Here is a 57,208-nt window from a genome sequence, read left to right as displayed (position 1 = left end):
CTCGAATAGATGTCCGAGAAACGCGAGTAGTAATCCGGGTCGCGCGGCGCGCTGCAGTAGGAATAACCGCCGTACAGGCCGCCACGCAGCTGGTAGCCGCCGGTGCCGGTCACGGTGAACAGACCCGAGCCCGATGAGCCGCCCTCGGTGACGCCGGTGTTCCAGACCACGCGGTACAGCGGCGACTTGCCGTCGATCGAGGTCGACAGCCCGGTCACCGAACCCAGCGAGTACTTCTTGACGTCGCCGGCCGGGTGATGGATGCCTTCGATCGCGGTGCCGGTGGCGCCGATCGCCGCACTCGACCAGCCGGCATAGACCGCGCCCGACGGCGGTGCGGTCTTGAGTTCGAGCAGGGCGGTGTCGCGGGTGGTGTTGGCGTGGCGCAGGTAAGCGCCGCCGCTGAGCGTGGTATAGGCCGGGTTGACGGTCGAGCCGTTGCAGGTGGTGACGTTATAGAACCAGTAGGTCTGCAGCGAGTTGGCGACGGTCTGGTTGCCGATGCAATGCGCCGCGGTCCAGAACAGGCGCTTCTTAGGCGAGTGGTTGTTGTTGAGCAGGGTGCCGGTGCACAGGTAAGTGCCGCCGCCGCTGGTGAAGGTCATGCGCGCGACCGACTTGGTGGCGGAGAGGTAGCCCGACGGCGGACTGGTGCGGCAGACGATGTCCTTTTCGCAGTAGTCGCTTTCGCCGATCTTGGCCTGGAACTCGCGCTCGCTCGCGACCGGGCTGATGTCCAAGTGCGAGAGCTGCGGGATCTTCAGGCTCAGGGCATTGGTGCGCACGCCCTTGGGCAGGATCAGTTCGACCACGACGGTATCGCCCGCGACCACCGGCGACCAACCCAGCGCGTTGCCGGCGAAGTCGGCGCCGCGTTGCTCGAAGATACGGCCGTCGTTGCCGGCGAAATGCAGGGTCGCCGAGGTCGCACCGGCGCCGCGCAGCGACAGGCCGGCACGCAGCGCGACCGCGCCGCTGGAGGAGACCTCGAAGCGCGCGGCGCGCGAGCCGTCGGCGAGCGGCTGCCAGGCGAGGGTGTTCAGATCGACCGTGCTGCGGGCGATGTCGCGGGCAAAACCTATTTCGAGCGGTTCGCCGTTCTTGTCCTGACGGACGCGACGGTCTTTGAGCGCCGAAACGTCCAGGCTGGTCGGCCGGCCCAGGCTGAACAAGCGCGGCGTCGAGGCCTTGGCGGCAACGGCGAAGTCGGCGCCGCCCATCGCGCCGGCCGAGGGCGCTTCGGTGACCGGCGCCGAATCCATTTCGGCGGCGTTGGTGCGGGTGGCGGCATGCATCGAGAAACTGGACAGCCCGGCGACGAGCGCCAGGCAAAGCGCGTTCTTGCGGATCATCGTGCGATTCCTTGAGTGCCATAGGGAGGGGGCGGCGGTGCCGCCGGTCCGCCGCCGCAGCGGGGACGCACGGACCCTACGACCGCGCAGGACGCGGTTTTGTGCGGTCTTTCCGGCTTCGCCGAAGCGCTCGAAGTACAAGGCGCGGGCTTTGCGAACGCGCGGATTATTTGTGCGCTGCGTTGCAACTCGACGATGCCCGGAACGTGACGCCGACCCGAATGGCTGTGCGAAGCAGCATGAAAACAGCGGTTTTCTCGTTCAGCTGCGGCGCACGCGGTGGGCGACGCCACCGAGCTTCGTCGCGCCGATGCTCGTGCATGCGGCGCGCAGCGCAGGCCTGCATGCCATCCGCGCGGCGGCCTGCGAGCGGGCAGGGCGCGAGCGACCGCACGTCGGGAGCAGGCTGCCGGAAAGCCGCGACAGACACCCTGTTCATGGCGATGTGAGACCATACCGGCATGACAAAAAAGACGAAAAGCAACAAGACCGGTCCGACCGGTGGCAAAACCCCCTCCCGCAAGACCCCTGGCGGCGCCGCTCAGAGCGCCGGCCCCCGCAGCCGCAAGACCGCCGCGCCTCGCCCGGCCTGGCTGCCCGAGAATCTCCAGCACGGCCCGCCCAAAGGCCCGCACGCCAAGAGCGCCTCCGGTCCGGCCCGTACTCCGGCCTACCACGATCCCTACGCCGACCGCGAAGCCTCGCGCTATGCGCAGCCGATCGCCAGTCGCGAACTGATCCTGCAGACCCTGGTCGCTGCCGACGGGCCGATGCGCGCCGAAGCGCTGGCCGAACGCCTGCAACTGACCGAGCCCGATCGCGTCGATGCGCTCGGCAAGCGCCTGGGCGCGATGCTGCGCGACGGCCAGTTGATCCAGAACCGCAAGGGCGAGTTCGCCCCGGCGGCGCAGATGGACCTGATTCCCGGCGTGGTGATCGCCAATCCCGACGGCTTCGGCTTCCTGCGTCCGGAGGCCGGCGGCGACGACCTGTTCCTGCCGCCGTTCGAGATGCGCAAGGCCATGCACGGCGACCGCGTGCTGGTCAGCGTCACCGGCGTCGACCGTCGCGGCCGCCGCGAAGGCGCGATCGTCGAAGTGCTCGAACGCCGCATCAATCGCCTGATCGGCCGCTTCACGGTCGAGTCGGGCATCAGCTACGTCGTGCCCGACGACCGCCGCATCCAGCGCAACGTGCAGATTCCGCCGGACGCGCGCATGGATGCGCAGAACGGCCAGCTCGTCGTGTGCGAACTGCTGCAGGCGCCGGACCCGAAGCGCCCGCCGATCGGCCGCGTGCTGGCGGTGCTCGGCGACAAGCTCACCGCCTCGCTGGCGGTGCAGGCGGCGATCCACGGCCACGAGATTCCCGACGTGTTCCCGCAGGAAACCCTCGACGAAGCCGCGGCGGTGCCGCTGACCGTCGAGGCCTCCGTCGCCGCGCAGCGCGTCGACCTGCGCGCAATGCCGCTGGTCACCATCGACGGCGAGGACGCCAAGGACTTCGACGACGCGGTGTATTGCGAGAGCAATCGCGACGGCTTCCGTCTCGTGGTGGCCATCGCCGACGTCTCGCATTACGTGCGTCCCGGCACCCCGCTCGACGACGAAGCGCAGAAGCGCGCGACCTCGGTGTATTTCCCCGGTTTCGTCGTGCCGATGCTGCCCGAGACCCTGTCGAACGGCATCTGCTCGCTCAATCCCAAGGTCGATCGTCTGTGCTTCGTCTGCGACATGCAGATCGGCCGCGACGGCGAAGTGACCCAGTCGAAGTTCTACGAAGCGGTGATGAACTCGCATGCGCGCCTGACCTATACCCAGGTCTGGAATGCGGTCGGCGACGTCCCCGAGGAAGCACAGAGCGAAGCGCGCGAGCAGATCGGCTCGCTGCTGCCGCATATCGAGCGTCTGCACCAGTTGTTCCAGGTGCTGCTGAAAGCGCGGCAGAAGCGCGGCGCTATCGAGTTCGAATCCAGCGAAGTGCGTTTCGTCCTCGGCAAGAGCGGCGAAGTGGTGCAGGCCGGCATGCTTCAGCGCAACGACGCGCACAAGCTGATCGAGGAATGCATGATCGCGGCCAATGTCGAGGCGGCGAAATTCCTGATCGCGCAGCAGGTGCCGGCGCCGTTCCGCATCCACGACCGTCCGCCGGAACAGAAATACGCCGACCTGCAGGAGTTCCTCAAGGAATTCGCCCTGCGCATGCCGGCCTGGAAGCAGGTCGAGCCGCGCGATTTCACCCAGTTGCTGAAGAAGATCCGCGAACGCCCCGATGCGGCCTTGATCGAATCGGTGTTGTTGCGCAGCCAGAGCCTGGCGGTGTATGCGCCGGAGAATGTCGGCCACTTCGGCCTGGCGTTGACGGCCTATGCCCACTTCACCTCGCCGATCCGCCGTTATCCGGACCTGCTGGTGCATCGCGCGATCAAGCACGCGCTCGGCGGTGCGCAGCCGGCGACCTTCGTGTATTCGCCGCGGCAGATGACCGCGCTGGCGCTGCAATGCTCCGAACGCGAGCGCCGTGCCGACGAGGCCGAGCGCGAGGTCGACGAGCGTTACCGCGCCGCATGGATGGAGCAGCACGTCGGCGGCGAGTTCGAAGGTACGATCAGCGGCGTGACCAGCTTCGGCTTGTTCATCGAACTCGACGAATCCAAGGTCAACGGCCTGGTTCACGTGACCCAGCTGCCGCACGACTACTACCACTTCGATCCGATCCGCAAAACCCTGAAAGGCGAACGTACCGCGCGCGAGTTCCGCCTCGGCGACCGGGTCAGCATCGTCGTGCTCAAGGCCAGCGTCGAAGACCGCAAGATCGACTTCCGCCTGGTCGAGGAGCGTGGCGCCAAACCGCTGCCGCCGCGCGGACAGCCGGCGAAGCGGACCAAGCAGAAGTACTGAGGCTCCGACCGCCGGCCCTGAACCATCGCCCCCTTTGGCAAAGGGGGCGAGCGCCTTGTTGGGAGCGGTTTTCGCCGTGCCCTGGCGGCGGGGGGGATTTGCTATTGCGACTGGGGCGGCGCAAAGCCAAGCGAAAACAAATCCCCCTAACCCCCCCCTTTTTCAAAGGGGGGAACTGCTAGGGCGGCGCGGGGCCCTTGCGGTTAAGGGCGGCGCGGTAGGCGTGTCCTGAAGCCGCCACCGGCCCGGTAGCTTAGAATTGCCGTCCGCCCCCGACCGCGCCGCCGCCAAGGCCGCCGCGCGGCGACCCAGCCCCACGGAATCCCCATGAGCCAGAAACAATGGATCGCCGGCATCAACGCCGTCTCCGCCTCGATCGAACACGACGCGCAGAACGTGCGTGAGGTCCTCATCGAGGCCGGCGCCAAGAACCCGCGCCTGACCGAGATCGAGACCGCCGCGCGCCGCGCCGACATCGACGTGCGCCGGGTCGCGACCCAGGCGCTCGACGGCGTGGTCGGCAATCTGCGCCATCAGGGCGTGGTCGCGCGTTACGCCGCGGCCAAGACCTGGAACGAGAACGAACTCGAAGGCCTGATCCAGGCCGCCGAAGGCCGCGCGCTGGTGCTCGTGCTCGACGGCGTGCAGGACCCGCACAACCTCGGCGCTTGCCTGCGCAGCGCCGCTGCGGCCGGCGTGACCGCGGTGATCATCCCGAAGGACAAGTCGGTGCAGGTCAACGCGACCGTGCGCAAGACCTCGGCCGGCGCCGCCGACAGCGTGGCGGTGATCCCGGTGACCAACCTGGCGCGTGCGTTGCGCGACCTGCAGCAACTCGGCGTGTGGATCTACGGTCTGGCTGGCGAAGCCGATGCTTCGTTGTACTCGATCGATCTGCGCGGCAACGTCGCCCTGGTGCTCGGCGGCGAAGCCGATGGCTTGCGCCGTCTGACCCGCGATACCTGCGACCAGTTGGTCAAGATCCCGATGCCGGGCGGCGATGCCGCGGGCGGTGTGGAAAGCCTCAATGTCTCGGTGGCCGCCGGCGTGACCTTGTTCGAGGCGGTGCGCCAGCGCGGTTGATGCGCGCCAGGACGCGCTCGCCCCTTCGGGGCAGGGCCGTCCACTGTCCTGCGACGCGGCGTCGCGTCGCAGTGGTCGGATGCGGCGACGAAGCATCGTCGTCGTCGGCTGTCCCTGCAGGCAGGGCGGGAAACCCGCAAGCGCAGCGCTGCGCTTGCTTTGTAACCCCCCGCTGACCCCGCGAACACCGCGGCCGGCCCCGCCGAATCGGGCTCGTTATAATCGTTCGCGAACGGGGACGACCCCGTTCGCATCACTTCATCCGGGGACGGCCCCATCATCATGGGAGCATCGTCATGCCTTGGATTCTGCTTTTCTTCGCCGGCCTGTTCGAAGTGGGTTGGGCGATCGGCCTGAAATACACCGAAGGCTTCACCCGTTTGTGGCCATCGGTCGGCACGATCGCCGCGATGGCGATCAGTCTCGGCCTGCTGGGCGTGGCGATGAAGTCGCTGCCGGTCGGCACCGCCTATGCGGTCTGGGTCGGCGTCGGCGCGGTCGGCACGGTCATTCTCGGCATCGTGCTGTTCAACGAACCGCTCAATACGCTGCGCGTAGCCAGCGTGCTGTTGATCGTCGCCGGCCTGGTCGGCTTGAAGCTGGCCTGAGCTTCCGCCTGCCCGCAATCGCCAGCTCGTAATCGATCGTCGGCGATTCGCACCGTCGCCTGCACACCGGCGCGACCTCCTGTAGCGCCGGTGTGCGCCACTGTCCGCGCCTGCGTCGCGAGGCGATCAGTGCAGCGAATTGACCAGCAACTCGTCGAAGCGGCGTGCGATGTCGGCGATCGTCTGCGCCTTGTCCTGGCCGTTGATGATCCGTCGCGCGTCCTCGTAGTTCGGAAGTTGTCCGGGCTTGAAATAGCTGTCGAGTTTCTTGCCGGTGAACCAGCCCTTCTTCATGCCTTCCATGGCGATCGCATAGGCGACCTCGGGCTTCTTGGCTTCGTCGGGATGGTTGATCAGATCGATGCCGAGGATCTTGCCGGCGCGCTCGTAGTTGGCGCGGCCGGTGAGTTGCACATAACCGCGGCCGTGAAAACGCGCGCCGTCGCCGGCGCGGGTATTGCCGAGCATCTTGCCGACACGCGTATTCGGCCCGTAAAGGCGTTCGAAACGCGCGTCGTCGCCGAACTCGTCGATGGGGCGCAAGGTATGCGCGGTCTCCCACTTGAACGTCGCCAGGCAATAGGCGATCTGGTGGCGATGCACCGGGTTTTGGTTGAAGCTGGCGTCCTGTTCGATGCGTCCGATCAGGAAACGCACGGCCTGCGCGAGTTCGTCGCGCAGCGGCCCGAAGCGCCGGCGATAACCGTCTAGAAACTGCTCGTCGTCGAAAGCGAACATCCTGTCCTCCCTGCATGCGCAACGGCATGTGCGCGCGAAAGCGGCCGCGCGTCCTGCCGGTCGTGGCGGCGCCGTGCCGCTCGCAGTCCATTCAACGCGGCGTTCGGCGCCGGGCGGCCAATTCCGAGGTGTTGCGTGCTTGCAACATCGTCGGCAAGAGCGAGTTCAGTCCAGTCGATACCGGTTGAGGACGCATTGGGCTGCGCTGCGGTATTTGAGGAAAATGTATTCGAAGTCGGGGCGTTGCGCGCCGGCTTCGGTCAAGCGGGCGCCCCATCGTTGCAGCTGTTCGTGGCTGAGTTGCTTGCGTAATGCCGCTGTCAGGGCATGACGGGATTCGGCGCTGAGGAATGAAGCAGGCGCAGAGCCGGCCACGACCAATGCAGACGGTGCTTGCACGAGATGGCTGTTTGACCAGGCAGTCGGATGTTCGCGGTCGAGCGGCAGCGCATCCGGATAGGCGCCGTCGAGCAGCATCGGCGCCGCGCCAGCAAGCCAGGCCACCCAGCCCGCGCGCCAATACGGATCGTCGATGGCCAGGGCAGACGCCAGCCAGCCCTCGATGAACTCGGGTTCCAGGTACTTCGCAATCAGCGTGCACGAGGCCGAGAACGCACCGGCGGGATAAAGCGAATCGCTGGGGTGGAGGCCGGGCAAGCGTTGCACCGGCGAGAAGAACGCGTTCGTCGCCAATCCGCAGGCGCTCCAGTGCGAAGGCGCGAACATCGCGCGGCCCAGCGTGTCGAGCAGGTCGCGGCGCACGCCGGCCGGCAGCTGCTCCGGGTCGGGACAGTGCACGAACGTCGCGGTAACGAGCGCCGCGTAGAGTTGCCGGTCGATAAAGGCATCGGCCCGGAATCGCCCGACCAATTCGAGTGCGCGCGGCAACAGGAACGCGAACCACAAGATCCATTCGCGCATCGGTCCGAATGAAACGGGGCCCGAGCTCAGTTCGTACAGCGCCGAATCCAGTTCCGTGCGCGGCCACTGTTGCGGATCTTCGTGCATCAGCGCGGTGTACATGTGCCGCTCGTCGCCCATGAACCAGGCTTCGCCCATCGCTTGCTCAGGCAAGGGCGCGCGTTCACGCAGACGCTGTAACGCGCCTGCACTGGGGCCTTGGCCAGGCAGCCAGACATAGGCCGATGAATTACTTGGCGATGCGCGCACGAGCCGACTCCTTGTCGATGCGCAGCGGTCCGGATCCGGACCGCTCAGGGAGCGCTGATGCCGCGCTGCGGCCAGGCGTTGACGATCTTGCAGAACAGCTGCGCGGTGCGCTCGGTGTCGTAGACGGCCGAATGCGCGTCCTGTGCGTTCCATTCCAGCTCGGCGGCTTGCAGCGCGCGCGCGAGCACGGTCTGGCCGTAGGCGACGCCGGCGAGGGTGACGGTGTCGAACACACTGAAGGGATGGAAGGGGTTGCGTTTGTGGCCGCTGCGGGCGACGGCGGCGTTGAGGAAGTTCAGGTCGAAGTGGGCGTTGTGGCCGACCAGGATTGCGCGCTGGCAGCCTTGGCGCTTGAGCGCTTCGCGCACCGGTGCAAACACGCTCTCCAGGGCTTGGCGCTCGGGCTTGGCGTCGCGAAACGGATGGTCGATGTCGATGCCGGTCACTTCGAGCGACTTCGGGTCGATCAAGGTACCGGGTGCGGGCACCACATGGGCGCTGCTCATCGGGCCCGGGACCAGGCGGCCGTCGGCGTCGAGTTCGAGCGGCTGCACCGCGATTTCGAGCAGGGCGTGCTTGTTCCAATCGAAGCCGCCGGTTTCGACGTCGACGACGACCGGCAGGTAGCCGCGGAAACGGTTGGCGAGAGTGGGGGCCGCGGGGGCGATGGACGGGGTGGGGCCGGTTTCGATCATCGCGAAAGCCTAGCAGGTTGTCGCGAATCGGTCGTTCCGGCGCGGTCAACGCGGGGCTTCGCGGGGCCGGCAGCGGCGGCCGAGCCGAGAGGAACTGCGCGGTCACGAGTCGCGACCGCGCAATCCCGGAGCGTCGTCATCGCGATTGCGCGGTCGAGGCCGGTGAGCGTAGGAAATCCCCTTGGGACGCCGCTCCTGCCCCTCGGGTTCGGCGCGAGCGGGCCGTCGCGGCCAGCAACAACGCGGCACCGAGCCCGGCCAGGGCCAGGCCCGGCGCCGGCAGCAGCATCGCCACGACCACACCGACCGGCAGCAGGACCAGGCCCCAGCCGGTCAGGTCGTCGCGCGGCGCCGGCGCACACAGGGCCGCCGCACGCGCGAGCAGGGCATCGAGGCTGAGGCGGCCGGCGCCGCCGAGGATCAGCGGCCACAGCATCGCCAGGAACAGCAGCGGCAATTTGTAGTTGCCGGCGCCCTGGTCGGTGATGGCGTAGCCCTGGACGAGCTGGGACAGGCCCATCCAGTCCTGCGGCCAGTGCACCGCGGCGATGGCGACCACGGTCAGCACGAACAGCGAAGCAGCGACCAAGCGTGTGCCCAGGCCGATCAGCAGTGCCACGCCGCCGAGCAGTTCGAACCAGGTCGCCATGCCCCAGCTCAGGTCGGCGGGCACGCGGTCGAACGGAAACGGAAAGTTCGCCATGACGTTGCCGAACCAGTTTTCGCCGTGCAGTTTTTCGCGCCCGGATTCGTAGAACTCCCAGGCCAGCAGCAGGCGCAGGCCGAGCGGCGAGAGCCAGGCGCCGACACCGGCGAGACGATCGCGCAGGGCGAGGCAGGTTGCGATACGGGGACGGGCCATGAGCTGCTCCAGTGGGGACCTGCGCCGATTGGCCGGCGCTTTCCACTACAAGAGGCGGCAGTCAGGCGAAAGGATTCGCCGGCGCAGCAAAAAAGATCACGCCGCTGGCGCGCATCTGCCGTAGCAGGCCGTGGCCCAATTCGAGAAAGGCGGCGACGTCGTCGCTGCCGGCTTCCTGCGCCAGCGCCCGCAGTTGTTCGCGCGCGCTCAGCCCCGGCGTTTCGCCGATGCGTTCGATCAGGCGGAAGGCGAGCGGGCTCAACTCGGAGAAACGCACCTCGCCGTCGGCCTCGCGGCGCAGCAGCAACAGAGTCGGGGTCGGCGACGGCTGCTCGGGCTGATGCTCCGGGCCGAGGCGGTGCACCGGCCAGGCATAGGCCAGCGGCCAGGCCAGCGGCGACAGCTCAGGAGCATGTTCGAGCAGGTCGGCGTCGCCGATGCCGGCGTCGTCCTGCGGAGCCTGCGCTTCGCTGAGTTGCAGCGCCAGTTCGACCCATTCGTAATGCGCCAGCTCGGACAGGAACGGCGGATCGTCGGCGTCGCGTTCGGGCAGGTAACGCAGGAATTCGCGGGCGATCTCGGCGAACAGCGGGGTGTGGCAGCGGTGGTCGCGGTAGAAATCGCGCACCAGCGCGGTCCAGCGTTGTTCGCCGAGCAATTTGCGGATGACCGGGAAATTGCTGGCCAACAGGCCTTCGATATTGTTGAACAGCAGGTCGCGATAGATCCCGAGACGGCGGTCTTCGATGCCGGCGGGCGCCGGGCTGGCCTGCGGGTCGCGCAGGTGGCGGGTCAGCTCGAACTGCTGCGCGCGCAGTCGCGAAGGGGCGTCGCTCATGCTTGCGTTGTCGCTCATCGTGCGGCTTGGGCGCGCGACGCGGCGCCGGCCTGCGGTGCGGCCTCGCCCAGCACCCGGCGGACGATGTCGAGCTCGCCGACGAGTTCTTCGTACGGCGGGAAATTGAAGTCGCGTTCGAGCAGGGTCGGGCGCGCGCCGAACAAACGGTAAGCGTCGCCGAGCAGCGACCAGACCTCGTGCTTGACCGGGGCGCCGTGGGTGTCGACCTTGAGGTCTTCGGCCTCGTCGTAATGGCCGGCCACGTGCAGGTAGGCGATGCGTTCGCCCGGCATAGCGGCGAGAAATTCGCGCGGGTCGTAGCGGTGGTTGATCGAATTGACGTAGATGTTGTTGACGTCGAGCAGCAGCTCGCAATCGGCTTCGGCGAGTACCGCGCGGGTGAACTCGATCTCGCTCATTTCCTGGTGCGGCGCGGCGTAGTAGGAGGCGTTCTCGACCGCGATGCGGCGGCCGACGATGTCCTGGGTACGACGGATGCGCGCGGCGACGTGGTGCACGGCTTCCTCGGTGAAAGGAATCGGCAGCAGGTCGTAGAGATGGCCGTCGTCGCTGCAATAGCTGAGGTGTTCGCTGTAGCAGGCGACGCGGTGTTCGTCGAGAAAACGGCGTACCCGGATCAGGAAGGTCTCGTCGAGCGGCGCGGTGCCGCCCAGCGACAGCGACAGGCCGTGGCAGACCAGCGGATGGCGCGAAGCCAGATCGCGCAGGGCTTCGCGGTAACGGCCGCCGATGCCGATCCAGTTCTCCGGCGCGCATTCGAGGAAGTCGAAATCTCCGGCCGCAGCGGACTGCAGCGGGCCCAGCAGGGCCCGCCGCAGGCCGAGGCCGACGGCATCCGGTTTCAGGGGACGCGAGCGGTCCATCATCATGTGCCGGTTGCGATCAGACCGAACCGCCGCACTTGCCTTCGCCGCACTTGCCTTCCGCGGCCTTCTTGGCCTTGGTGGCGGTGGGAGCGGTCGCGGCCGGGGCGGCGGCAGCGGCCTTCGCGTCGCCACCGCACTTGCCCTCGCCGCACTTGCCTTCGCCGGCCTTCTTCTTGTCGGCGCCGCACTTGCCTTCACCACACTTGCCTTCGCCGGCCTTCTTCTTGTCGGCGCCGCACTTGCCTTCGCCACACTTGCCTTCGGCGTGCTTCTTGTCGCCGCCGCAGCTGCCTTCCTTCGCCTTCTTGTCGGCGCCGCAGGTGCCTTCGGCGTGCTTGGCGGTATCGGCGGCGGCCTTGGCGTCGGCGGCCTTCTCGGCGGCCGGCGGAGCCTGCTGGGCGCCGAGCAGGTAGCCCTGCGAGAGATCGCTCATGGCGAACGCGGAAGCCGACAGGCTCAAGCCGCCGAGCAGGGTGGCGCCGATAGCGAGGGCGATGGGCTTCTTGATTTGCTTGGACATGGATGACTCCTACGTGGCGATGACGGCGGGAGGCCCGCCGTCGGGATGAACGGCCCAGTGTGCCGGGTTCCGTCTGGATGCGGTGTGCAAAGCTATCGAAGTGAGCGGTTACGGATCCGGGGGCTGCGTAGCGATACGGGTGTAAGCGAGGCAAGGGGGCATCACGGAGCGAGATACTCGCGGGCCAGGATGCGGGCCCGGTGCAGGCGCGATTTCACCGCTTCGCGGCTGAGTCCGAGTTGATCGCCGATCTCGGCGATGGTCAGGCCCTCCAGGTCGCGCAACAGGACGATTTCGCGGTAGTGCGCAGGCAGGGATTCGAGTGCGGCGGCGACATCGTGGCGCCATTCGCAGGGCTCGGGGGTGACCACCGGCAGGATTTCATCGGTGATGACATCGCCGCTGAGCATACGCCGACCGCGCTTGAGGCGGTTGCACTCGCGCTTGACGATGCGGAAGGTCCAAGAGACGAAGCATTCGAGCACGCGCAGGTCGCGCAGCTTGCGCGAGACGGTGATCAGGCTTTCCTGGACCGCGTCCTCGATGTCGTTGATGACGCAGTGGTACTCGGCGTAGCGGCGCAGATCCTGGCGCGAGTGCGTCAGCACGCGCTCCAGCGCGGCGCGGTCGCCCGAGCGGGCGGCCGCCAAATCCCCGTTCGCCATCAGCAAGGTCATGCCCGGGTCTCCTCCGAGGTAGGCAAAATACACCGCAGCAGGGCGCTACGGGCATGTACCAAGAGTTTGGAGAGGGGCCGATCGGTTCGCGATTGCGACGGCGTTGGCGGATTCGTTTAGAGCGGATTCAGTCTGGAACGGCTGTAACCGTTTGCAGGGCGAGCAGGCCAGCCGGTGGCGGCAATACGGGCGCAAGATTCGACCCGCTCATCGGTCGGTCGCGTCGCCCTGGTTGGGGGCTTTGCTGCAACGCAGCGCGACGCGTCTGCGCGAATCCCGCCCCGGACCGTGCCGGAGCGGGCGGGGCGAGGTCAGACCGCGCCGGTGGTGTTGGTGTCGTCGCGCTTCTCGCGCGGCGGCAACTGCTCTTCGCCCTTGACCAGGAACCAGACGTTCTCGGCGATGTTGGTGGCGTGATCGCCGATGCGCTCGATGTTCTTGGCCATGAACAACAGATGGGTGCAGGCGGTGATGCTGCGTGCGTCTTCCATCATGTAGGTCAGCAGTTCGCGGAACAGGCCGGTGTAGGCGGTGTCGACCTCGGCGTCGCGGGCGCGCACGCTCTGCGCCAGTTCGATGTCGTTGTCGCGATAGGCCGTCAGCACGTCGCGCAGTTGCTTGACCGCGAGGGTGCCCAGCGCGTGCAGGCCGGCCACGTGCGGCAGCGGCGGCGACAGGTTCAGCGCGGTCGAACGCTTGGCGACGTTGGCGGCGTAGTCGCCGACGCGCTCGATGTCCGAGGCGATGCGGATCGCCGCCAGGATCTCGCGCAGGTCGCGCGCCATCGGCCCGCGCAGGGCCAGCTTCATGACGTCGTGGCTGATTTCCTGTTCGAGCGCGTCGATCGCCTCGTCGTTGGCGATGATGCGTTCGGCGGCCTTGTCGTCGCGGCGCTGGACCACGTCCAGCGCGGCTTCGAGCTGGGACGCGGCCATCTCGCCCATGCGCAGGGTTTCGTCGAGCAAGCGGCGCTGCTCGTCGTCGTAGCTCTTGACGATGTGGTCGTGCATTTGGGTGCTCATGGGCGTTGGGCCGGGAATCGGGAATGGGAAATCGGGAACCGGTAAAGACAACGGCAACATCGGTACAGCTCGGACGGGCGCGGGTAACGTCGGAACCGGCTCTCGCTTTCGGCGATGCCCGATTCCCCATTCCCGATTCCCGACTGCTTCAACCGAAGCGGCCCGTAATGTAGTCCTCGGTCTGCTGCTTGGTCGGCTTGGAGAAGATCTGTTCGGTCGGGCCGTGCTCGATCAGGTCGCCCAGGTACATGAAGGCGGTGAAATCGGACACGCGCGCGGCCTGCTGCATGTTGTGGGTCACGATCGCGATCGTGTAGTCCTTCTTGAGCTCTTCGACGAGCTGCTCGATGCGGCTGGTCGAGATCGGGTCCAGCGCCGAGGTCGGTTCGTCGAGCAGCAGCACCGACGGCTTCAACGCCACCGCGCGGGCGATGCACAGACGCTGCTGCTGGCCGCCGGACAGGCCCAGGGCGCTTTGGGCCAGCTTGTCCTTGACTTCGTCCCACAGCGCGCCCTGGCGCAGGGCCTGCTCGACGCGATCGGTCATTTCCGACTTCGACAGCTTCTCGTGGTGGCGGATGCCGTAGGCCACGTTCTCGAAGATCGTCATCGGGAACGGCACCGGCTTCTGGAACACCATGCCGACCTTGCTGCGCAGGCGGTTCATCGGGTACTTCGGGTCGAGGATGTTCTCGCCGTCGAGCAGCACTTCGCCGCGCGCTTCCAACTTCGGATACAGCGCGTAGATGCGGTTGAAGATGCGCAGCAGGGTCGACTTGCCGCAACCCGAGGGGCCGATCAGCGCGGTGACCTGCTTCTCGGGGATCTCCAGGTTGATCGACTTGAGGGCATGGAACTTGTCGTAGTAGAAGTCCAGGCCGCGCGCGGCGAGCTTGACCGGCGAAGCGCCGACTACGGCCGCGGCGCGGTCCGGGGTGGCGACGGAAAGGCGTGCATCGTTCATGGCCGGGGTCCGGGCAACGGGTTGGTTCGAGAGATCAGTCATTGGAGATCCGATTGCGCAACACGAGGGCGCGGGCGAGCAGGCTGACGACCAGGACGAAGAAGGTGAGCACCAGGGCGCCGGCCCAGGCGAGGGTCTGCCAGGTTTCGTAAGGGCTGCCGGCGAACTGGTTCATCACCACCGGCACGCTGGCCATCGGCTGGAGCACGTTGTGGCTCCAGTACTGGTTGCCGAAGGCGGTGAACAGCAGAGGCGCGGTTTCGCCGGAGATGCGCGCCAGGGCGAGCAGGACGCCGGTGACGATGCCGGCCGAGGCGCTGCGGTACAGCACCTGCACGATCACCTTCCATTGCGGCACGCCGAGCGAGAGTGCGGCCTCGCGCATCTGCGAAGGCACCAGGCGCAGCATTTCGTCGGTGGTGCGCACCACCACCGGCAGCACGATGAAGGCCAGCGAGATCGCACCGGCCAAGGCCGAGAAATTGCCGCCGCTCTGCATCACCACCAGGGTGTAGACGAACAGGCCCAGCACGATCGACGGCGCCGACAACAGGATGTCGTTGACGAAGCGCACCACGGTGCCGATCTTGCGGCCTGCGCCGTACTCGGCCAGCCAGGTGCCGGCGGCGATGCCGAGCGGGGTGCCCAGCACGATCGCGATCAGGCACATCACCGCGCTGCCGAAGAAGGCGTTGAGCAAGCCGCCTTCCTGCATCGGCGGCGGCGTGTTCTGGGTGAACAGCGCGAGGTTGATGCCGCCCAGGCCCTTGGCGAGCAGGGTGTAGAGAATCCAGCCGAGGAAGAACAGGCCGAACGCGGCGGCGGCGCAGGCCATGATTACGGCGATCGCATTGAACACGCGGCGGCGGCCGTACAGAGAATCGGCGACGCGGTGGCGGCGCTGCAGTTCGGCGTCGATGGGAGCGGGAGTCGCGTTCATCAGTTGCCCTCCTTGCGCGAGAGTTGCATCAGCATCAGCCGCGCGGCGGCGAGGACGAAGAAGGTCACGATGAACAGCACGAAGCCGAGCAGCAGCAGCGCCGAACGATAGGTCTCGGTGGCTTCGCCGAAGTCGTTGGCGATCAGCGCGGCGATGGTCGTGCCCGGCTCGAGCAGCGAGGCCGAGAAGTTGACCGAGTTGCCGATCACGAAGGCCACCGCCATGGTTTCGCCGAGGGCGCGGCCGAGACCGAGGAACACGCCGCCGATCACCGCCGAGCGCGTATAGGGCAGGACGATGTCCCAGCTGACTTCCCACTTGGTCGAGCCCAGCGCGTAGGCCGATTCCTTGAGCCGGGTCGGCACGGTCAGGAACACTTCGCGCATCACCGAGGAAATGAACGGGATCACCATGATCGCCAGGACGATGCCGGCGGTGAGCATGCCGATGCCGAGCGGCGGGCCCTGGAACAGCTTGCCGATCACCGGCCAGGTGCCGACGTGGTCGTTGAGCCAGGGCGTGACGTGTTCGGTCATCACCGGCACCAGCACGAACAGGCCCCACATGCCGTAGATGATCGAGGGAATGCCGGCGAGCAGTTCGATGGCGGTGCCGATCGGGCCGCGCGCCCAGCGCGGTGCGACTTCGGTCAGGAAGAAGGCGATGCCGAAGCTCACCGGTACCGCGATCACCATCGCGATCAGTGCGGTGACGATGGTGCCGTAGATCGGGACGAGCGCGCCGTATTGGTCCTCGACCGGGTTCCATTCGGCGGTGATGAAGAAATCGAGACCTTCCTTGGCCAGCACGTGGCGGCCGCCCCAGAGCATCGACAAGGCGGCGCTGGCGAGAGCGAACAGGACGAAGATGACGGTGGCGGTGAGCACATAACGAAACAGACGGTCGTTGCGCGCATCTTTGCCATCGCGGCTGGGAATACCGGATCGAGCGGGTAGGGCGGTCGCGTTCATTGCGAAGGGAAGTCCGTCGTGGCAGTGCGTTGCATCGGGAGCGTGCGGGGCTGTGGCGGATGCGGGGTGCGAGTCAGGCGCGGTGCGGGTGTTGCGGTAGCCGTTGCGATAGCGATGTAGATATATGCAGTAGTGCAGGTGCGACGCGATCGCAGCTTCGGCCGCTGCGACCTTTCCTACTCGTCATCCCCGCGTAGGCGGGGATCCACGGGACTTTCGTGCGAGAACGTTTGAGGTCTCTAGATCTCCGCCTACGCGGAGATGACGAATCGGCAAAGCCGCGCGCTTGCGCGCACGGGCCGATTCGTCACTTGAACTCGGCGGCCCAGTAGGCTTCGATCTGCTTGACCAGTTCCGGCGGCAGCGGCACGTAGTCCAGGCCCTGGGCCTGCGACTGGCCGTTCTCGAAGGCCCACTTGAAGAACGCGCGGGTGTCGGCGCTGCGCTTGGCGTCCTTGGGCTGCTTGTACATCAGGATGAAATTGGTCGCGGTGATCGGCCAGGACTGCGCGCCGCCGGCGTTGGTGATGACCAGGTTGAAGTCTTTCGCGCTGGCCCAATCGGCGGTCGAGGCCGCGGCCTGGAAGGCCTCGGCGCTCGGCTGGACGAAGTTGCCGGCGGCGTTCTGCAACTGCGTGTGCGCCATCTTGTTCTGTAGCGCATAGGCCAGCTCGACGTAGCCGATCGAACCCTTGATCTGCTTCACGTACGAAGCCACGCCTTCGTTGCCCTTGCCGCCGACGCCGCCGGGCCACTGCACCGAAGTGCCTTCGCCGACCTTGCTCTGCCAGGCCGGGCTGACCTTGGACAGGTAGTTGGAGAAGTTGAAGGTGGTGCCCGAGCCGTCGGAGCGGTGGACGATGTTGATCTTCAGGTCGGGCAGGGCGACGCCCGGGTTGACCGCGGCGATCTTGGCGTCGTTCCACTTGGGCACGGTGCCCAGGAAGATGTCGGCGAGCAACGGGCCGGTCAGGCGCAGCTTGCCGGCTTCGATGCCTTCGACGTTGACCACCGGCACCACGCCGCCGATGGCCGAGGGGAACTGGCCGAGGCCGGCGGCGGCGAGCTCTTCGCTCGGCAGCGGTTTGTCGGACGAACCGAAATCGACCGTGCCGGCCTTGATCTGGGCGATGCCGCCGCCGGAGCCGATCGACTGGTAGTTGACCTTGGCGCCGGTGGCCTTGTTGTAGTCGTCCGACCACTTCGACAGCAGCGGGAATATGAAGGTCGCGCCGGCGCCGGTGATCTGCGCGGCGACCTGGTCGCCCGCGGGCGCGGCGGCCTCGGTCTTGCCGTCGGCGGCCGGGGCCGGCGTCTGGCTGCCCGAGCACGCAGCGACGGCCAGGGTCATGGCGAGAGAGAAGACGGCGATGCGGGCCGGCGACGATTTCATGCGCTACTCCGTGAAAGAAGGCCGGCGTGGGCGCCGGCTCGGATGGCGCCATTTGATGATCTTTTTGTTACACGGCTATGACATCGATTCGTCATGAATCTGTAGCGAAGCACGGTTCAGGGTGCTGGGGATCGCGGTTTGGAGGCCTGCGGCTGGCGTCTGGCGGTCATAAACGGCCGAAATTCCGGTTCCCGGGTGACTGCGGCACGGGCGATTCGGGACGGCGGAGCAAGTGCGGGCGTGTGTCCCTACGGTGGTTTTCGCGCAGCCGGGCTCCGCTTACTTCGGCGGAGCCGAGTACCCAGGGCTTGATCCGGACCGGATGCCGAAGTCTCCCGCCTCCCGACACCCGATTCCCGCAAAAACAAAACGGGCCCGAAGGCCCGTTGTGTCCGATCTGCCGATCTCCCCGATCTGAAGGATCCCCCCGGATCCGACGATCGGTCGGATCAGTAGTTCATGTTCGCCGTCCAATAGGTCTCGATCTGCTTGACCAGCGCGTCCGGCAGCGGCACGTAGTCGAGCGTCTTGGCCTGCTGGTCGCCGTTGGCGTAGACCCAGCGGAAGAATTCCTTGGCGTTCTTGGCGCCGGCGGCGTTCTTGGGCTGCTTGTACATCAGGATGAAGTTGGTCGCGGTGATCGGCCAGGAGTTCTCGCCCGGCGCGTTGGTCATGACCAGGTAGAAGTCCTTGGCGTCGGCCCAGTTGGCGCTCGCGGCGGCGGCCGAGAAGGTTTCGTCGGTCGGCAGCACGAAGTTGCCGTCGGCGTTCTTCAGGCGCGAATACGCCATCTTGTTCTGCAGCGCGTACGACAGCTCGACATAGCCGATGCCGCCCTGGATCTGCTTGACGTAGGCGGCCACGCCTTCGTTGCCCTTGCCGCCGATACCGGTCGGCCACTTGACCGCGGTGCCTTCGCCGACCGAGCTCTTCCAATCGCCGCTGACCTTGGACAGGTAGTTGACGAAGTTGAAGGTCGTGCCCGAACCGTCGGAACGGTGGACGACGGTGATCTTCTTGGCCGGCAGTTTCAGGCCGCCGTTGAGGGCGACGATCGCCGGGTCGTTCCACATGGTGATCTTGCCGAGGAAGATGCCGGCCAGGGTCGCGCCGTCGAGCTTCATCGCGCCCGAGGCCACGCCCGGCACGTTGATCACCGGCACCACGCCGCCGATCACCGACGGGAATTGGGCCAGGCCGAACTTGGCGAGCTCTTCGGGCTTGAGCGGGGCGTCGGAGGAACCGAAGTCGACCGTCGCGGCCTTGATCTGGGCGATGCCGCCGCCGGAGCCGATCGACTGGTAGTTCACTTTCTTGCTGGTCGACTTGGCGTAGTCGGCCGACCACTTCGACATCACGGGATACACGAACGACGCGCCCGCGCCGGTGACGTCGGCGGCCTGGGCGTTGACGGCGAACGCGGTCGCGAGGGCGAGTGCGGTCAGGCGGAAGGACAGAGACTTGAACACGGTGAGCTCCTGAAGAGAGACGGCTGGCACGGATCCGTTGCGGCGAATTTCATAACGGTTCAATGACAGTCACGAGGCGAAAACATGACAAGGACGTGACATCCCTTTCTTTCCGACGCGCGGTGCGCGCAAAAGAAGGGCGCGGCCTAGGCCGCGCCCGTAACGATCGTTGCCGATCGAGGGGGAGAGATGTCCGATCGGAGCGGTAAGCCGCGGCTTACCAGTAGAACTGCACGCGCGCCGAGATCACGTTCGGGCTGTCGTCGACCACGCGGTTGAAGGTGCGGTTGTTGTAGGCCGCGGTCTGCGAGTAGGTGGCGCTGGTCTTGCCGATGTAGCGCGAGCTGTCGACGATCGAGTAGTCGAGCATGAACTTGAAGTTCGAGCGCCAGTACCAATTCACGCCGACCGTCCAGGCGTCCATTTCACCGCCGAGCACGCCGTCGACGATCGGTGCGGCGGTCGGGGTCGCGCCCGGGCGCAGCGAGCCGTCGTTGAGGTCGACCTTGTCGTAGCGCAGGCCGACCTGCCACATGCCGCTGGCGGGCTCGTCGGGCAGCGGGGTGGTCGGCACGCCCGCCTTGTAGCCCCAGGTCTCGCCGGTGATGTTCCACACGCCGCTGACGTAGAAGCTGTCGCCGCTGAACTTCTTGCCCGGCTGGGCGATGGAGCGGGTGGCGTAGCGGTCGAACTCCGAACGCATGTACTCGGCCTGGACCTTGACCGGGCCGTGCACCCACATCGCTTCGGCGCCGATGGTGTTCTGGCGATCGACGTTGAGCAGGTTACCGGTGTCGACCAAGCGGCCGGCGGCGAGGTCGACCTGCGGACGGGTGCGGATGCGCACGGTGTCGGCGTCGGTATCGAGGTCGACGTAGGACAGGCCGAGGTGGAGGATGTTGCCCTTCTCGTTGATCGGGGCGAAGGTGCCGCGCAGGCCGTAGCCCGAGCCGTGGGCGAGGTTACGGGTCAGCTCGCGGCCGAAGTAGCTCGCGGTCAGGCTCCAGTCGTTGGTGCCGTAGCTGTAGGCGGCGCCGAGGCGGCGCGCCACGCCGAAGGTGTTGGTCACCATCGCCTTGGAGATGAAATCGTTGTTCTTGGTCGAGGACAGCTCTTCCAGGCTGTTGGGCTGCTTGTACTGGCCGACCTGGATGTAATGGTTGGCGTTGCCGCCGAGCTTGTACTTCAGGTTGACGTCGAGGAACTTGTCGGCCTTGGCGTCGTAACCGGCGACCCACTCGATGTTGCCCGGGCCCTTGCCCTTCAGCACCAGCTCGGCGCGGCGCAGTTCGTTGTCGTTGTCCTTGCCGTCCGGCACGTCGGCGTTGAGGTTGAGGACGTCGCTGTTGAAATCGTTGTAATCCGCCTGCAGCAGACCTTCGAAGGTGACTTCCGAGTCGCCGATGACGTCGAGTGCGATTTCGGCGTGCGCGGCGGGCGCTGCGAGAGCGGCGAACAACGCGACGGCAAGGGTGTTGCGGGAGAGTTTCATGGTCTAGCCCTGAGGCGTGGAGTGATGGCGCGCAGGCTAGAGTGTGAAAGTTGCGTAAATGTGACAGATCTGACTTATTTCGCAGGCATGACGCTGCGATGACGCTCGCGCAAGCGCGCGGCGCCGATTCGAATTGCTTTTGAAATCAAGCCGCTATGGGCTCGGGTTCGCCTGGCGTTTTGTCCGCGAAGCGGCACAGATCACGGATCGCGCAATGCGGGCAATCGGGCTTGCGTGCCTTGCAAACGTAACGTCCGTGCAGGATCAGCCAGTGATGCGCGTCGTGCAGATAGGGCGCGGGCACCGCCTTGAGCAGGCCGTCCTCGACCGCGCGCACGTCCTTGCCGGGCGCCAGGCCGGTGCGGTTGGAGACCCGGAAAATGTGAGTATCCACGGCCATGGTCGGTTCGCCGAAGGCGGTGTTGAGCACGACGTTGGCGGTCTTACGGCCGACCCCGGGCAGGGCTTCGAGCGCGGCGCGGTCGTGCGGCACTTCGCCGCCGTGCCGTTCGAGGAGCTGTTGCGACAAGGCGATCACGTTCGCGGCCTTGGTGTTGAACAGGCCGATCGTGGCGATGTAGGGCTTGAGCCCGTCGACGCCGAGTGCGGCGATCGCCTGCGGCGTGTTGGCGACCGGGAACAGCTTGCGCATGGCCTTGTTGACGCCGACGTCGGTGGCCTGCGCCGACAACACCACCGCGACCAGCAACTCGAACGGCGTGCTGTATTCGAGCTCGGTGGTCGGCTTCGGGTTCAAGGCCTGCAGACGCGAGAACATCTCCTCGATCTCGGCCGGAGCGAGACTGGGGACGCGTTTGCCGGCCGGTTTCGCGGTCTTTTTTGCGGCCGGCTTGGTCGTAGCGGGCTTGCTCGCGGCGCGCTTGGCCGGGAATTTCGCAGCAGGTTTTGCGACCGCCTTCTTGGCGACTTTCTTGATCGCCTGCTTGAGCGTCTTGCTGGCGGCGTTCCTGGCGGGCTTGACGGCGGGCGGGGAGGTCTTGGCCATGCGGAGGGTGGGTCTCAGGTCGGTCCGCGCTGCGCGGCCTTGGCCTTGGCGCGGGCCAAGGCGGCCGCGGCGGCCGAAGGCAGGGCCGGGCGCTGCGTGGCGGGGGGAGAGGTGTCGGCGATCACGTGGTCGGCGGTGTTGCCGAGCGCGTGCTCGGGGGCGGGCGCCGCGGCGCGTTGTGCGGCGCGTTCGTCGGCGCGTCGCTGCAGGCGAAGGTTACGTGCGCGGTAACGTTCGCGCGCCGCCAGCGCGCGCAGGCGCGCCTCGCGCGTGCTACGCAGCGCCTGCGTGCAGGCGTCCGTGCACTGGCGACAGACGATGCCGTCGTCGAAGTTCGCGCTCAACAAACCGAGCGCGATCGCGGCATCCAGGTCGTCCTGCGCCAGGACGGCGACGATCGCATGCGCCGTCGCGCCGCGCGCATCGGCGCAAGCGCAGCGGCACGGCGCGGACGTGCGCTCGTTCACGTTCCGGCGAAAGCGGGCTTGCGCCGTTCGAGGAAGGCGGTGGTGCCTTCGCGCATGTCGTCGGTCGCGAACATCAGGCCGAACTGCGCGGTTTCGTATTCCAAACCTTCTTCGATCCCGCATTCGCCGCCGACCGCGATGCAGTCGAGCACGCCGCGCAGCGCCAGCGGCGCGGCCGCGGCGAGCTGTTCGGCGAGCTTGAAGGTCTCGGCTTCGAGCTCGGCCGCCGGCACCACCCGATTGACGATGCCCAGCTCGCGCGCACGCGCGGCGTCGATCGGGGTGCCGACCAGGCACAGCTCCAGGGTGGCGGCGCGGCCGGCCAGGCGCAGCAGGCGCTGAGTGCCGCCGAAGCCCGGGATCAGGCCGAGGTTGATCTCGGGCTGGCCGATCTTGGCGTTGTCGGAGGCGATGCGCAGATGGCAGCCCATCGCCAGTTCCAGGCCGCCGCCGAGGGCGAAGCCGTTGATCATGCCGATGACGGGTTTGGGCATCTTCTCGATCCGGCGCATCAGTTTCTGCCCGCGCTGGGAGAAATCGCGGCCCTGGACCGGGGTCAGGGTGTTCATTTCCGAGATGTCGGCGCCGGCGACGAAGGCCTTGGGGCCGGCGCCGGTCAGCACCACGGCGCGCACCGCCGGGTCGGCCGCGGCGGCCTCGAAGGCGGCCAGCAGGGCGTCCAGGGTCGCGGCATTGAGCGCGTTCAGCTTGTCGGGACGGTTGACGGTGATCTGGCGCACGGCGCCGCGATCGGCGATCAGCAGGGGCGATTCGGTCATGTGATGGCCGTAGGATTCCGGGGGAATGGGGGGCGGCAGGCAGGGAACTCCGGCCCTGCGTCGCGGTCTGATCCCCGGTCGTCAGTGGCGGTTAAGCGCTGCCGCCGGTATCCTAACTCGTCCTGTCGGGCACTTACGACCGACCCAGGGCTTCTACATCGGGGCATGATTGGACTATGCCCCTAGCCGATCGGGGCGACGCAGTCGCCCCGTGCCATTACCGGAGATTCCACCGAATGAAGTTGCGTTTGATTGCTGCCGCCGTTGCGGCCCTGGCACTGACCGCCGGCAACGCCGTCGCGCAGGACACTTCTTCCGAGAAGGGCAAGCTGAGCTATGCGCTCGGCTACGACCTCGGCCGCAACGCCGTCGAAAGCGGTGAGCAGGTCGATGTCAACACGATCGTCAAGGGTCTGCAGGACGGTTACGGCAAGAAGCCGCCGTCGGTGCCGGTCGACCAGCTGCGCACTGCCGTGCAGAACATGCAGAAGCGCCAGCAGGACAAGGCCAAGGCCGAGTGGGACAAGGCCGCTGCCGAAAACAAAGGCAAGAGCGACACCTTCATCAACGGCAATAAGGCCAAGGCCGGCGTGAAGGCGCTGCCGAGCGGCGTGCAGTACCGCATCATCGACACCGGTACCGGCGCCAAGCCGACCCAGGCCAGCACCGTCGCCCTGGAAGTCGCCGGTCCGTTCCCGTGGGGCCAGCGTCCGGAGCAGGCGCGTCCGGCCAACTCGATTCCGTCGATCAAGGTCAGCGAAATCGAAATGGCGGCGATGCGCGAAGTGCTGCTGCAGATGCCGAGCGGTTCGAAGTGGGAAGTGACCCTGCCGGCCGACAAGGCCTACGGCGCCGACCCGCGTACCCCGTACCCGCCGAACGTCGCCGTGCAGTTCGAAATCAAGCTGGTCAGCGTCAAGTAAGATCAGACAAGCGTCACAGACTTGCGCCGGCTAGCCCGGCGCAAGTCGTTTCTGGAGCGGGGCGGCGCGTCGGGCGATCCAAAGATCGATGCGCGGTACCCGATGTTTCGCACGGCCTGCCGATCGCATCGGTCGGGCTTTACGAGGTCGCCCCGCCAGGCACAATGGCGGCATGGCCTCGGTGGACGATATGACGACATTCCGCGCGGTGTTGAGTCCGTGCATCGGTGTCTGCCAACTCGGCGACGACGGCCTGTGCTCGGGCTGCCACCGGACCACGGCCGAAATCGCCCGTTGGTCGCAGATGAACGACGATGAGCGCCTGCGCCTGATGGAAGTAGTGTTGCCGCAGCGCGAGTCGAAGCTGCGGTGACTGCGCCTGCGCCAACGCCGGCCTTCATGGGCGCCGACTTTCTCGACGGCGATTCGCGCGAACGCACCCGCCTGTTGGCGGCGCTGCACCCGCTCGATGCAGCGCCCGAAAGCGACGGCTGGAACCTCGACGACCTGAGCGGGCTGTTGCCCGACGACGCCTCGCATGCGCAAGCCGCGGTGCTGGTCGGCCTGGTGCCGCGCGCCGACGGCGTGCAGGTGCTGCTTACGCGGCGCACCGACGGCCTGCGCCAACACGGCGGCCAGGTCAGCTTTCCCGGCGGTCGCATCGAACCCAGCGATGCCGACGCGGTCGCGGCTGCCTTGCGCGAGACCGAAGAGGAAATCGGCGTGCCGGCCGCGCTGATCGCGCCGCTCGGTTTCCTCGACCCGCTGGTGACGATCACCGGCTTTCGCGTGTTGCCGCTGGTCGCGGTGATCGACCCGGCCTACCTCGCTCGGCCCGATCCGAACGAAGTCGCCGAGGTGTTCGAAGTGCCGCTGGCCTTCCTGCTGGACCCCGACAACCTCACCACGCGCACTCTCGAGTACAAGGGCCGCGCGCGCCATGTGCTCGAATACCGCTATCCGAGCCAACGCATCTGGGGCGCGACCGCGTCGATGCTGTTGAACCTGCGGCAGCGATTGGAGACGACCCGATGAGCGACTGGACCACCCTGGTATCGGCCGAAGACCTCGCCGCCGCGCTGGGCCGCGACGATCTGATCGTCGTCGACGCGCGTTTCGGCCTCAACGACACCGAAGCCGGCGAAGCCGCCTATCGCCAGGCGCATGTACCCGGCGCGCGTTACGCCCACCTCGACCGCGACCTGTCCGATCACCGCAAATCCGGCGGCGGCCGTCATCCCTGGCCCGAGGCCGACGATTTCACCGCCGCGCTCGGGCGCTGGGGCATCACTGCGCAGCACCAGGTCGTGGTCTACGACAACGGCGACGGCGCCCTGGCCGCGGCGCGCCTGTGGTTCCTGCTGCGCGTGCTCGGCCACCAGCGCGTCGCCGTGCTCGACGGCGGCTGGCAGCGCTGGACCGCGCTCGGCCTGCCGAGCGACGACCTCGTGCCGACCCCGACAGCCACCCGCTACGAAGCCAGTTATGACGCGCGCCGGGTGCTGGATGCGCAGGACGTGCGTTCCTTGCTCGATTCCGGCGGCCTGCTGATCGACGCGCGCGCCGGCGAGCGTTTCCGCGGCGAAGTCGAACCGCTCGACCGCGTCGCCGGCCATGTGCCCGGGGCGCGCAACCGCCCGTATGCGAACAACCTCGCCGATGGCCGCTTCAAGTCGAGCGAAACGCTCGCCGGCGAATTCGCGCCCTTGCTCGCAGGATATGCGCCGGCGCAGACCGCGGTGATGTGCGGCTCCGGCGTGACCGCCTGCCATCATCTGTTGGCGATGGCGCATGCCGGTTTCGACGGTGCGGCGCTGTATACCGGGTCGTGGAGCGGATGGATCGAGGATCCGCAGCGGCCGGTGGCGGTGGGCGAGGGATGAGTTGATGGGGCTGCGGCGGTCCCATTCCCCTGTAGGAGCGACGTCCTACTGGATTTCCTTCGGCCGCAAGTCGCGACCACTGGACGCGCAGAACCAACAACGCCGATGCTACCCATCGAAGCGGCGTGCTTCCGCGAGGGTAGGAGCGGCGCAAGCCGCGACAGCGCCGTAACCGGTTTGCGGCGTTTCTCTCAAGCAAGATCAAGATCAAGATCAAGATCTAGATCAAACGCCAAAAGCTTCCGCCACTAAAGCGGCGGGTTACTTTCTTTTGTCATAAGCAACAAAAGAAAGCTAACCAAAGAAAAATGCTTCTTTTTGAATCACAAGCCCGCACGAGCGTTGCCGACGCAGGGATTTTTCATACGGGACATCCCTGTCCCGATGAAAAACGGCGCGCATCCCTCCGCGCCGCCGTCCGGGTCTTCGATGGCCTTCGCTAGTTCGAGAGTGCGCACAGCAACAGCAACAGCAAATCCTTATGCCAGCGGCCGTTGTCGGTGCGATGCTCCCGGGTAGGAGCGGCGTCCTACTGGATTTCCTTCGGTCACGAGCCGCGACCGCGATGTCGCCCGCTGCGTCGCGAGTCGCAGGCGCCTGCGTACTTCTGCAACTCGCGACCGCTTGTCGCTCGCTTGTTGCAGCTTGACGAAATAAGGGCATTCCACTTCGTCATTACTGTGCTTGCCGTCGCGTAATCGCAGCGTCACAGGCCGCACCCATCCTGCGCGCTGTTCGTACAGGGGGAGTGCGCGCCATGTCGCGTGCCGTTAGGTTGCCGTTCGTGTTGTTCCTGTTCGCATCGTTGTCTGCGATTGCGTTTCCCGCCCGTGCCCAGGACGCCGAACGCGTCCGCATCCACGGTTCTCAAACCCTCGGGCATGCGTTGGTGCCGGGCTTGGCCGAGGCCTGGCTACGCGATATCGGCTACTCCGACATGCGCATCCGTCGTCCGCGCCCGGCTTTGACCGAAATCCACGCCAGCCGCGACGGCCAGCCGCTGATCGTCGAGATCGCCGGCAGCGATTCGGCGCAGGGGTTTACCGATCTGGTCGAAGGCCAGGCGCAGATCGCGATGATGGCGCGGCGGCCGAACGCGGCCGAGCTCGATGCCGGCTGGCAGCTCGGCGATCTAGGCTCGCAGGACCAGGAGTTCGTGGTCGCGCTCGACGGCGTCGCGGTCGTCGTCAATCGCCGCAATCCGGTCGTGCGCCTGGATTTCGCTCAACTGCGCCGGCTGTTTTCCGGGCAGTCGCGGCAATGGCGCGAGTTCGGCGGCAACCAGGGCGAGGTACGGCTGCATCTCGATCCCGGCGCCGGTGCGGTGCGCGACTTGATGAACGACCGGGTCATGCTCGGTACGGCGTTCGGCGAAGCGCAGCGCCATCGCAACGCACGCGAATTGATCGCCGCGGTCGCGGCCGACCCCTTGGCGATCGGCCTGATCCCGATCGGCGAGCATTACGGCGGCGGCACCAAGCCGGTGGCGATCGCCGACGGCGGGCGCGCGATCGCGCCGACTCGCACCGAGGTGCTGAGCGAGGACTATCCCTTGAGCCGGCGCCTGTATCTGTACGGCGGCCAGATGATGGGCGCTCTGAGCCGCAGCTTCGCTTTGTATGCGATGACCCGCGCCGGCCAGCGTGCGGTCGCGCGCAGCGGCCATCTCGCGGTGACCCTGGTGCCGGGACGCGAGCGGCCGGTGTCGGCGGGGCCGGCGGAGTATCGCGAGCTGGTGGGCCGTGCGGTGCGCCTGCCGCTGAGCCTGCGCTTCAACTTCGGTGGTCCCGGCGAAAGCGGCGTGGCTGCGAATGTGTTCGACAGCCGTGCGGTGCGCGATTTGGATCGCCTGCGCAGCTTCATGGCGCTGCCGCCGAATCGCGGCCGGCGCTTGCTGGTGGTCGGATTCGCCGATGCCAGCGCCGGTTCGACGATGGCGGCGATGATGATGAGCAACGACCGCGCCGATCTGGTCGCCCAGGAGTTGATGTCGCGCGGCTTGCGGGTGGAACAGGCGCGCGGCATGGGCACGGCCTTGCCGCTGGCGGCTGCGTTGCCGGGCGGTGCCCGCAACCCGATCGCAGGCGATGCCGGCTCGCGCTATCGCAACGAGCGGGTCGAGGTGTGGCTGCTTTGAGCAGCAGTGATTACTGGGAATGAGTTACCAGGAGTGAGCAGTGAGTAAGAGCAGAGCCGGCCTTGGCTCTTACTCGTTCCTCACTGCTATTTACTCGCTACTCAACCTTTACTCACTACTCAACTCACTTGCCCAGCTTCGCCACCAGCGCCTTCAGCGCGCTCTGCGTATCCGGCGCATACCAGGCGTCGACGAAACGATCCAGCTCGATGTGCTCCGGCCGCAGGGCTTCGACCAGGTCGGCGCGGGCGAGCTGGCGGGTATGCAGCATCGCACTGCGCGGCAGGCTCAGCAGTTGTTCCAGCCAGACCCGGCCACGCTGCGCGACGTTTTCGATCTCGACCAATTCATCGACCAGCCCGATCCGCAGGGCGGTGTCGGCATCGACCATCTCGCCGCCGACCAGCAGACGCTCGGCGCGATAAGCGCCGACCACGCGCCGCATCAGGCGCTGGATGCCTTCGGGCGCGACCAGGCCGACCTGGGTTTCGTTGAGGCCGATCCGGTACGGGCCCGAGGCCATGATGCGGTAGTCGCAGCACAGCGCGAGTACGCAGCCGCCGGCCGGCGCGTGGCCGCCCAAGGCCGCGACCACCGGCAGCGGCGCCGCGGCGAGCGTGCGGGCGAGGCCGAAGAACGCTTGCCAGGCCAGCAGCAGGTGATCGCGCTGGTCGCCGAGCGAGAGCAGATACGGCACGTCGAGGCCGGCCGAAAACACCTTCGGCCCGCCGCTGAGGACGATGCCGTGGGCGCCGTGGTGCACGGCCTGTTCGATGGCTTCGCGCGTTTCGTTGCACAACTGCGGGTTGAGGGCGTTGACCGGCGCGCGCGCCAGGCGGATTTCGACGATGTCGCCGTGGGTCTGGGTTTCTACGAAGCTCATGGTTTGACGTCCTGGGGCCAGCGATAGCGCACGGTGTAGGTCAGCTTGGTTTCGCCGCCGGCGGGCACCGCCACCTCGAACTGGGCGTGGCGAGCGTCCTTCTTCTTCGACGGCAGGCTGGACGACACGATCTCCCAATCGGTCCAGCGCGGCAAGGGTTCGATCACCCGAACCGTGGCCTCGTGCTTCTTTGCGTTCTTGATCGTCACCGCAAACGATTCGGTGATCGTGCGTCCGGTACGGTCGAGCTGGAAACCAGTGGCGTCGCGGGTGCTGCTGAGGTCGAAGACCTTGCCGAGCTGCAAGCGGATCTCGGCGCCCTGCGGCGTGTGCGCGAGTTGCGATTCGCCGAGGAAATCCTTGCCGTCGAAGGCGCGCACGCGTCCAGCCGGCAACGGCAGGCCGAGGCCGGAGGCCTTGTCGTTCTTGAACTCGACCTTGGACATCACCGGCACGTCGCCGGTCTGGCCCTGGAAGTTCGGATCGATCAACGGCGTAGGCGGGCGCCAGTCGTTGTCGCCGGCCTCGATCGCGTAGATGCGTTCGCAAGCGACCGCACCGTTGCGCGGGAACAGGGCGATGCGTTCGGTGCTGCCGCTGCCGAGCGTGACCGGCTGCGGCAGATCGTAGGCGTGATACTCGCCGGCGGCGCGTTCGACCGGCATCGCCGCGTCGGCGGCTTGCGCGATCGGCGCAGCGGCGAAGCGCTCGGCATGGCCGCCCATGACGCCGACTTCCTCGCGGCGGGTGCGATTGGGCTCGCCGGCGACCAAGCTCAAACGGGTCTGGTTGAAGCCCGAGCCGGAACGATTGGCCACCAGCGCCGCGCCATCGAGCGCGAGCTTGCAGCCTTGGCCCGGCGTCAGCGTGGCGAGGTATTCGGCGCGCCAGGCCATGCCGCCCATCGGATACGACAGCACGAAATCGGCGTCGCCGGCCTTGTCGGCGCTGACCGTCCATTGCAAGGCCGATTGCCGCGGCAGCAGGTTGTCGTTGTCGACGAGGCTGAAGCTGTCGTAGCTGCGGATCACTTTGATGCGGCCGTCGTCGAGGGCGAGGGTCAGGCCGTCGCCGGCCGATAACAACACACCGGTATCGGTCTGCTTGGCGCCGCCGGCGGTGTGTTCGACCGTGACCTTGCGGCCGATCGCTACGCCGACCACGTTCTGCGCGCCCGAGACCGGGGCGATGTAGCGCTGTCCGACGATGGCGATGCCATTGCCGCGCGGCTGCAGCACCGCGGCCTCGGTGTCCATCGAAGGCGGCAGGGACTTGCTGGACAGCGCATTGCGGCCGCTCTTGAGCGTGTAGCGCAGAGGGCGTTCGACCAGCGCATAGCCGGGCATGCCGACATTGGGCGCCCGCGCAGTGGCCAGCGCCTCGTAATCGCCGCTGTAGACGGTGAGCCGGCTTTCGCCGCCGGGCGCATCGCTGGCGGGGGCTTCGGCAGGAGCCTCGGACCCTGCGGCGGGGCCGGCCGAAGATTTGTCGGCGTCGCCGGTCGGCGCGGCGGAACAGGCGGCCAATGAACAGGCCAGGGCAAGCAGGCTGAGCGGATGCTTCATCGTCGACTCCTTCATGGTCAACTCCTCCACAGGCGGGAGGTATCATAGGCCGATGAACGTATCTGGCATCCGAACGGGGTTGACGCTCGCCGCCATGCTGGCCGCGGCGTCGGTGTTTCAGGCCGGCGCGCAGGGCCGCGCCGTGCAGCAGGCGAAGGCGCCCGCGGGCAAAGCCTGCGCCGCGCAGGTGCGCGACGGCTGGGTGCGGATGCCGCCGATGCAGATGCCGATGATGGCCGGCTTCGGCCGCATCGAGAACCGTTGCTCGGTGCCGGTGACCATCGTCTCCGCGAAGAGCGCCGCGTTCGCCGACGTGTCCTTGCACGAGACGCGCATCGTCGACGGCGTCAGCAAGATGCGTGCGGTGCCCGAGTTGCGCATCGCCCCGGACGGTTCGGCCCAGCTTAAGCCGGGCGGCCTGCATTTGATGCTGATGCAGCCGCACAAGCCGCTCAAGGAAGGCAGCCGCGTCGCGGTCGAGTTCGCGCTCAAGGACGGCGGCTCGCTGTTCGGCGAGTTCGAGGTGCGCAAGGCGGCACCCTGAATCAACGGCCCATACAGGGCTGAAGGCGACGGCGCAGCGGCCGTCGCTTCAAACGACGATCAGATAATCGTCAAGCCGTGCACGCCGCGCGCACCGGCTCCGGCAAAGCGGCCGGTTGGCCGGTTTCGCGGTGGATCCACACCAGCACGACGTTGCCGTCGCAGTACACCGCCGAGGTATCGGTCGCACCGATGATGCGGTGGCCGATGCTGAGGCTGGTGTTGCCGAGGCGTTCGACGAACAGTTCGATGTCGAGCTCGTTCGGCCATTCGATCGGGCGGCGATAGTTGAGATGCGCGGCCGCGACCACCGGGGCGACGTGTTCGTCCATGCCGTGGCCGGGCAGGGTGACCATCCAGCGCAGGCGCGCTTCCTCGAGGTAGCTGAGGAACTTCGAGTTGTTGACATGGTTGAAGGCGTCGAGGTCGCGCCAGCGTACCGACAGCGGCACCCGGATCAGGGCCGGCGGCGTCGCCGCCACCGTAACCGCGACCTGCGCTGCGGCAGCCTCGGCGGTCTGGCTCGAAACGGTCGCAAGGTCCGTGGCCGGAGCTGCGGCGGCCTTGCGACTGCGCGGCGCACGCTTGCGCGGCGCCGCTTTCTTGCCGCCCGCGGGCGGCTGCTGGGTATCGGTCATGCAGCGGATTTCTTCTTGGCGCGCGACGCGGTCGCAGCGGGGGCGGATTTTTTCGCCGCCGGCTTCTTCTTCGCCGCGTCCGCCTTCGGCGTGCCGAGCAGCGGGGCGAGGAAGTGGCCGGTATGCGAATGCGGCAGCGCGGCGATCTGCTCCGGCGTGCCGGTGGCGAGGATGGTGCCGCCGCGATGGCCGCCTTCCGGTCCCAGGTCGATGACCCAGTCCGCGGTCTTGATCACGTCGAGGTTGTGTTCGATCACCACCACGGTATTGCCGTCGTCGCGCAGGCGGTGCAGGACCACCAGCAGATGCTCGATGTCGTGGAAGTGCAGGCCGGTGGTCGGCTCGTCGAGGATGTACAGGGTGCGGCCGGTGTCGCGCCGCGACAGCTCCTTCGACAGCTTGACGCGCTGTGCTTCGCCGCCCGACAAGGTGGTCGCGCTCTGGCCGAGCTTGATGTAGCTCAGGCCGACGTCCATCAGCGTTTCAAGTTTGCGCGCGATGGTCGGCACCGCCTCGAACAGGTTCAACGCCGCCTCGACCGTCATCGACAGCACGTCGTTGATGTTGTAGCCCTTGTACAGGACTTCCAGGGTCTCGCGGTTGTAGCGCTTGCCGTGGCAGACGTCGCAGGGCACGTAGACGTCGGGCAGGAAGTGCATCTCGACCTTGATCAGGCCGTCGCCCTGGCAGGCCTCGCAGCGTCCGCCGCGCACGTTGAAGCTGAAGCGGCCCGGCGAATAGCCGCGTGCGCGCGCTTCCGGCACCTGCGCGAACAGCTCGCGCAGCGGCGTGAACAGGCCGGTGTAGGTGGCCGGGTTCGAACGCGGCGTGCGGCCGATCGGCGACTGGTCGATGTCGACGACTTTGTCGAACAACTCCATGTTCTCGATCGAGCGGTACGGCGCCGGCGTCTGCGAGGCGCCGTTGAGTTCGTTGGCGGCGAGCACGTACAAGGTGTCGTTGATCAGGGTCGACTTGCCCGAACCGGACACGCCGGTGACGCAGGTCAACAGGCCCGAGGGGATGTCGAGGTCGACGTCCTTGAGGTTGTTGCCGGTGGCGCCGCGCAGATGCAGCATCGCCTTCGGATTCGGCTTGTGCCGGTTCTTGGGGATCTCGATCCGGCGCTTGCCGCTGAGGTATTGGCCGGTCAGCGAACGCGGCGCCTTCAGCACGTCGGCGAACTGGCCCTGGGCCACGACTTCGCCGCCGTGCACGCCGGCGCCAGGGCCGATGTCGACGATGTAGTCGGCCAGGCGGATCGCGTCTTCGTCGTGTTCGACCACGATCACGGTGTTGCCGAGATCGCGCAGCCGGGTCAGGGTGCCGAGCAGGCGCTCGTTGTCGCGCTGGTGCAGGCCGATCGAGGGTTCGTCGAGCACGTACATCACGCCGACCAGGCCGGCGCCGATCTGGCTGGCCAGGCGGATGCGCTGGGCCTCGCCGCCGGAGAGCGAATCGGCCTTGCGTTCCAGGGTCAGGTAATCCAGGCCGACGTCGACCAGGAAGCGCAGGCGGTCGACGATCTCCTTGACGATCTTGACCGCGATCTCGCCGCGCCAGCCCGGCAGTTCCAGGGCCTTGAAGAATTGCAGCGCCTCGTCGACCGGCAACACCACCAGTTCCGGCAGCGGGCGTTCGGCGACGAACACGTTGCGCGCGGCGCGGTTGAGGCGCGCACCGGCGCAGTCGGGGCAGGGACGTTGGCTGATGTACTTGGCCAGTTCCTCGCGCACTGCCGCCGACTCGGTTTCGCGGTAGCGGCGCTCCAGGTTCGGCACGATGCCTTCGAAGCGATGCTTGCGCTGGCTGCGGCCGCCGTTCTCGGTGAGGTAGGTGAAGCTGATCAGCTCATCGCCGCTGCCGTACAGCACCGCCTTCTGCACCGTCGCCGACAGCGACTGCCAGGGCGCATCGACGTTGAATTTGTAGTGCTTGGCCAGCGACTGGATCAACTGGAAGTAATAGGCGTTGCGGCGGTCCCAGCCGCGCACCGCGCCGGCCGAGAGCGACAGCTCCGGATGCACGACCACGCGGCCCGGATCGAAGAACTCGGCGACGCCGAGGCCGTCGCAGGTCGGGCAGGCGCCGACCGGCGAGTTGAACGAGAACAGCCGCGGTTCCAGCTCGGGCAGCGAGTAATCGCAGACCGGGCAGCTGTACTTCGAGGAGAACAGCAGCGGCGCGGCGTCGGCCTTGTCCAGCGAATACACCTGGGCCATGCCGTCGCCGAGCTTGAGCGCGGTCTCGAACGACTCGGCCAGGCGCTGCTTGATGTCGTCGCGCGGGCGGAAGCGGTCGACCACCGCTTCGATGGTGTGCTTGACCCGCAGCGCCAGCGGCGGCACCGCGTCGATCTCGTACAGCTCGCCGTCGACGCGCACGCGCACGAAGCCCTGCGCGCGCAGTTGCTCGAACACCTGGGCGTGCTCGCCCTTGCGCTCGCGGATCACCGGGGCCAGCAGCATGTAGCGCTGCTCGGGGTCCAGCGCCAGCGCCTGGTCGACCATCTGGCTGACGGTCTGGGCTTCGAGCGGGTAGTGATGATCGGGGCAACGCGGCGCGCCCACGCGTGCGTACAGCAGACGCAGGTAGTCGTAGACCTCGGTGATCGTGCCAACGGTCGAGCGCGGGTTGTGCGAGGTGGATTTCTGCTCGATCGAGATCGCCGGCGACAGGCCTTCGATGTGGTCGACATCGGGCTTTTCCATCACCGACAGGAACTGTCGGGCATAGGCCGACAGTGATTCGACGTAGCGTCGCTGGCCTTCGGCGTAGATCGTGTCGAAGGCCAGGGAGGATTTACCGGAACCGGACAAGCCGGTGATCACGATCAGCTTGTCGCGCGGCAGATCGAGATCGATGTTCTTGAGGTTGTGCGTCCGCGCGCCGCGGATGCGGATGTAGTCCAGCGCCATCGGGTGCCTGCAAGGGGGGAGGGCTGCCGGCGCGAAACGCGACGGCGAACAGAGGAGCGTATCGAGTGGGCTAGGTGGGGGCAAATCCGGAAAACGGAAGCCTTGGGACCATCCGCGCGAGGCCCGTGGGGCCTGGGGTTCACCGATGGCGGCCGCGGCGCCGGCCGGCGCGCATCGGCGTGCGTGCCGGCGGAGTGCGCAAACACGACGGGGGCCGTCGGCCCCCGTCGGACTCATTCAGCTTGCAAGACCGGGGCCGGGCGCCCGCGGCCGGTGGATCATTTGACCGGATTGAAACGCAGCGGCGTCGCCGCCGCGCCGGGTTCGCCGCGGGTGTCGAGCGCGCCCGGGTTGGCGCCGGCGACGATCAGCTGGACCTTGACCGCTTCGGCGCGCTGGCGCGACAGGGCTTCGTTGTCGGCCGGCTGGCCGGCGCCGCCGCCGGGTCCGACGATCTCGTAGCGCGCGTCCTTGGGGCCGGCTTGCAGGGCCTTGGCGGCGCGGCTGAGGATGTCGAGGCTGGCCGGCGCGATGCGCGCGCTGCCCTCGTCGAAGCGCAGGTTCATCAGGTTCAGCGCCTTGGCGATCTCGGCGCTGCTGGCCTTGCCGGGTTCGAGTGCGGCCAGGGCCTGCGCGGCTGCGTCGGAGGAGGCGGCCGCGCCGCCGACGCCCTCGAACAGGCCGGCGTAGTTGTAGCCGGGGAACAAGGCCTTGGCTTTCTCGAGCAGGGTCACGCGGTCGGCGTCGGAGGCTTGGCCGCTGAGCTCGATCGTGGTGCCCTGGAAGCTGACCGCGGCGCCGGGCATGGTCAGCGCGGCGGCGAATTGCGGCAGCTTGTCCTGCCACGGGGCCGGCTTGGCGGCCTTGTCGACGTTGAGGCTGCCGCTGATCTGGCCCATGTAGGCCTGGGTCAGGGCGGTGCTCAGCGCCTTGCGGGTGGCTTCGCTGTCGACGGTGCCGTCGTAGCGGATCGCACCGTTGTTGTTGACCAGGCTGAGCTTGGCGTCGAAACGCACGACCGGGGCGGCGACCGGCGCCGGCGTTGCCGCCGTCGCGCTCTCGTCGGCAGGTGGGGATTGCTTGTCGCAGCCGGCCACGCCGGCGATCAGCACGGCCAACAACAGGCCGCTGCGGGCGAGGGCGGGGCGGAATGGGGCGGATGAAGGATGGCGCATGAAGTCTCCGCTGTTCTGGAACCGGGGTTCGTGAGTATGGAGCGCTTGCGCGATGGCTGAAGCGTGCCGGATGTGGCCGGACGACGAGCGACCGCAGGCCGCCTCGACCGGGACGGGGATGGAGTGCCTTGGGCGATCCGAAGCCGTCTGGCGTGTGCGTTCGCTGCGCCGCAACGATGCGACGGCGGCCACGACCGGGACCTCGCGATCGAGTGGGGCCGATGCATCCCCGGAAAAAACGAAGGGCCCAGCGATCCGGGCCCTTCGCGATTGCCTACGCTGCGATCACTTGCTGGAGTTGTACTGGATCTCCACCGGATCCGCGCATTCCTGCGTCTGGTTGTTGCACAGCTTGTAGCTCATGGTGCCGCTGCCGATGATGCGGAAGGTATCGGTGTTGGCGCCGGTGTTGCGCACGGTCTTGAGGATCGCGCCGTTGCGGTAGATGTCGATGTTCTTCTTGCCCTTCTCCCACGACAGGTTGACCGAGGTGCGATGGTTCGGCAGCGCGCTGGCCTTGGCATCGACCCGACGCGGCCAATTGGCGTCGACGAAGCTCGGGTACAGCGACATGCCCGCCGAGGCGCGATAGCCCTTGACGTTGACGTACCACACGCCGCCCTTCGGAGTCGGGAAGAAACAGGTCTCGTTGTTGCTCGCGGTGAACGGACGGCAGTCGTAGGACGTGTTGGTCGGCTCCGCGCCGTACTTGACGTAGATGTCCGAATCGCCGGTGCCGCCGTACATGGCGAACAACAGGTTCGACGCGCCGTTCGGCACCAGCAGCTGGTACTTGATCACGCCGTTCGCCGCGACTTCGATGTTGGTCACGGTGATGCCGTTCTCCAGCTCGATCGGCGGCTCGGGTTCCGGCGCCTGCGGATCCGGCGGCAGCGGCTCGCTGCCGTTGGCCACGGCGACCGCGTGACGCGCGTCGACGATGCCCGAACCGCAGGGGCTGGCCCAGCTGCAGCCGCCCGGCAGACCGCCGACATGAGCGGTGTTGACCAGGATCTTTTCGATCTCGGCCGGCGTCTTCGGCGTGGTCGCCGCGGACTGCATCAGCGCGACCACGCCGGCGACGTGCGGCGCCGCCATCGAGGTGCCGGCCATCCAGGCGTAGCCCGGACCTTCCTGCGCCTGCAGGCCGAGGTTCAGCGTCGACAGGATGTTGTCGGCCGCCGGCTGCGCGCCGGAACCGCCCGGTGCGGCGACGTCGATCTTCGGGCCGAAGTTGGAGTAGCTGGCCAGGGTGCCGGTCGGGCCGACCGCGGACACGGCGACGACGTTGTCGCAGTTGGCGGGCGAGAAGTTGACCACGTCGCCGCCCGAGTTGCCGGCGGCGATGACGACGGTGGTGCCGCGTGCGCGCGCTGCGTCGAACGCGGTCTGTTCGGCCACGCTGCAGGCGCCGCTGCCGCCGAGGCTGAGGTTGATGACTTCGGCCGGGGTCGCGTTGTCCGGCACGCCGGCGACGCTGCCGCCCGAGGCCCAGGTCACGGCATCGATGATGTCGGAGGTGTAGCCGCCGCATTTGCCGAGCACGCGCACCGGTTGGACCTTGGCGCCATGCGCCACGCCGGCGACGCCGCTGGCGTTGTTGGTCGCCGCGGCGATGGTGCCGGCGACGTGGGTGCCGTGCCAGCTGCTGTCTTCCGGGATGCCGAAGATGTTGCACTCGCCGGCGTGCCAGTCGCCCGGATCGTTCGGATTGGCGTCGCGGCCGTCGCCATCGACGCTGACTTCCTGGTCGATGATGAAGTCGTAGCCCGGCAGGATGTTGGCGTCGAGATCGGTGTGCGGGGTGATGCCGGTGTCGAGCACCGCGACTACGATGCCGTCGCCGTCGGTGATGTCCCAGGCCGGTTCGAGGTTGATGCCGCCCGGGCCGTTCTTGTAGTGCCACTGCTGCGCGTAGCCCGGATCGTTCGGGACCATCGTTTTTTGCTTGAGCAGATCGGGTTCGACCGCGATCACGCTCGGGTCCTTCATCAGCTCGATCGCCAGCTCCTTCATGGCAGCGGTATTGAGCTTGGTGTCGGTGCGGATCAGGCTGGCGCCGGTGGCCAGGGTGCGCATCGGGGCGATGCCGATGCCGAGCTTGCTGGCGGCGTTGGCGTACTGCTTATTGACCGCGGCAGCGCTGAGCTTGGCGTTCGCGCCGGGCGCGCGGGTGACGATGAAGCGGTCGTAGGTCTGGGCGGCGGCCTTCTTCACTGCTTTGGCCGAGGTCGTCGCTTTCGGTCCCTGCAACTTCGAGAACGTCTGCAGCTTGCTGCCCGAATAGGCAGCCGGAGCGACGAGTACGGCGGTCGCGATAGCCAGTGCGGTCCATTTCAATGAACGTTCTTTACGATTCATGACAAACATCCTTGATCCTTTCGTTGCGCATGATCCCCTTCGCATCCCCTGTCGAGCGTCGGGCCTTGGTCCGCGGAGGCGGTGCCGCACCCTCCGAGGTACTTCCTTGGGCAGCCGGCCGGCGTCCATCCAGGAGCGGGGCGGGCTGCGGGATTGCTGACGAAGACGCATTCGTCTGCCTGCACGCGCGCAAGGCGGCGTAAGTGGGTGGGAAAATGCGTCTGTTGCGCAGGAGCGAAGCCCCAGCGCTGGAAACCGGTATGGCGGACGACTGCGAACGGCATGCACGGGATACTGGAATTCAACGCGACGGCATCATCGTGGCGCGTCTGCGTCGCAGAGGCTGCGCTACGAAGTGCTGTTCCTTGTCGCGCGACCCCAACCTGTCGCTCGGGATCGAAGCTAATTGAGGCCGGTGGGTGCGTGCAAGTGTCGTTTACGCCGTGATGACCGCATGAATGCGACTGTGCTCACAGACGGCGCCGTTGCGCGCGCACGGCGCGATCGTGAGGGCGATCCGTTCGCTCGGGAAATCAAGGGTTTTTTTGCGATAAACGGATGCGCACGCGCGCTTGCGCGCATTTTCGCTTCGAGCAAAATTTCTTTCGGAACTGTGAACTACGTCGGTCTCTTTGCGTCGCGATGCCGTGTTTTTTCTTGATCGGATGCGCGGTTCTTCAAGCGGCGTGCGACGCGGCGTGAAGGTGCGTCGCGAAGCTCGCCGGCGAAGGCGCGCCATCGGTGCGCGATGCGCCGAAGCGATGCGCGCCTCGCGCGTCGCGTGTTGCCGCGATCGCTTGCGGCCGCTCCGATCTCGCAAGCACGCAACATCGCACTTCGCACTTCGCACTTCGCACTTCGGCCGATAAACAAAGGGCGCCGAAGCGCCCTTTGTTTTGATGCTCGATCGTTCGAGGCTTACTTGAGTACGGTGAACTCCATGCGACGGTTCTGCGCCTTGCCTTCTTCGCTGGCGTTGTCGGCGATCGGCTTGTCCTGACCATAGCCCTTGCCGACCAGTTGTTCGCCCGGCACGCCGAGTTCGACCAGCTTGGCGGTGACGGCGTTGGCGCGATCGAGCGAGAGCTGCAGGTTCGCGGCGGCGTCGCCGGTGTTGTCGGTGTGGCCGCCGACTTCGATGCGGGTGCCGGCCGGAGCGGCCTTGATCGCCTCGGCCGCCTTGCTGAGCGTCTCGTAGCTGTCGCGGGTGATCGTGGCCGAACCGGTGTCGAAGTTGATGCCCGACAGGTTCAGCGCCTTGATCAGATCGTCAGCGCTGAAGCCGGCCTTGAGCGAGGACAGCGCTGCCATCGCCTTGTCCCACAGGCCGCTGATCTCGAAGCCGCCGAAACCGCTGCGCAGCTTCTGCGACAGCGCAAAACGCTCCGCTTCGGGCAAGGCCGAGGTGTCGATGGCGATCTTGTCGCCGTCGAAGCCGAGCTTGACGCCGCGGGCCTTCAGGTCCGGCAGCAGGGCGATCAGCTTGTCCATCCAGCCGGCCGGAGCGGTCGTAGCGTCGACGCTGATGTCGCCGTTGACGTTGTCCGCGCCGAAGGTGGCCTTGATCGCATCGAGCAGCTTGGTCTTCTCGGCGTCGCTGGCGACCTGGCCGCTGACGGTCGCCTTGCCGTCGACGTTCTCGAAGCTGAAACGCGGGTTGGCCTGAGCGGCCGGCGCGGCGATCGGCGCGGTCGTGGAGACCGAGCTGTCGGTGCCGGACGCGGCGACGGCGGCTTCGTCCTTCTTGCAACCCTTGAACAGCAGGAAGGCGGCGATCAGCAAGGCGCCGAGCAGCAGCCAGGGCAGGATCTTGCCGAGACCGTTGCCGGTTTTCCTGGCGGCGTAGGCCGCGGCGTCGACGGTAGCGTCGGCGGCGTGGCCGACCGCACGCGCGCCGCCGGCCACGGCGCCGCCCACCGCAGCGGCGCCGGCCGCCAGTGCGCCCCAACCGAAGCGGCCGAGGTCGCCGAGCCAGTCGGCGATGCCCGCGACCCAGGACTTCAGGGTTTCGGGGATGCCGGTCGGCTCCTTGCCGCCCTCGGTCAGCTCGTTGATCAGGTTCGGCAGCAGGCCGCCGATGGCGCCGGCGGTGGCCGAGACCGGGGCGCCGAGCTTGCCGGCGATCGCGCCGATCAGCGGCGCGCCGAAGATGTGATCGACCTGGGCGGCGCTGATCGATTCGTTCGGGCCGGTGCCGACCCAGGACTGGATCAAACGCCCCAGGCCCTTCTGCTCGAACAAGCGGACGAAGCCGGCGAAGCCGCCGCGTTTCTCGTCGAAGATCAGGGCGATCAGGACGCCGACCAGCTGGCGGGCCTTGTCGTTAGTCAGGCCGAAGCGGCCGGAGACGTCGCTGATGAGGTTGTCTAGCAGGTCGATGCGCATTGTGCTTTCCATGATTGTGTGATGCGCATCACGAAAAATGGACGCGCACCGCCGATTTATCATGTTCCCGCCAGGATTTGCATGGTCGGATCGCCTTTTTTTGCGCCCAGCCGCGGCCTGGCGGACGGACGGCATCCGTACGGCTACGAACGGGCACGAGTGGTCAAGAAAGCACATTGAAAGCACATTTGAAGGCACATTCAGGTGGGCAGTGGCCCGGGGCCAGGCCGGGTCTTGCGCGGCAAAGCTGGGGCCATTTGACCCTAAGCCCTTGGCCCCGCTACAATTCCGCTTCTGTCCGCCCGCTTGGGCGCGGCAGCGACCAAAATAACTACAGAGGAATCCTGGTCATGTACGCAGTTCTCGTCACCGGCGGTAAGCAATACCGCGTGATGCAAGGCGAAAAGCTCCGCGTCGAATTGCTCGACGTCGAAGCCGGCAGCGAAATCAAGTTCGACACCGTGCTGATGCTCGGCAACGGTGAAGGCGTCACGCTCGGCGACGCGCTCAAGGGCGCCAGCGTCACCGCTAAGGTCGTCGGCCACGGCCGCGCCGACAAGGTGCGCATCGTCAAGTTCCGCCGTCGTAAGCACCATCGCAAGCAGATGGGCCACCGTCAGCACTACACCGAAATCGAGATCACCGGCATTGCCGGTGGCGACAACAAGTAAGGAGAAGCCGCCATGGCACATAAAAAGGGCGTAGGTTCCACCCGCAACGGCCGCGACTCCAACCCGAAGTACTTGGGCGTGAAGATCTACGGCGGTCAGGCCATCGAAGCCGGCAACATCATCGTGCGTCAGCGCGGCACCCAGTTCCATCCGGGCGCCGGCGTCGGCCTCGGCCGCGACCACACGCTGTTCGCGCTGGTCGACGGCAAGGTCGAGTTTTCGACCAAGGGCCTGAAGAAGCGTCGCACCGTCAGTGTCGTCGCCGCCGAGTAATTCTGGCGCGACGTACTGCGAGGAGCCCCGCTTCGGCGGGGTTTTTCGTTTACGGGCCGGGAATCGGGAATAAGGATTCGCAGGAGCGAAAGCCCCGCGCACCCGCTCCCGTTACAATCCCGGACATACCCGCTGTTGTCTTTACGATTCTCGATTCCCCATTCTCAATTCCCGGCTCCCATGAAACTCGTAGACGAAGCAGAAATCAAAGTCATCGCCGGCAACGGCGGCAACGGCTGCATCGGCTTCCGTCGCGAGAAGTTCATTCCGCTCGGCGGGCCGGACGGCGGCGACGGCGGTGCCGGCGGCAGCGTGTGGCTGGTGGCGAACGAGAACGTCAATACGCTGGTCGATTTCCGTCATCAGAAGCAGTTCCGCGCCCAGCGGGGCGAGAACGGCATGGGGCGGCAGGCCTACGGCAAGGGCGGCGACGACCTGGTCATCGTGGTGCCGGTCGGGACCGTGGTCACCAATGTCGAAACCGACGAGATCATCGGCGACCTGGTCGCGCACGGCGATCGTCTGCTGGTAGCGCACGGCGGCAAGGGCGGCCTGGGCAACATGCATTTCAAGAGCTCGATCAACCGCACTCCGCGCAAGGCCCTGCCGGGTCTGCCGGGTGAGGAGCGCGAGCTCAAGTTGGAGCTGAAGCTGCTGGCCGACGTCGGCCTGCTCGGTTTCCCTAACGCCGGCAAGAGCACCCTGATCCGTGCGGTCTCGGCGGCGACGCCGAAGGTCGCCGACTATCCCTTCACTACCTTGTATCCGAACCTGGGCGTGGTCAGTGTCGAGGCGCATCGCAGCTTCGTGATCGCCGACATCCCGGGCCTGATCGAGGGTGCGGCGGACGGCGCCGGCCTGGGTGCGCAGTTCTTGCGCCATCTGCAGCGCACGCGCCTGTTGCTGCATCTGGTCGATGTCGCGCCGATGGAGGGCGGTGTCGAGGGCGTGACCCCGGCCGAGCAGGTGCGCGCGATCGAAAACGAGCTGCGCAAGCACGATCCCGAATTGCTCGAGAAGCCGCGTTGGCTGGTGCTCAACAAGGCCGATCTGCTGCTCGAAGAAGAGCAGCAGGCGGCGGCGCAGGCGGTCATCGACGAGCTGGGCTGGAAGGATCGCTGGTATCTGGTCTCGGCGATCGGCCGCGAAGGCACCTGGCCGATCATGCGCGACGTGATGGCGTTCTTCGACCGTCAGCGTGCCGACGCCCTGGAAGCTGCGAGCGCCGCCGGCGACCATGTTCCCTGAGCCGCAGGCTCGCCGGAACCCGAATCGATCCAGGCTGCGGCGCGCGATGCGTCGAGGCCTTGCCGTGGGCGGCGGTGCTGCGCAGGCGCTGAGTCCGGCGCATTCGGGCGCGGGCGTCGCCGTGCGCATGTGCGACTTCAAATTCGCTTCACCGATGGCGCCGATGATGCGTGCGGTGTACAGCGCGAAGAACTCCGCCGGCATGCCCCTCGCTGGCTCGGCCGCAAAACGAAAAAACCCGGCCGAAGCCGGGTTTTTGCGTCACGTCGCGAGCGACGTATCAGGCGGCTGCCAGTGCCTTGATGCGGGCCGACAGGCGGCTCTTGTGACGGGCAGCTTTGTTCTTGTGAATCAGGCCACGGGCGCTGAAACGGTCGAGGATCGGCTGAGCGACGTCGAACGCGGACTTGGCACTGGCGGCGTCGTTCTCGCCGAGGGCCTTCAGCACCTTCTTGACGGCGGTACGCAGCATCGAACGCTGGCTGGCGTTACGGGCGTTACGCACGACAGTCTGCTTGGCGCGCTTCTTGGCGGACTTGATGTTTGCCACGAGTGGATTCCTGGAATATTTGGTGAAAAGCGTTAATGAAACTGGGCGGTGAAATGCAGTTACGGAAAATCAGACCCAAAAGTATGGGCGATTCAGTGGGTTGCGTCAACTGGAAGAGGGCGCGGCGATGAGCAAGGGTAGCGGCTTGCTGCGTTCTTCGGCCATTTTCAGCGCGATGACCTTCATTTCGCGGGTTTCCGGCCTGATCCGGGACCAGGTCTATGCGGTGGTTTTCGGGGCCAGCCCGGCCATGGACGCGTTCTTCGTGGCCTTCCGGATTCCCAATTTCATGCGCCGGCTGTCGGCCGAGGGCTCGTTTTCGATGGCCTTCGTGCCGGTCCTGGCCGAATACAAGCAAAAACACGACCAGGCCGCGGTCAAGGAGCTGATCGACCGGGTCAGCGGCACCCTCAGCGCCTTCCTGCTGGTCCTGACCGCGGTGGTGATCTTCGCCGCGCCCTGGGTCATGGCGCTGTTCGCCCCGGGTTTCGAGCCCGGCAGCGAGCAGTACCGGATGGCGACCCAGATGCTGCAGATCACCTTCCCGTACGCCTTGTTCATCTCCCTGGCCTCGCTGGTCGGCGGGGTGTTGAACAGCTACGAGAAGTTCGCCATCCCGGCCTTGTCGCCGGTCTTGCTGAACGTGTCGATGATCGCCGCGGCGGTCTGCGCCGAACGGGTGTTCAGCCCGATGGGCTTGAACCCGGTGCTGGCCCTGGCCTGGGGCGTGCTGCTCGCCGGCGTACTGCAGTTGGGCTTCCAGTTGCCGGCGCTGGCCAAGCTGGGGTTGCTGCCGCGGCCGCGCTGGGGCGGGGCGCACGAAGGCGTGCGCAAGATCATGCGGCTGATGGTGCCGACCCTATTCGGCTCGTCGGTGGCCCAGGTCAACCTGTTGCTGAACACCGCGATGGCGTCGTTCCTGATCGCCGGCAGCGTGACCTGGCTGTACCTGACCGACCGCCTGCTCGAGTTCCCGCTCGGAATGTTCGGCGTCGCCATCGGCACGGTGATCCTGCCGCATCTGTCCAAGCGCCATGCCGCGACCGACCCGCAAGGCTTCTCGAAAGGCCTGGACTGGGGCTTCCGCCTGTGTCTGCTGATCGGTGTGCCGGCCTGCCTCGGGCTGGTCTTGTGCGCCGAGCCCCTGGTTGCCTCGTTGTTCCAGTACGGCCGCCTGACCGCCCACGACACCGCGATGATCCGCCTGAGCCTGATGGCGCAGTCGATCGCGGTGCCCGCCTTCCTGCTGGTGAAAGTGCTGGCACCGGCGTTCTACTCGCGCCAGGACACCAAGACCCCGGTCAAGTCGGCGGTGGTATCGGTGATCGTCAACCTGGTCTCGACCGCGAGCCTGTTGCTGGCGGTGCTGTACCTGACCGAAGCCGGTCGCGCCGCCCTGCACAGCAGTGGCGGCGACCTGCGCCAGGCACTCGGCGAAGTGCCTGGCGCGCATGCCTGCCTGGCCCTGGCGATCGCCATCGCCGGCTGGGTCAATGCCCTGCAACTGGCCTGGTACCTGCGCCGTTCGAAGGTCTATGCACGCCAGCCGGGCTGGGGCCGTTTCCTGCGCCAGATCGCGGTCGCCAGCGTGGCCATGACAGTCGTGGTGCTGGGGCTGTTGTGGTTCTGGACCGGCTGGACCGGATGGCCGTGGTGGGAGCGCGCCTGGAAGCTCGGGATCGTGGTCGGCGCCGGCGGCGCGTTCTACGGCGCCGCGTTGTGGCTGCAGGGCATCCGCATGCGCGATCTGCGCGGGCATTGAGCGCGCTTGGCCAAGGCCGGCATCGTGAATCGCCCGCCGCCGCGGCCGGGGCCGCTTTCAGCGGCCCCGTTGATATTGGCGGCCGTGTTCAGCGGCACCGTTGAGAGCGGCGGGCGGCGGCTATACTTCCTGATTCATCCTTCAAGCAACGTCCCGGTTCGTCCGGGTCCCCACGCCGGACACTAATGAGCAGGCTGTTTCGTGACGTCGAGGGCGGGCCGCGGTGCCCGCACGGCAGTGTGGTCTGCATCGGCGCCTTCGATGGCCTGCACCTTGGGCATCGGGCGTTGGTGCGCCACACGGTTTCGCGTGCGCGCGCCTTGGGCGTAGAGGCGGTCGCGCTGAGTTTCGAGCCGCTGCCGCGCGAGTTCTTCGCGCCGGCCGCGCCGCCGCCGCGGCTGTTGTTGCCGCGGGCCAAGGCCGAAGGCCTGCTCGCGCTGGAGGCCGACCAGGTCGGCTTGCTGCGTTTCAACGGCCGTCTCAGCGCCTTGAGCGCCGAGGAGTTCGTGCGCCGGGTGCTGGTCCAGCGCCTGTCCGCGCGCGAAGTCTGGGTCGGCCCGGAGTTCCGGTTCGGCAAGGCGCGCGGCGGCGACATCGCCCTGTTGCGGCGCATGGGCGAGGAGGGCCAGGCCGAGGGCCAGGGCTTCAGCGCGCATGAGATCGAACCGGTACTGCTCGACGGCGAGCGCGTATCCAGCACGCGCATCCGCGAGGCGCTGTTGGCGGGCGATTTCGCCACCGCCGCGCGCTGGCTCGGGCGCCGCTATGCGATCGGCGGCCACGTCGTGCGCGGCCGGCAACTCGGCCGTACGCTCGGCTTTCCCACCGCCAACCTGCGCTTCGGCGGCAAGACCCCGGCTTTGTCGGGGATCTATGCGACCTGGGTCCACGGCGTCGGCGACCGTCCCTGGCCGTCGGTGTCCAGCCTGGGCACGCGGCCGACCGTGGCCGGGGTCGAGCCCTTGCTCGAAGCGCATCTGTTCGACTTCGACGGCGACCTGTACGGTCGTCGCATCGAGGTCGAATTCGTCGCCCACCTGCGTCCCGAATTGAAATTCCCCGACTTGCCGGCGCTGACCGAGCAAATGCACCGCGATGCCGAACAGGCGCGCGGTCTGCTGCGACTGGACTCGCAACGCGCCGCCGCGCCGTTGCCGGCTCCGCTTGCGGCAGCGACCCAAACACCTGCATGAGAGCTGCTGTGACCGCCAAAGACCCGAGCCAATCCGCTCCCGCCAATCCCTACAAGAGCACCTTGTTGCTGCCGGCGACCGATTTCCCGATGCGCGGCGATCTGCCCAAGCGCGAACCGGAAACCCTGGCGCGCTGGGAAAGCGAAGGCTTGTACGGGCGAATTCGCGAGAAGGTGAAGGACCGCGAGCGCAGCTTCGTGCTGCACGACGGCCCGCCCTATGCGAACGGCGAGATCCACATCGGTCACGCGGTCAACAAGGTGCTCAAGGACGTGGTGGTGAAGTCCAAGCTGCTGTCCGGCTTCGACGCGCCCTACGTGCCGGGCTGGGATTGCCACGGCCTGCCGATCGAGCACAAGGTCGAGAAGGAATTCGGCAAGGTCGGCGACAAGCTCGACGCCGCCGAATTCCGCGCCAAGTGCCGCGAATACGCCGCCACCCAGATCGACCTGCAACGCCGCGGCTTCAAGCGCCTGGGCGTGATCGGCGATTGGGACAACCCCTACCGCACCATGGATTTCCGCTACGAGGCGGACATCATCCGTTCGCTCGCCAAGATCGTCGAGCGCGGTCATCTGGTGCGCGGCTCTAAGCCGGTGCATTGGTGCTTCGACTGCGGCTCGGCCCTGGCCGAGGCCGAAATCGAGTATCAGGACAAAGAATCGACCCAGATCTACGTGCGTTATCCGGTGATCGAGCGCAAGAAGGTGTTCGACACCTTCGGCATCGAGGACGACGGCGCGCCGCTGTCGGTGCCGATCTGGACGACCACGCCGTGGACGCTGCCGGCCAGCCTGGCGGTGTCGATGGGGCCGCAGGTCGAGTATTCGCTGGTGCGGGTCGAGCCTAGCGAAGAATCGCTGTTCAAGGAGCCGGGTCAGCGCCCGGAATACCTGCTGGTCGCCAGCGAACTGATCGGCGGCGTGCTCGCCGCGATCACCGCCGCCGATGCGCTCAAGCAAGGGCACAGCGTGGAAAGCCGCGACTGGTCCTCGCACAAGGGCGAGGCCTTCGAGGGCCTGCGCCTGCAGCACCCGTTCTACAACGACCGCGAAATCCCGGTGCTGCTCGGCGACCACGTCACCGTCGAGGCCGGTACCGGTGCGGTGCACACCGCGCCCGGCCACGGCCAGGAGGACTATGCGGTTTCGCTCAAGTACGGCCTGATCGAGCGTTACAGCGCCGCGCAGATCAATCCGGTCGACGCGCGCGGCCGTTACCTGCCGTCGACGCCGCCGGCGGGCTCGCACGAACTGGCCGGGCAGCACATCTTCAAGATCGATGCGCTATTGCTGGAGGTGCTGCGCGAGCGCGGCGCCTTGCTCGCTACCGGCCGCCTCAAGCACAGCTATCCGCATTGCTGGCGCCACAAGACGCCGGTGGTGTTCCGCGCCACGCCGCAATGGTTCATCTCGATGGAGCAGGCCGGGCTGCGCCGCGACGCGCTCGCCGCGATCGGCGGCGTGTCCTGGGTGCCGGGCTGGGGCGAGGCGCGCATCTACAACATGATCGAGGCGCGTCCGGACTGGACCATCTCGCGCCAGCGCTACTGGGGCGTGCCGATCGCGCTGTTCTTCAGTCGCGAAACCGGTGAGCCGCATCCGCGCACGGTCGAAGTGATGCACCAGGTCGCCGACCGGGTCGAGCGCGAAGGCGTCGACGCCTGGTATTCGATGACCGCCGAAGAGCTGCTCGGCGACGAGGCCGAGGGCTACGAGAAGGTCAACGACATTCTCGACGTCTGGTTCGACTCGGGCACCAGCCACGAATGCGTGCTCGCACAGCGGCCGCAGGACGGGCTGCGCAAGCCGGCCGATCTGTATCTGGAAGGCTCCGACCAGCACCGCGGTTGGTTCCACAGCGCGCTGCTCAGCGGCGTGGCGATGGACGCGGTGGCGCCGTACCGGCAGGTGTTGACGCACGGTTTCACCGTCGACGCCGAAGGCAAGAAGATGTCGAAGTCGATGCAGAACGCGCTCGCGCCGGAGAAGGTCACCGACGCGATGGGCGCCGACGTGCTGCGCCTGTGGGTGGCCTCGACCGATTTCCGCAACGAGATGACGGTGTCCGACGCCATCCTCAAGCAGAACGGCGACGTCTACCGGCGCATCCGCAACACCGCGCGCTTCCTGCTCGGCAACCTGGCCGGCTTCGATCCCGGCCAGCACTTGGTCGCGCTCGCCGACATGGTCGCGCTGGACCGCTGGATCGTGCATCGCGCCGCCGAACTGCAGGACCGCATCGCCTCGGCCTACGAGCGCTACGACTTCGCCGAGATCGTGCAACTGCTGTCGAACTTCTGCAGCGTCGACCTGGGCTCGCTGTACCTCGACGTGACCAAGGACCGCCTGTACACGATGCAGGAGGATTCGCGCGGCCGCCGTTCGGCGCAGAGCGCGATGTACCGCATCTGCGAAGCCTTCGTGCGCTGGATCGCGCCGATCCTGGCGTTCACGGCCGACGAGATGTGGCGCCATCTGCCGGCGCAGACCGAACGCGGCGCACGCGAAGACAACGTCCTGTTCACCACCTGGTACGACGGCCTGGCCCTGTTGCCGGCCGACGCGGCCTTGTCGAACGAAGAGTTCGAGCGCTTGCTCGCGCTGCGCGACAGCGTCGCCAAGACCCTGGAGCCGATGCGTGCTGCGGGCCAGATCGGCGCTGCGCTCGAGGCCGAAATCTCGCTGCGCTGCGGCGTGTCCGACCAGAACTGGCTGGCGCCGTTGGCCGAGGAACTGCGTTTCCTGTTCATCAGCGGCGATGTCGAAGTGGTCGCCGACGACGGCATCAAGGACATCGCCGTGCTCGCCGTACCGACCGCCAAGAGCAAGTGCGTGCGTTGCTGGCATTACCGCGCCGACGTAGGCGCCGTCGCCGAGCATCCCGAGCTCTGCGGCCGCTGCGTCGACAACGTGGCGGGCGAGGGCGAGGACCGGCACTGGTTCTGACTGCAACACGGCCGCGCGGCGAGGCATCGCGCGCGGCCGCTTCAATCCACCGGTTTCGCACCGATCCGTAGAACCGAAGGCTTATGACCGATACCCCCCGCAAGAACGCATTGCCCTGGCTGATCGTCTCGATCGTCGTGATCGTGCTCGACCAGCTCAGCAAGGCCTGGGTGCTGAGTTCCTTGCCCGAGTACACCGCGGTGCCGGTCATCGACGGTTTCTGGAACTGGTACCGCAGCTACAACACCGGCGCGGCCTTCAGCTTCCTCAGCGACGCCGGCGGCTGGCAGAAGTATTTCTTCGCGATCCTCGCCGTCGGTATCAGCGGCTTGCTCGGGTACTGGCTGTCGCGGACCTCGCGCGGCGACTGGAAGACCGCGCTGCCGTACGCCCTGGTGATCGGCGGCGCGATCGGCAACGTCATCGACCGCATGCTGCACGGCCATGTCGTCGACTTCATCCAGTGGTACTGGCGCGACTACCATTGGCCCTCGTTCAACATCGCCGACTCGGCCATCGTCGCCGGGGCGATCGGGATCGCGGTCTATGGTTTGTTCAGCAAACCCGGGAACGAGAAGTGAGCGGGAGCGCTTTTGCTCACTCCTCGCTACTCCTGGCTCACTCCTAGCTCCTTAGCCAGGAGTACAATGCCCCCATGGACGTCATCCTCGCCAACCCCCGTGGCTTCTGTGCCGGCGTCGACCGCGCGATCGAGATCGTCAAGCGCGCCATCGAGACGCTCGGCGCGCCGATCTACGTGCGTCACGAAGTCGTGCACAACCGCTTCGTCGTCGACGACCTCAAACACCGCGGCGCGGTCTTCGTCGAAGAACTCGACGAAGTGCCCGACGGCGCGACGGTGATCTTCAGCGCCCACGGCGTGTCCAAGGCCGTGCGCGAGGAAGCAGATCGTCGCGGCCTCAAGGTCTTCGATGCGACCTGTCCTCTGGTGACCAAGGTCCACCTCGAAGTCTCGCGCCACTGCCGCGCCGGCCGCGACGTGATCCTGATCGGCCACGAAGGCCATCCGGAAGTCGAAGGCACGATGGGTCAGTGGCGGCGCGAAGCCGGTTCCGGCCGGATCTACCTGGTCGAGGACATCGACGACGTCGCCGCGCTCGAAGTCGACCAACCCGAAAACCTGGCCTACACCACCCAGACCACCTTGTCGGTCGACGACACCCGCGCGGTCATCGAGGCCATGCGGGCGAAGTACCCGGCGATCCAGGGCCCGCGCCACGACGACATCTGCTATGCCACCCAGAACCGCCAGGACGCCGTCCGCGCGCTGGCTGCGCGTTGCGACCTGGTGCTGGTGGTCGGTTCGCCGAACAGCTCCAACTCCAATCGCCTGCGCGAGTTGTCCGAGCGCGAGGGCGTCGAGGCCCACCTGATCGACGGCGCGATCGAGATCGACCCGAACTGGGTGCGCGGCCGCAAGCACATCGGCATCACCGCCGGCGCTTCCGCTCCCGAGGTGCTGGTGCGCGGCGTGATCGAACGCCTGCGCGAACTCGGCGCCGAGCGCGTCAACGAACTGGAAGGCGAGCCCGAGAACATGGTCTTCGCCCTGCCCAAAGAACTGCGCCTGCAATTGGTGAGTTGAGGGCTCGGCCTAGCGCTCGGGCGCTCGAGTGGTTGTCTGTGGGGCTCGCTCAGACGTACTTGCGGTCGGCATCCGGGGCGGCGCTGCGACGCCCCACGATCGAACGGAACAGCGGGCCGGTCAGCACGGTCGAAAGCACCGCCAGCATGACCAGCGCGGCGTAGGCGGGTTCCGACAGCAGGCCCTTGTCGCGCAGCACGGTCGCCGCGACGATCTCCATCAGTCCCTTGCATTGCAGCAGCGCGCCGATCGCCAGTGCGTCCCGACGCGAGAACGTCGCCGACGGCGGGCACACCAGCAAGGCCGCCAGCTTCGCCGCCACCGACAGGGCCAGCAGGGCCACGGTGGCCTGCAGCGAACTCCAGCCGAGCGCGTCGCCGTCGATGCGCAAGCCGCTGTGGCCGAAGAACAGCGGCGCCAGCCCGACCAGGGCGAGCTGCCCGATCCGCTCGACCGGTAAGCGCCGGATCCAGCCCGGCGCCATGATCGCGCCGCCGAAATAGGCGCCGAGCAGCGCGTGCAGCCCCAGTTGCGAGCTGGCCGATGAGCAGGCGCCGAGGTACAGCGGCATGGCCAGCCAGATCGCGGTTGTCGGCGGCACCCAGGCCTTGCGTTCGGCCAATGCGGCGGCCGCGGCGAGAACCAGCGGCACCACGACCGCCAGCGCATCCAGCCCCGACCAGCCGGCGAAGCCGGCGCCGCCGTCGGCGATCAACAGCAACGCCGCCAGGCCGACCCACAGCACCGCGTCGTCGACGACCGCGATGCCGACCGCCACCTGGGTCAAGGCGCGGTGCTCGGCCTTGAGTTCGCGGACGATGCCGATCAGCACCGGCAAGGCGCTGACCGCCACGCAGAGCCCGATCGCGACCGCACCGAGCCAGTCCTGGCCCCGTGGAGGCGCCCAGCCGGGCAGGCCGGTGAAATAAGCGTGGGCGGCGACCGTGCCGACCAGGAACGGCAGCGCCAGCGCCAGCGCGGCACTGAGAACGAAACGGGGCAGGGACGAGCCGAGCGCACCCGGCGCAGCAGGCGAGGGCATGGCCGGATCTCCGCCGTGGCGGGTCTCCAGGCCGGCGGTGAAGGCCAGCGCCAGCACCCCGACCCAGCCGAACTGGTCGCCGATGGCCGAGGGCACGCCGACCTGCGCCGGCAGGCCGCCCACCGCCGCCAGCCCCAGGCCGATCGCGATCGGCACCACCGCCAGCGGGATCGAGCGGCCCAACAGGCGCCAGATGCCCCAGGACAACAGGATGAAGATCGACGAATCGACGAGTGCGGCGAGGATGGCTTGCATGGCGCGGATGATAACGGCGCCGCGGAATGCGCCGCATGCGCCGTATCAGCCTCGCCGCAGCACCGGTTCCGGCAGCCTAGGGGAGTTCGTACCCGGCCCATCGAAGGTGTCGTGCCTGGGAGCAGCGGTGAGCGTGCCCAGGCCTGTTCCTGGCCGCTTATCAGGGACGTTCCGGCCTTGGTCGATTGACCGCGCCGACCGTCGCCGCCTAGAATTGCCGTCTTCGCCGGAATAGCTCAGTTGGTAGAGCGGCGCATTCGTAATGCGTAGGTCGTAGGTTCGATTCCTATTTCCGGCACCACGTAACCCCGAAGGCAAGCCAACCGCCCGGCCAACGATCCAGCGGCCGCGCGCCTTCCGGAAGCGCTTCAAAGCCCCGCCTAAAGCGGGGCTTTTTTGTGCGGCGCATACGGGCCTGCAAAGGTTCAAATGCCGGCCGAAGATCCTGACAGCCAGTCTTGCGGAAGCAGGCCACGGTCCAGACGAGATTTTTTTGTGAGGATGCGGCCGCCTGAATTTTGGAGCCCGGCCTCAGTCTTCGCCGACTCCACTCACATGGCGCGCGTAGCGGATTGTGCAGGTCCGACTTAGAGCAATCTTCGTCTGTGTCCTTTCGAGCAGTTCTCAACGGAACGCCCTCTTAAGCGTTTTATACGAAAGAAACTCGTTTGCTCCATCACAACGATCTCAAGTCCTGACACGAGCCCGCCTTAGGCCTATCAGCTCAGGGCTTCGCAGGTAAGCAGATTCATCTGGCAAGCGCTTGATGAACAAGCTGAATGCCCATGCGGGCTGCCGATTATTTCTTGACAGCCGATCCTTCCCGATGTGACGCTGATCGTATTGGGGAAGGCATTCATTGCGGTGCCATAGCATTACTTGAAGGGCGGTTCGAATGTCACAGGGAAGTGCGGCGCTTGCGGTCGTAGACACCGTCGTTGCGCCTGGCAATCGGCCGGACCTCGCTCTGGTCGGGCTGGTCTTACTTGCCCAGTTCCACGGTATCGCCGCCGACGCCGCTCAACTCAGCCACCAACACGGTGCCGGCAGCGAAGCGTTCGACGACACTCGTCTTTTGCTTGCCGCAAAACAGCTCGGACTGAAAGCGCGCATCACCGCGCAGTCTGCCGGACGTATCGGTATGGCGAGCCTGCCGGCCCTGGCGTTGGTCGAGAACGGGGAGTCGTTCATCGTCGCGAAAGTCAGCGGCGACACGGTATTGATCCACGACCTCGTGCAGAAGCGACCGCGCAGCCTGTCGATGGCCGAGTTCGAGTCGCGCTATGCAGGGCGATTGCTGCAGGTCGCGTCGCGGGCTTCCGTACTGGGCGAGCTCGCCAAGTTCGACTTCAGCTGGTTCGTGCCGGCGGTGGTGAAGTACCGCAAGCTGTTGCTGGAAGTGTTCGCGGTATCGTTCTTCATCCAGATGTTCGCCCTGATCACGCCGCTGTTCTATCAGGTGGTGATGGACAAGGTGTTGGTGCACCACGGCCTCACGACGCTGCATGTGATCGCGGTCGGGCTGGTATCGATCGCGGTATTCGACGTGGTCTTGTCGGGTTTGCGTACCTATGTGTTCGCGCACACGACCAGCAAGATCGATGTCGAGCTGGGCGCGCGCCTGTTCCGGCACATCCTGGCCTTGCCGCTGGCGTACTTCGAGTCGCGCCGCGTCGGCGACACCATGGCGCGTGTGCGCGAACTCGAGAACATCCGCACCTTCCTTACCGGACAGGCGCTGACCTCGGTACTCGATCTGTTCTTTACCGTGGTGTTTCTCGCGGTGATGTTCTACTACAGCGGCTGGCTCACCCTGATCGTGGTGATCTCGCTGCCGGTCTACGCCCTGTGGTCCGCGTCGATCACGCCCGTGCTGCGCAAACGGTTGAACGAGAAGTTCGCCCGCAGCGCCGACAATCAGTCGTTCCTGGTCGAGACGGTGACCGGCATCGGCACCATCAAGGCCACCGCGGTCGACCCCCGGGTCACCCGCACCTGGGACAACCAGCTCGCGGGCTACGTCGGTGCCGCGTTCCGCGTTACCCGGTTGGCGACGATCGGCCAGCAAGGCGTGCAGTTGGTGCAGAAGCTGGTCAGCATCGCGATCCTGTTCTGGGGAGCCCAGTTGGTGATCGCAGGGGACCTGTCGATCGGGCAGCTGATCGCGTTCAATATGCTCGCCGGGCAAGTCGCCGCGCCGATCATCCGGCTGGCGCAGCTGTGGCAGGACTTCCAGCAGGTCGGCATTTCCGTCGAGCGCCTGGGCGACATTCTCAATACCCGCACCGAGCTGCCGGGTAGCCGCATGGTCCTGCCGCCGATCCGCGGCCAGGTGACTTTCGAGGGCGTGACCTTCCGCTATCGGCCCGACGCGGCCGAGGTACTCAGCGGCATCGATTTCAACATCGCCGCGGGCGAGGTGATCGGCATCGTGGGCCGGTCGGGTTCCGGCAAGAGTACGCTGACCAAGCTGGTTCAGCGCCTGTACGTGCCCGAGCGCGGCCGGGTTCTGATCGACGGTCACGATCTTGCCCTGGCCGATCCAGCGTGGCTGCGGCGTCAGCTGGGCGTGGTGCTGCAGGAGAATTTCCTGTTCAACCGCAGCGTGCGCGAGAACATCGCCTTGTCGGATCCGGGTATTCCGCTGGAGCGGGTCATCCACGCCGCCAAACTGGCCGGCGCGCACGACTTCATCGTCGAGCTGCCCGAAGGCTACGACACCAAGGTCGGCGAGCAAGGTGCGGGCTTGTCGGGAGGGCAACGTCAACGCATCGCGATCGCGCGAGCCCTGATCACCGATCCGCGCATCCTGATCTTCGATGAGGCCACCAGCGCGCTCGACTACGAATCCGAACACGCGGTGATGGCCAACATGCGGGCGATCTGCAAAGGGCGCACGGTATTGATCATTGCCCACCGTCTCTCAACCGTGCGCCAGGCCAATCGCATCGTCGTCGTCGAGAAGGGGCGGATAGTCGAAAGCGGCTCGCACGCCGAGCTGCTCGAACGTCCGGACGGTCATTACGCGTATCTGCATCGTCTGCAGCAGGGATGAACCGATGAAGCATGTCTTTCAGGCGGTCGGCGATTTCGTCGCGCGCTACGGTCGTGTCTTCAAGGCGGCTTGGTCCGTGCGCGAGACCCTGGATCCGCCGAAACGCAGTCAGGACGAGTTGGCGTTCCTGCCTGCGCATCTGGAGTTGATAGAGACGCCGCTGGCGCCGTTGCCGCGCTGGACGATGCGCATCATCGTCGCGTTCTTCTGCGTGGCGCTGTTGTGGGCCTGCATCGGCAAGCTGGACATCGTCGCGGTGGCGCAAGGCAAGACGGTGGTCGGTTCGCGCACCAAAGTGCTGCAGCCGGCGGAAACCGCGGTGGTGCGGCGGATATTGGTGCGCGACGGCGAGCGGGTGAAGCAAGGGCAGCTGTTGATCGAACTGGACGCCACCGCGACCACCGCCGACTACGAGAAGGCCGGGGAGACCCTGGTCAACGCGCGCCTGGCGGAATTGCGCCTGAGTGCGCTGGCGGCGGCGATCGATGGGCACGGCGCGCCGGTACTGGCTTCGGACCCGGCCTTGCCGGCGGTGCGTTTCCAGTCCGAACAGCAGCTCGCGCACAGCGAATTCCAGGCCTTCAGCGCCAAGCGCGACAACTTGGAAGCGGCGATCGGCCAGCGCAAGGCCGAGTTGCAGACCGTTCAGTCCCTGATTGGCCCCTTGCAGCAAAGCGCCGTGATCGCCAAAGGACGCGCTGACGATTACGCCAAGCTGGTCGAAGGCAAGTATGTAGGACGGCACGAGTACCTGCTGCGCGAGCAGGAACGCATCGCCGCCGAACGCGACCTTGCCGCGCAACGCAGCCGGCTGCACGAGACTCAATCGGCTCTGAGCGGCGCGCAGGAGCAGTTGAAGGTGTTGGTCGCCGAAACCCGTCAGCAAACCTTGGACGGGCTGCGCAAAGCGCGCGAACAAGTCCAGCAGTTCACTCCGGAAGTGGCCAAGACCGGTCAGCGCGATAAGCTCATGCAGCTGCGAGCGCCGGTAGCAGGCACGGTCCAGCAGCTCGCCGTGCATACCGTCGGTGGCGTGGTCACCCCGGCGCAGCCGCTACTGGCGGTGGTGCCGGCCGAAGAGGCGTTGGAGGTCGAGGCGACGGTGTTGAACAAGGACATCGGCTTCGTGCGTGCCGGCCAGCCGGTGACGGTGAAAGTCGAAAGCTTTCCCTACACCCGCTACGGCTACCTGACCGGCACCGTCGAAAGCGTCTCGCACGACGCCGCCCAGGACGAAAAGCTGGGACTGGTATTCCCCGCGCGGGTCAGGTTGGCCCAGACCGCGCTCGATATCGACGGGGTGCGGGTTCGCCTGACACCGGGCATGGCCTTGAGCGTCGAGATCAGTACCGGCAAGCGCAGGGTGATCGATTACCTATTGAGTCCGTTGCAGCAGCATACGGGTGAGGCCTTGCGGGAGCGGTAATTATGTCCCGCGCCAAAATCAAAATATCGATGGAGTGAAGATGGACATTCGTGCGAAGAGCAGGCTTCGGTTTCGCGCGGTCCTGAGCGTAGGCGGCGTGTTGCTGACATCGTTGCTTATGAACGCTTGCGATGGCTCCCTTCAGACGTCGACTCCGGCCCAGAGACCGAAATCGACATCGTCGCCACAATCTCGGTCGCAGCATCCTTTGTCGGAACGCTCGGACGAATCCGTTTCCGGCGCTCGTCGTTGTCCTCGTGGAAAGGAAGTCGATGCTGTTTATGCGTTGGTTGGTGCCACGCTGTTCAAGTACCCGCGCGCCAATATAGTTCAATCGGTGGGTCGCTCACCGGGCAATACGCATCGGTCGGATGAGGGGGGCGCGAACGATGCAGGTTATTGCGCAGAAGTTCCCGCTCGCGTCCAGGTGTTGGACTTAAAAGACGTATTCGAACGAGATCAAGGGCCATATGCGCAGCAGTTCGGTCTGCTCACCTCGATAAGTCTGATCGGAACTTCCGATGGATCGTCCGCGATGCAAGACGTCAGCGAACGGGCCTCGGATCGCTTCGTCAATATGGCTGTGTGCAAGAACCTGAAGAACGGACTTCAAGGCTGCTCGGTCGGTAGCGACTTCGAGCATGCGCAAGTCTCCACGTTCCGCGGTGATTCGCGTGGTTACACGGCGCCACAGGGGCGTCGTTATATCGTTCTTTGCGGCCTCGGGCCGACAATTTCCCCTGATGACTGCCATGTTTATTACCGCCTGTATAGGGGTGTCAGCTTGAGTTACGGATTCGATAAATCGAGGCTTCCCGTCGATAAAATACTGGAAGTGGATGCCGCCTTGAGAAGGAAAGTCAATGCGTTAGCAGTTGTCGAGAGGAACTGATTTGCGCATTTCAATCGTTGTTTGAATAGCAAGAAAGATAAAA

Annotated in this window: 46 protein-coding genes, 1 tRNA gene and 1 pseudogene (1 of these 48 only partly in view); 20 read left to right on the top strand and 28 right to left on the bottom strand. The window is 66.6% G+C overall.

Annotated elements, in window-relative coordinates:
* On the bottom strand, positions 1–1,352 hold the 5' portion of the coding sequence (locus GLA29479_RS06845) for a trypsin-like serine peptidase (RefSeq protein WP_057917503.1). The gene continues 25 nt to the left of window position 1, outside the view; only the first 1,352 of its 1,377 coding nucleotides appear in the window; it begins with the start codon at positions 1,350–1,352; the stop codon falls past the left edge of the window.
* Positions 1,353–1,813: 461 nt separating this feature from the next.
* Here GLA29479_RS06845 and rnr point away from each other — a divergent pair, with 461 nt between their 5' ends.
* The 3 genes from rnr (at position 1,814) to sugE (ending at position 5,943) form a co-directional block, all read left to right on the top strand.
* Positions 1,814–4,252 carry a ribonuclease R gene (rnr, locus tag GLA29479_RS06840; RefSeq protein WP_057917504.1) on the top strand — a complete coding sequence of 813 codons (2,439 nt, stop codon included), beginning with the start codon at positions 1,814–1,816 and terminating at the stop codon, positions 4,250–4,252.
* A 327-nt stretch (positions 4,253–4,579) separates the two neighbouring features.
* Positions 4,580–5,335, top strand: coding sequence for a 23S rRNA (guanosine(2251)-2'-O)-methyltransferase RlmB (gene rlmB / locus GLA29479_RS06835; RefSeq protein ID WP_031370459.1), 756 nt, complete (start codon positions 4,580–4,582; stop codon positions 5,333–5,335).
* A 296-nt stretch (positions 5,336–5,631) separates the two neighbouring features.
* Complete coding sequence (gene sugE / locus GLA29479_RS06830; RefSeq protein ID WP_057917505.1) at positions 5,632–5,943, top strand: quaternary ammonium compound efflux SMR transporter SugE; 312 nt, start codon at positions 5,632–5,634, stop codon at positions 5,941–5,943.
* A gap of 126 nt (positions 5,944–6,069) precedes the next feature.
* On the opposite strand, the gene GLA29479_RS06825 is transcribed toward sugE, so the two are convergent.
* The 18 genes from GLA29479_RS06825 to GLA29479_RS06740 form a co-directional block, all read right to left on the bottom strand.
* Entirely contained in the window at positions 6,070–6,681 is a 612-nt protein-coding gene (locus tag GLA29479_RS06825; RefSeq protein ID WP_057917506.1) for a glycoside hydrolase family 19 protein, read from the bottom strand.
* 165 nt (positions 6,682–6,846) lie between these two features.
* Positions 6,847–7,740 carry a hypothetical protein gene (locus tag GLA29479_RS06820; RefSeq protein WP_057971151.1) on the bottom strand — a complete coding sequence of 298 codons (894 nt, stop codon included), beginning with the start codon at positions 7,738–7,740 and terminating at the stop codon, positions 6,847–6,849.
* Between the two features lie 155 nt (positions 7,741–7,895).
* Complete coding sequence (gene rnt, locus GLA29479_RS06815) at positions 7,896–8,546, bottom strand: ribonuclease T (protein WP_057917507.1); 651 nt, start codon at positions 8,544–8,546, stop codon at positions 7,896–7,898.
* Between the two features lie 136 nt (positions 8,547–8,682).
* The gene (locus tag GLA29479_RS06810; RefSeq protein WP_082638357.1) at positions 8,683–9,408 is read right to left on the bottom strand and encodes an HvfX family Cu-binding RiPP maturation protein; all 726 of its coding nucleotides are present in this window, start codon (positions 9,406–9,408) and stop codon (positions 8,683–8,685) included.
* Positions 9,409–9,469: 61 nt separating this feature from the next.
* Positions 9,470–10,264: an HvfC family RiPP maturation protein gene (locus GLA29479_RS06805; RefSeq protein ID WP_248842808.1), complete on the bottom strand. Its 795-nt coding sequence runs from the start codon at positions 10,262–10,264 to the stop codon at positions 9,470–9,472.
* A complete protein-coding gene (locus GLA29479_RS06800) occupies positions 10,261–11,136 on the bottom strand; it encodes an HvfB family MNIO-type RiPP peptide maturase (RefSeq protein WP_211265037.1) in 876 nt (291 codons plus the stop codon). Before GLA29479_RS06800 ends, GLA29479_RS06805 begins: the two co-directional genes overlap by 4 nt.
* Before the next feature lie 13 nt (positions 11,137–11,149).
* On the bottom strand, positions 11,150–11,653 hold the full coding sequence (locus GLA29479_RS06795) for an HvfA family oxazolone/thioamide-modified RiPP metallophore (RefSeq protein ID WP_082638355.1): 504 nt from the start codon (positions 11,651–11,653) through the stop codon (positions 11,150–11,152).
* A 161-nt stretch (positions 11,654–11,814) separates the two neighbouring features.
* Positions 11,815–12,330 (bottom strand): RNA polymerase sigma factor, encoded by a 516-nt coding sequence (locus GLA29479_RS06790; protein WP_057917509.1) that lies wholly within the window; start codon positions 12,328–12,330, stop codon positions 11,815–11,817.
* Between the two features lie 311 nt (positions 12,331–12,641).
* The gene (gene phoU, locus GLA29479_RS06785; protein ID WP_057917510.1) at positions 12,642–13,352 is read right to left on the bottom strand and encodes a phosphate signaling complex protein PhoU; all 711 of its coding nucleotides are present in this window, start codon (positions 13,350–13,352) and stop codon (positions 12,642–12,644) included.
* 148 nt (positions 13,353–13,500) lie between these two features.
* Complete coding sequence (gene pstB / locus GLA29479_RS06780; RefSeq protein ID WP_057971150.1) at positions 13,501–14,316, bottom strand: phosphate ABC transporter ATP-binding protein PstB; 816 nt, start codon at positions 14,314–14,316, stop codon at positions 13,501–13,503.
* Between the two features lie 34 nt (positions 14,317–14,350).
* Positions 14,351–15,256, bottom strand: a complete 906-nt coding sequence (gene pstA, locus GLA29479_RS06775; protein WP_057917512.1) for a phosphate ABC transporter permease PstA — start codon at positions 15,254–15,256, stop codon at positions 14,351–14,353.
* On the bottom strand, positions 15,256–16,227 hold the full coding sequence (gene pstC, locus GLA29479_RS06770) for a phosphate ABC transporter permease subunit PstC (RefSeq protein ID WP_057917513.1): 972 nt from the start codon (positions 16,225–16,227) through the stop codon (positions 15,256–15,258). Before pstC ends, pstA begins: the two co-directional genes overlap by 1 nt.
* A gap of 307 nt (positions 16,228–16,534) precedes the next feature.
* On the bottom strand, positions 16,535–17,620 hold the full coding sequence (gene pstS, locus GLA29479_RS06765) for a phosphate ABC transporter substrate-binding protein PstS (protein WP_057971149.1): 1,086 nt from the start codon (positions 17,618–17,620) through the stop codon (positions 16,535–16,537).
* 449 nt (positions 17,621–18,069) lie between these two features.
* A complete protein-coding gene (gene pstS / locus GLA29479_RS06760) occupies positions 18,070–19,089 on the bottom strand; it encodes a phosphate ABC transporter substrate-binding protein PstS (RefSeq protein ID WP_057917515.1) in 1,020 nt (339 codons plus the stop codon).
* A gap of 217 nt (positions 19,090–19,306) precedes the next feature.
* On the bottom strand, positions 19,307–20,581 hold the full coding sequence (locus GLA29479_RS06755; protein WP_057917516.1) for an OprO/OprP family phosphate-selective porin: 1,275 nt from the start codon (positions 20,579–20,581) through the stop codon (positions 19,307–19,309).
* A 145-nt stretch (positions 20,582–20,726) separates the two neighbouring features.
* Positions 20,727–21,518: an endonuclease III gene (gene nth, locus GLA29479_RS06750; protein WP_425599973.1), complete on the bottom strand. Its 792-nt coding sequence runs from the start codon at positions 21,516–21,518 to the stop codon at positions 20,727–20,729.
* An 83-nt stretch (positions 21,519–21,601) separates the two neighbouring features.
* Positions 21,602–21,985, bottom strand: a complete 384-nt coding sequence (locus GLA29479_RS06745; RefSeq protein ID WP_082638984.1) for a hypothetical protein — start codon at positions 21,983–21,985, stop codon at positions 21,602–21,604.
* 65 nt (positions 21,986–22,050) lie between these two features.
* Complete coding sequence (locus tag GLA29479_RS06740; RefSeq protein WP_057917517.1) at positions 22,051–22,833, bottom strand: enoyl-CoA hydratase-related protein; 783 nt, start codon at positions 22,831–22,833, stop codon at positions 22,051–22,053.
* Positions 22,834–23,069: 236 nt separating this feature from the next.
* Between GLA29479_RS06740 and GLA29479_RS06735 the strand changes: the two genes are divergently transcribed.
* The 4 genes and pseudogenes from GLA29479_RS06735 (at position 23,070) to GLA29479_RS06715 (ending at position 27,776) form a co-directional block, all read left to right on the top strand.
* Positions 23,070–23,756: an FKBP-type peptidyl-prolyl cis-trans isomerase N-terminal domain-containing protein gene (locus tag GLA29479_RS06735; protein WP_057917518.1), complete on the top strand. Its 687-nt coding sequence runs from the start codon at positions 23,070–23,072 to the stop codon at positions 23,754–23,756.
* Between the two features lie 172 nt (positions 23,757–23,928).
* A pseudogene (locus tag GLA29479_RS06725) lies at positions 23,929–24,791 on the top strand (CoA pyrophosphatase).
* Complete coding sequence (locus GLA29479_RS06720) at positions 24,788–25,639, top strand: sulfurtransferase (protein WP_057971148.1); 852 nt, start codon at positions 24,788–24,790, stop codon at positions 25,637–25,639. The pseudogene GLA29479_RS06725 and the gene GLA29479_RS06720 overlap by 4 nt, the downstream one beginning before the upstream one ends.
* Positions 25,640–26,396: 757 nt before the next feature.
* Complete coding sequence (locus GLA29479_RS06715) at positions 26,397–27,776, top strand: substrate-binding domain-containing protein (RefSeq protein WP_057971147.1); 1,380 nt, start codon at positions 26,397–26,399, stop codon at positions 27,774–27,776.
* 124 nt (positions 27,777–27,900) lie between these two features.
* Here GLA29479_RS06715 and GLA29479_RS06710 read toward each other — a convergent pair whose 3' ends face one another.
* Together GLA29479_RS06710 and GLA29479_RS06705 are read right to left on the bottom strand one after the other, a co-directional pair.
* On the bottom strand, positions 27,901–28,659 hold the full coding sequence (locus GLA29479_RS06710) for an enoyl-CoA hydratase/isomerase family protein (protein ID WP_057971146.1): 759 nt from the start codon (positions 28,657–28,659) through the stop codon (positions 27,901–27,903).
* Positions 28,656–30,224, bottom strand: a complete 1,569-nt coding sequence (locus GLA29479_RS06705) for a DUF4139 domain-containing protein (RefSeq protein WP_169795622.1) — start codon at positions 30,222–30,224, stop codon at positions 28,656–28,658. Before GLA29479_RS06705 ends, GLA29479_RS06710 begins: the two co-directional genes overlap by 4 nt.
* 94 nt (positions 30,225–30,318) lie before the next feature.
* Here GLA29479_RS06705 and GLA29479_RS06700 point away from each other — a divergent pair, with 94 nt between their 5' ends.
* On the top strand, positions 30,319–30,768 hold the full coding sequence (locus tag GLA29479_RS06700) for a copper chaperone PCu(A)C (protein WP_031371917.1): 450 nt from the start codon (positions 30,319–30,321) through the stop codon (positions 30,766–30,768).
* Positions 30,769–30,838: 70 nt separating this feature from the next.
* Here GLA29479_RS06700 and GLA29479_RS06695 read toward each other — a convergent pair whose 3' ends face one another.
* From GLA29479_RS06695 to GLA29479_RS06675, 5 genes are all read right to left on the bottom strand, one after another.
* Positions 30,839–31,249, bottom strand: coding sequence for an acyl-CoA thioesterase (locus tag GLA29479_RS06695; RefSeq protein ID WP_057973093.1), 411 nt, complete (start codon positions 31,247–31,249; stop codon positions 30,839–30,841).
* A gap of 152 nt (positions 31,250–31,401) precedes the next feature.
* A complete protein-coding gene (gene uvrA, locus GLA29479_RS06690; RefSeq protein WP_057971144.1) occupies positions 31,402–34,323 on the bottom strand; it encodes an excinuclease ABC subunit UvrA in 2,922 nt (973 codons plus the stop codon).
* A 278-nt stretch (positions 34,324–34,601) separates the two neighbouring features.
* Positions 34,602–35,498: an OmpA family protein gene (locus GLA29479_RS06685; protein WP_082638349.1), complete on the bottom strand. Its 897-nt coding sequence runs from the start codon at positions 35,496–35,498 to the stop codon at positions 34,602–34,604.
* Between the two features lie 285 nt (positions 35,499–35,783).
* Positions 35,784–37,859 (bottom strand): S8 family serine peptidase, encoded by a 2,076-nt coding sequence (locus tag GLA29479_RS06680; protein WP_169795621.1) that lies wholly within the window; start codon positions 37,857–37,859, stop codon positions 35,784–35,786.
* Between the two features lie 918 nt (positions 37,860–38,777).
* Positions 38,778–40,244 (bottom strand): OmpA family protein, encoded by a 1,467-nt coding sequence (locus GLA29479_RS06675; protein WP_057917527.1) that lies wholly within the window; start codon positions 40,242–40,244, stop codon positions 38,778–38,780.
* 350 nt (positions 40,245–40,594) lie between these two features.
* Between GLA29479_RS06675 and rplU the strand changes: the two genes are divergently transcribed.
* The 3 genes from rplU to obgE all read left to right on the top strand — a co-directional run bounded on the left by rplU (position 40,595) and on the right by obgE (position 42,436).
* Positions 40,595–40,915, top strand: coding sequence for a 50S ribosomal protein L21 (gene rplU / locus GLA29479_RS06670; protein WP_031371912.1), 321 nt, complete (start codon positions 40,595–40,597; stop codon positions 40,913–40,915).
* A gap of 12 nt (positions 40,916–40,927) precedes the next feature.
* Positions 40,928–41,188 carry a 50S ribosomal protein L27 gene (gene rpmA, locus GLA29479_RS06665; protein ID WP_031371911.1) on the top strand — a complete coding sequence of 87 codons (261 nt, stop codon included), beginning with the start codon at positions 40,928–40,930 and terminating at the stop codon, positions 41,186–41,188.
* Positions 41,189–41,368: 180 nt separating this feature from the next.
* On the top strand, positions 41,369–42,436 hold the full coding sequence (gene obgE / locus GLA29479_RS06660) for an Obg family GTPase CgtA (RefSeq protein WP_031371910.1): 1,068 nt from the start codon (positions 41,369–41,371) through the stop codon (positions 42,434–42,436).
* A 280-nt stretch (positions 42,437–42,716) separates the two neighbouring features.
* Here obgE and rpsT read toward each other — a convergent pair whose 3' ends face one another.
* Entirely contained in the window at positions 42,717–42,986 is a 270-nt protein-coding gene (gene rpsT / locus GLA29479_RS06655) for a 30S ribosomal protein S20 (protein WP_031371909.1), read from the bottom strand.
* A 127-nt stretch (positions 42,987–43,113) separates the two neighbouring features.
* Here rpsT and murJ point away from each other — a divergent pair, with 127 nt between their 5' ends.
* The 5 genes from murJ (at position 43,114) to ispH (ending at position 50,495) form a co-directional block, all read left to right on the top strand.
* Positions 43,114–44,748 carry a murein biosynthesis integral membrane protein MurJ gene (gene murJ / locus GLA29479_RS06650; protein ID WP_057971141.1) on the top strand — a complete coding sequence of 545 codons (1,635 nt, stop codon included), beginning with the start codon at positions 43,114–43,116 and terminating at the stop codon, positions 44,746–44,748.
* Between the two features lie 185 nt (positions 44,749–44,933).
* Entirely contained in the window at positions 44,934–45,941 is a 1,008-nt protein-coding gene (locus GLA29479_RS06645) for a bifunctional riboflavin kinase/FAD synthetase (protein ID WP_057971140.1), read from the top strand.
* Positions 45,942–46,030: 89 nt separating this feature from the next.
* Positions 46,031–48,889, top strand: a complete 2,859-nt coding sequence (gene ileS, locus GLA29479_RS06640) for an isoleucine--tRNA ligase (RefSeq protein ID WP_248842842.1) — start codon at positions 46,031–46,033, stop codon at positions 48,887–48,889.
* An 83-nt stretch (positions 48,890–48,972) separates the two neighbouring features.
* Entirely contained in the window at positions 48,973–49,470 is a 498-nt protein-coding gene (gene lspA / locus GLA29479_RS06635) for a signal peptidase II (RefSeq protein ID WP_057971138.1), read from the top strand.
* 74 nt (positions 49,471–49,544) lie between these two features.
* On the top strand, positions 49,545–50,495 hold the full coding sequence (gene ispH, locus GLA29479_RS06630; RefSeq protein WP_057917534.1) for a 4-hydroxy-3-methylbut-2-enyl diphosphate reductase: 951 nt from the start codon (positions 49,545–49,547) through the stop codon (positions 50,493–50,495).
* A 49-nt stretch (positions 50,496–50,544) separates the two neighbouring features.
* Here ispH and GLA29479_RS06625 read toward each other — a convergent pair whose 3' ends face one another.
* Positions 50,545–51,792 carry a cation:proton antiporter gene (locus GLA29479_RS06625; protein WP_057971137.1) on the bottom strand — a complete coding sequence of 416 codons (1,248 nt, stop codon included), beginning with the start codon at positions 51,790–51,792 and terminating at the stop codon, positions 50,545–50,547.
* Between the two features lie 225 nt (positions 51,793–52,017).
* Between GLA29479_RS06625 and GLA29479_RS06620 the strand changes: the two genes are divergently transcribed.
* From GLA29479_RS06620 to GLA29479_RS24365, 4 genes are all read left to right on the top strand, one after another.
* Positions 52,018–52,093, top strand: a tRNA-Thr gene (locus tag GLA29479_RS06620).
* A 594-nt stretch (positions 52,094–52,687) separates the two neighbouring features.
* Entirely contained in the window at positions 52,688–54,847 is a 2,160-nt protein-coding gene (locus tag GLA29479_RS06615; protein ID WP_057971136.1) for a type I secretion system permease/ATPase, read from the top strand.
* Positions 54,848–54,851: 4 nt separating this feature from the next.
* Positions 54,852–56,273 carry an HlyD family type I secretion periplasmic adaptor subunit gene (locus tag GLA29479_RS06610; RefSeq protein WP_057971135.1) on the top strand — a complete coding sequence of 474 codons (1,422 nt, stop codon included), beginning with the start codon at positions 54,852–54,854 and terminating at the stop codon, positions 56,271–56,273.
* A 40-nt stretch (positions 56,274–56,313) separates the two neighbouring features.
* Complete coding sequence (locus GLA29479_RS24365) at positions 56,314–57,165, top strand: hypothetical protein (RefSeq protein ID WP_144436384.1); 852 nt, start codon at positions 56,314–56,316, stop codon at positions 57,163–57,165.
* Positions 57,166–57,208 lie beyond the last annotated feature (43 nt).

It is taken from the genome of Lysobacter antibioticus (genome assembly GCF_001442535.1).
GTDB lineage: Bacteria > Pseudomonadota > Gammaproteobacteria > Xanthomonadales > Xanthomonadaceae > Lysobacter > Lysobacter antibioticus.
Note: the sequence above shows the minus strand (reverse complement) of the source record. Positions and strands in the feature narration are given on the sequence as shown.

Coding starts and splice junctions, on each gene's coding strand:
- rlmB (WP_031370459.1), top strand. CDS start 4,580: ATGAGCCAGAAACAATGGATCGCCGGCATCAACGCCGTCTCCGCCTCG.
- murJ (WP_057971141.1), top strand. CDS start 43,114: ATGAGCAAGGGTAGCGGCTTGCTGCGTTCTTCGGCCATTTTCAGCGCG.
- GLA29479_RS06735 (WP_057917518.1), top strand. CDS start 23,070: ATGAAGTTGCGTTTGATTGCTGCCGCCGTTGCGGCCCTGGCACTGACC.
- GLA29479_RS24365 (WP_144436384.1), top strand. CDS start 56,314: ATGGACATTCGTGCGAAGAGCAGGCTTCGGTTTCGCGCGGTCCTGAGC.
- GLA29479_RS06715 (WP_057971147.1), top strand. CDS start 26,397: ATGTCGCGTGCCGTTAGGTTGCCGTTCGTGTTGTTCCTGTTCGCATCG.
- GLA29479_RS06610 (WP_057971135.1), top strand. CDS start 54,852: ATGAAGCATGTCTTTCAGGCGGTCGGCGATTTCGTCGCGCGCTACGGT.
- GLA29479_RS06740 (WP_057917517.1), bottom strand. CDS start 22,833: ATGACCGAATCGCCCCTGCTGATCGCCGATCGCGGCGCCGTGCGCCAG.
- GLA29479_RS06675 (WP_057917527.1), bottom strand. CDS start 40,244: ATGCGCATCGACCTGCTAGACAACCTCATCAGCGACGTCTCCGGCCGC.
- sugE (WP_057917505.1), top strand. CDS start 5,632: ATGCCTTGGATTCTGCTTTTCTTCGCCGGCCTGTTCGAAGTGGGTTGG.
- GLA29479_RS06810 (WP_082638357.1), bottom strand. CDS start 9,408: ATGGCCCGTCCCCGTATCGCAACCTGCCTCGCCCTGCGCGATCGTCTC.
- uvrA (WP_057971144.1), bottom strand. CDS start 34,323: ATGGCGCTGGACTACATCCGCATCCGCGGCGCGCGGACGCACAACCTC.
- GLA29479_RS06795 (WP_082638355.1), bottom strand. CDS start 11,653: ATGTCCAAGCAAATCAAGAAGCCCATCGCCCTCGCTATCGGCGCCACC.
- ispH (WP_057917534.1), top strand. CDS start 49,545: ATGGACGTCATCCTCGCCAACCCCCGTGGCTTCTGTGCCGGCGTCGAC.
- rplU (WP_031371912.1), top strand. CDS start 40,595: ATGTACGCAGTTCTCGTCACCGGCGGTAAGCAATACCGCGTGATGCAA.
- GLA29479_RS06645 (WP_057971140.1), top strand. CDS start 44,934: ATGAGCAGGCTGTTTCGTGACGTCGAGGGCGGGCCGCGGTGCCCGCAC.
- pstC (WP_057917513.1), bottom strand. CDS start 16,227: ATGAACGCGACCGCCCTACCCGCTCGATCCGGTATTCCCAGCCGCGAT.
- GLA29479_RS06625 (WP_057971137.1), bottom strand. CDS start 51,792: ATGCAAGCCATCCTCGCCGCACTCGTCGATTCGTCGATCTTCATCCTG.
- ileS (WP_248842842.1), top strand. CDS start 46,031: ATGCGCGGCGATCTGCCCAAGCGCGAACCGGAAACCCTGGCGCGCTGG.
- pstA (WP_057917512.1), bottom strand. CDS start 15,256: ATGAACGCGACTCCCGCTCCCATCGACGCCGAACTGCAGCGCCGCCAC.
- obgE (WP_031371910.1), top strand. CDS start 41,369: ATGAAACTCGTAGACGAAGCAGAAATCAAAGTCATCGCCGGCAACGGC.
- GLA29479_RS06680 (WP_169795621.1), bottom strand. CDS start 37,859: ATGAATCGTAAAGAACGTTCATTGAAATGGACCGCACTGGCTATCGCG.
- GLA29479_RS06705 (WP_169795622.1), bottom strand. CDS start 30,224: ATGAAGCATCCGCTCAGCCTGCTTGCCCTGGCCTGTTCATTGGCCGCC.
- GLA29479_RS06720 (WP_057971148.1), top strand. CDS start 24,788: ATGAGCGACTGGACCACCCTGGTATCGGCCGAAGACCTCGCCGCCGCG.
- rnr (WP_057917504.1), top strand. CDS start 1,814: ATGACAAAAAAGACGAAAAGCAACAAGACCGGTCCGACCGGTGGCAAA.
- rpmA (WP_031371911.1), top strand. CDS start 40,928: ATGGCACATAAAAAGGGCGTAGGTTCCACCCGCAACGGCCGCGACTCC.
- GLA29479_RS06615 (WP_057971136.1), top strand. CDS start 52,688: ATGTCACAGGGAAGTGCGGCGCTTGCGGTCGTAGACACCGTCGTTGCG.
- GLA29479_RS06755 (WP_057917516.1), bottom strand. CDS start 20,581: ATGAAACTCTCCCGCAACACCCTTGCCGTCGCGTTGTTCGCCGCTCTC.
- GLA29479_RS06790 (WP_057917509.1), bottom strand. CDS start 12,330: ATGACCTTGCTGATGGCGAACGGGGATTTGGCGGCCGCCCGCTCGGGC.
- GLA29479_RS06710 (WP_057971146.1), bottom strand. CDS start 28,659: ATGAGCTTCGTAGAAACCCAGACCCACGGCGACATCGTCGAAATCCGC.
- pstS (WP_057971149.1), bottom strand. CDS start 17,620: ATGAAATCGTCGCCGGCCCGCATCGCCGTCTTCTCTCTCGCCATGACC.
- GLA29479_RS06800 (WP_211265037.1), bottom strand. CDS start 11,136: ATGATGATGGACCGCTCGCGTCCCCTGAAACCGGATGCCGTCGGCCTC.
- GLA29479_RS06700 (WP_031371917.1), top strand. CDS start 30,319: ATGCTGGCCGCGGCGTCGGTGTTTCAGGCCGGCGCGCAGGGCCGCGCC.
- pstB (WP_057971150.1), bottom strand. CDS start 14,316: ATGAACGATGCACGCCTTTCCGTCGCCACCCCGGACCGCGCCGCGGCC.
- GLA29479_RS06820 (WP_057971151.1), bottom strand. CDS start 7,740: ATGGGCGAAGCCTGGTTCATGGGCGACGAGCGGCACATGTACACCGCG.
- rnt (WP_057917507.1), bottom strand. CDS start 8,546: ATGATCGAAACCGGCCCCACCCCGTCCATCGCCCCCGCGGCCCCCACT.
- phoU (WP_057917510.1), bottom strand. CDS start 13,352: ATGAGCACCCAAATGCACGACCACATCGTCAAGAGCTACGACGACGAG.
- GLA29479_RS06805 (WP_248842808.1), bottom strand. CDS start 10,264: ATGAGCGACAACGCAAGCATGAGCGACGCCCCTTCGCGACTGCGCGCG.
- lspA (WP_057971138.1), top strand. CDS start 48,973: ATGACCGATACCCCCCGCAAGAACGCATTGCCCTGGCTGATCGTCTCG.
- GLA29479_RS06685 (WP_082638349.1), bottom strand. CDS start 35,498: ATGCGCCATCCTTCATCCGCCCCATTCCGCCCCGCCCTCGCCCGCAGC.
- GLA29479_RS06825 (WP_057917506.1), bottom strand. CDS start 6,681: ATGTTCGCTTTCGACGACGAGCAGTTTCTAGACGGTTATCGCCGGCGC.